35 protein-coding genes and 1 riboswitch (1 of these 36 running past the window's edge) are annotated in these 45666 nt (G+C 39.1%); of the genes, 9 read left to right on the top strand and 26 right to left on the bottom strand.

What is annotated here, in order from left to right; translation table 11 throughout:
* A protein-coding gene (locus IHV12_RS14735; protein WP_197127481.1) for an ABC transporter permease crosses the window boundary here: on the top strand, positions 1-201 show its 3' portion. It extends 837 nt beyond the left edge of the window; 201 of the gene's 1038 nt are visible here — the last part of the coding sequence; its start codon lies beyond the left edge, outside the window; it ends in the stop codon at positions 199-201.
* A gap of 23 nt (positions 202-224) precedes the next feature.
* Here the strand turns inward: IHV12_RS14735 and IHV12_RS14740 are convergent, their stop codons facing one another.
* Positions 225-2003 (bottom strand): sensor domain-containing protein, encoded by a 1779-nt coding sequence (locus IHV12_RS14740; protein WP_197127480.1) that lies wholly within the window; start codon positions 2001-2003, stop codon positions 225-227.
* Positions 2004-2150: 147 nt separating this feature from the next.
* Positions 2151-2507: a DUF1516 family protein gene (locus IHV12_RS14745; protein ID WP_066392958.1), complete on the bottom strand. Its 357-nt coding sequence runs from the start codon at positions 2505-2507 to the stop codon at positions 2151-2153.
* 147 nt (positions 2508-2654) lie between these two features.
* Between IHV12_RS14745 and IHV12_RS14750 the strand changes: the two genes are divergently transcribed.
* Complete coding sequence (locus tag IHV12_RS14750; protein ID WP_197191300.1) at positions 2655-3863, top strand: ornithine--oxo-acid transaminase; 1209 nt, start codon at positions 2655-2657, stop codon at positions 3861-3863.
* A 285-nt stretch (positions 3864-4148) separates the two neighbouring features.
* Here the strand turns inward: IHV12_RS14750 and IHV12_RS14755 are convergent, their stop codons facing one another.
* The 3 genes from IHV12_RS14755 to IHV12_RS14765 are packed head-to-tail and all read right to left on the bottom strand — an operon-like array spanning position 4149 to position 7313.
* Positions 4149-4937 (bottom strand): SDR family oxidoreductase, encoded by a 789-nt coding sequence (locus tag IHV12_RS14755; protein WP_197191301.1) that lies wholly within the window; start codon positions 4935-4937, stop codon positions 4149-4151.
* Between the two features lie 30 nt (positions 4938-4967).
* The gene (locus tag IHV12_RS14760; protein WP_197191302.1) at positions 4968-6392 is read right to left on the bottom strand and encodes an NAD-dependent succinate-semialdehyde dehydrogenase; all 1425 of its coding nucleotides are present in this window, start codon (positions 6390-6392) and stop codon (positions 4968-4970) included.
* A 36-nt stretch (positions 6393-6428) separates the two neighbouring features.
* On the bottom strand, positions 6429-7313 hold the full coding sequence (locus IHV12_RS14765) for a fumarylacetoacetate hydrolase family protein (protein WP_197191303.1): 885 nt from the start codon (positions 7311-7313) through the stop codon (positions 6429-6431).
* 195 nt (positions 7314-7508) lie between these two features.
* Between IHV12_RS14765 and IHV12_RS14770 the strand changes: the two genes are divergently transcribed.
* Positions 7509-9266: a B12-binding domain-containing radical SAM protein gene (locus IHV12_RS14770; RefSeq protein ID WP_197191304.1), complete on the top strand. Its 1758-nt coding sequence runs from the start codon at positions 7509-7511 to the stop codon at positions 9264-9266.
* A 308-nt stretch (positions 9267-9574) separates the two neighbouring features.
* Here IHV12_RS14770 and IHV12_RS14775 read toward each other — a convergent pair whose 3' ends face one another.
* Both IHV12_RS14775 and IHV12_RS14780 read right to left on the bottom strand, forming a co-directional pair.
* Entirely contained in the window at positions 9575-10648 is a 1074-nt protein-coding gene (locus tag IHV12_RS14775; protein ID WP_197191305.1) for an efflux RND transporter periplasmic adaptor subunit, read from the bottom strand.
* A gap of 15 nt (positions 10649-10663) precedes the next feature.
* Entirely contained in the window at positions 10664-11335 is a 672-nt protein-coding gene (locus IHV12_RS14780) for a hypothetical protein (RefSeq protein ID WP_197191306.1), read from the bottom strand.
* A gap of 162 nt (positions 11336-11497) precedes the next feature.
* Between IHV12_RS14780 and IHV12_RS14785 the strand changes: the two genes are divergently transcribed.
* The 3 genes from IHV12_RS14785 to IHV12_RS14795 are packed head-to-tail and all read left to right on the top strand — an operon-like array spanning position 11498 to position 15302.
* The gene (locus IHV12_RS14785) at positions 11498-13084 is read left to right on the top strand and encodes a spore germination protein (RefSeq protein ID WP_197191307.1); all 1587 of its coding nucleotides are present in this window, start codon (positions 11498-11500) and stop codon (positions 13082-13084) included.
* A complete protein-coding gene (locus IHV12_RS14790; RefSeq protein WP_197191308.1) occupies positions 13081-14178 on the top strand; it encodes a GerAB/ArcD/ProY family transporter in 1098 nt (365 codons plus the stop codon). Before IHV12_RS14785 ends, IHV12_RS14790 begins: the two co-directional genes overlap by 4 nt.
* A complete protein-coding gene (locus IHV12_RS14795) occupies positions 14175-15302 on the top strand; it encodes a Ger(x)C family spore germination protein (protein ID WP_197191309.1) in 1128 nt (375 codons plus the stop codon). Before IHV12_RS14790 ends, IHV12_RS14795 begins: the two co-directional genes overlap by 4 nt.
* A gap of 36 nt (positions 15303-15338) precedes the next feature.
* Here the strand turns inward: IHV12_RS14795 and IHV12_RS14800 are convergent, their stop codons facing one another.
* The 10 genes from IHV12_RS14800 to IHV12_RS14845 all read right to left on the bottom strand — a co-directional run bounded on the left by IHV12_RS14800 (position 15339) and on the right by IHV12_RS14845 (position 31987).
* Positions 15339-18740 carry an AAA family ATPase gene (locus IHV12_RS14800; RefSeq protein ID WP_197191310.1) on the bottom strand — a complete coding sequence of 1134 codons (3402 nt, stop codon included), beginning with the start codon at positions 18738-18740 and terminating at the stop codon, positions 15339-15341.
* Positions 18737-19918: a metallophosphoesterase family protein gene (locus tag IHV12_RS14805; protein ID WP_197127468.1), complete on the bottom strand. Its 1182-nt coding sequence runs from the start codon at positions 19916-19918 to the stop codon at positions 18737-18739. The genes IHV12_RS14800 and IHV12_RS14805 overlap by 4 nt, the downstream gene beginning before the upstream one ends.
* A gap of 11 nt (positions 19919-19929) precedes the next feature.
* Positions 19930-23670 carry a helicase-exonuclease AddAB subunit AddA gene (gene addA / locus IHV12_RS14810; protein WP_197191311.1) on the bottom strand — a complete coding sequence of 1247 codons (3741 nt, stop codon included), beginning with the start codon at positions 23668-23670 and terminating at the stop codon, positions 19930-19932.
* Positions 23667-27170, bottom strand: a complete 3504-nt coding sequence (gene addB, locus IHV12_RS14815) for a helicase-exonuclease AddAB subunit AddB (protein ID WP_197191312.1) — start codon at positions 27168-27170, stop codon at positions 23667-23669. The genes addA and addB overlap by 4 nt, the downstream gene beginning before the upstream one ends.
* A gap of 211 nt (positions 27171-27381) precedes the next feature.
* Positions 27382-28455, bottom strand: coding sequence for a GGDEF domain-containing protein (locus IHV12_RS14820; RefSeq protein ID WP_197191313.1), 1074 nt, complete (start codon positions 28453-28455; stop codon positions 27382-27384).
* Positions 28456-28523: 68 nt separating this feature from the next.
* Entirely contained in the window at positions 28524-29474 is a 951-nt protein-coding gene (locus tag IHV12_RS14825) for a GGDEF domain-containing protein (protein ID WP_197127464.1), read from the bottom strand.
* A 185-nt stretch (positions 29475-29659) separates the two neighbouring features.
* A riboswitch (cyclic di-GMP riboswitch) is annotated at positions 29660-29748 on the bottom strand.
* A gap of 78 nt (positions 29749-29826) precedes the next feature.
* The gene (locus IHV12_RS14830; RefSeq protein ID WP_197191314.1) at positions 29827-30480 is read right to left on the bottom strand and encodes a serine/threonine protein kinase; all 654 of its coding nucleotides are present in this window, start codon (positions 30478-30480) and stop codon (positions 29827-29829) included.
* Positions 30481-30587: 107 nt separating this feature from the next.
* A complete protein-coding gene (locus IHV12_RS14835) occupies positions 30588-30947 on the bottom strand; it encodes a hypothetical protein (RefSeq protein WP_197127462.1) in 360 nt (119 codons plus the stop codon).
* A 16-nt stretch (positions 30948-30963) separates the two neighbouring features.
* The gene (locus IHV12_RS14840; protein WP_197191315.1) at positions 30964-31173 is read right to left on the bottom strand and encodes a hypothetical protein; all 210 of its coding nucleotides are present in this window, start codon (positions 31171-31173) and stop codon (positions 30964-30966) included.
* Between the two features lie 157 nt (positions 31174-31330).
* A complete protein-coding gene (locus tag IHV12_RS14845) occupies positions 31331-31987 on the bottom strand; it encodes an N-acetylmuramoyl-L-alanine amidase (RefSeq protein ID WP_197191316.1) in 657 nt (218 codons plus the stop codon).
* Between the two features lie 274 nt (positions 31988-32261).
* Between IHV12_RS14845 and IHV12_RS14850 the strand changes: the two genes are divergently transcribed.
* On the top strand, positions 32262-32699 hold the full coding sequence (locus IHV12_RS14850; RefSeq protein WP_231620746.1) for a MarR family winged helix-turn-helix transcriptional regulator: 438 nt from the start codon (positions 32262-32264) through the stop codon (positions 32697-32699).
* A gap of 70 nt (positions 32700-32769) precedes the next feature.
* The gene (locus IHV12_RS14855) at positions 32770-34386 is read left to right on the top strand and encodes an MDR family MFS transporter (RefSeq protein WP_197191317.1); all 1617 of its coding nucleotides are present in this window, start codon (positions 32770-32772) and stop codon (positions 34384-34386) included.
* Between the two features lie 583 nt (positions 34387-34969).
* On the opposite strand, the gene IHV12_RS14860 is transcribed toward IHV12_RS14855, so the two are convergent.
* The 9 genes from IHV12_RS14860 to yfcC form a co-directional block, all read right to left on the bottom strand.
* Positions 34970-35797 (bottom strand): GNAT family N-acetyltransferase, encoded by an 828-nt coding sequence (locus IHV12_RS14860; protein ID WP_197191318.1) that lies wholly within the window; start codon positions 35795-35797, stop codon positions 34970-34972.
* A 150-nt stretch (positions 35798-35947) separates the two neighbouring features.
* The gene (gene mgtE, locus IHV12_RS14865) at positions 35948-37306 is read right to left on the bottom strand and encodes a magnesium transporter (protein ID WP_197191319.1); all 1359 of its coding nucleotides are present in this window, start codon (positions 37304-37306) and stop codon (positions 35948-35950) included.
* Between the two features lie 168 nt (positions 37307-37474).
* Positions 37475-37876 (bottom strand): DoxX family protein, encoded by a 402-nt coding sequence (locus tag IHV12_RS14870; RefSeq protein WP_197127458.1) that lies wholly within the window; start codon positions 37874-37876, stop codon positions 37475-37477.
* A gap of 153 nt (positions 37877-38029) precedes the next feature.
* A complete protein-coding gene (gene map / locus IHV12_RS14875; RefSeq protein WP_197191320.1) occupies positions 38030-38779 on the bottom strand; it encodes a type I methionyl aminopeptidase in 750 nt (249 codons plus the stop codon).
* A gap of 81 nt (positions 38780-38860) precedes the next feature.
* Positions 38861-39466, bottom strand: coding sequence for a TVP38/TMEM64 family protein (locus tag IHV12_RS14880; protein ID WP_197127456.1), 606 nt, complete (start codon positions 39464-39466; stop codon positions 38861-38863).
* A 121-nt stretch (positions 39467-39587) separates the two neighbouring features.
* On the bottom strand, positions 39588-39971 hold the full coding sequence (locus tag IHV12_RS14885) for a hypothetical protein (RefSeq protein WP_197191321.1): 384 nt from the start codon (positions 39969-39971) through the stop codon (positions 39588-39590).
* Between the two features lie 121 nt (positions 39972-40092).
* Positions 40093-40548 carry a pyridoxamine 5'-phosphate oxidase family protein gene (locus IHV12_RS14890; RefSeq protein WP_197191322.1) on the bottom strand — a complete coding sequence of 152 codons (456 nt, stop codon included), beginning with the start codon at positions 40546-40548 and terminating at the stop codon, positions 40093-40095.
* A gap of 96 nt (positions 40549-40644) precedes the next feature.
* Positions 40645-41817 (bottom strand): beta-aspartyl-peptidase, encoded by a 1173-nt coding sequence (iadA, locus tag IHV12_RS14895; RefSeq protein WP_197191323.1) that lies wholly within the window; start codon positions 41815-41817, stop codon positions 40645-40647.
* 31 nt (positions 41818-41848) lie between these two features.
* Positions 41849-43351 carry a putative basic amino acid antiporter YfcC gene (gene yfcC / locus IHV12_RS14900; protein WP_370568816.1) on the bottom strand — a complete coding sequence of 501 codons (1503 nt, stop codon included), beginning with the start codon at positions 43349-43351 and terminating at the stop codon, positions 41849-41851.
* A 174-nt stretch (positions 43352-43525) separates the two neighbouring features.
* Here yfcC and IHV12_RS14905 point away from each other — a divergent pair, with 174 nt between their 5' ends.
* Positions 43526-45592, top strand: coding sequence for a sigma 54-interacting transcriptional regulator (locus tag IHV12_RS14905; protein ID WP_231620747.1), 2067 nt, complete (start codon positions 43526-43528; stop codon positions 45590-45592).
* Positions 45593-45666: the final 74 nt, after the last annotated feature.

The following is a 45666-nucleotide window of genomic DNA, read 5'->3' on the forward strand; positions in this document are numbered from 1 at the left end:
GTTGCAGCTGCATTTATTGGTTTTTCCGTATTTGGTGCAGGGAAACCGAATGTGATCGGTACTTTTGTTGGTGCTGTTTTGATCGGTATACTTCTTAATGGTTTAACGATGTTAAACGTTCCGTACTACGCACAAGATATCGTAAAAGGTTCTATACTGATTGGTGCCCTAGCATTTATGTATTATGAAAAGAAAAAATAGCACGAACAAAAACAGCACTTCCTTTACGGAGTTGTGCTGTTTTTTTCTGCCCGAAACTTCTTTAAGAACTCACTCGCTTCATAAGCAGGCATAGGCTTACTGATTATATAGCCTTGTGCAGTATGACAGCCATATTCTTGAAGTAATTTCATCTGTTCATATGTTTCTACACCTTCTGCCACCGTAGAAAGAGAAAGACCTTCACACATCATGATGATCGCTTTTATGATTGCTGCATCACTCGTATTAAAAAAGTCATCACTAAGATGTCTGATAAAGCTTTGATCAATTTTTAAATAATCGACCGGAAAATCTTTTAAATAACTAAGAGAACTGTAACCTGTACCAAAGTCGTCGATCGATAAACGAACACCTAGCTCTCTTAATTCTTGCATGATGCTTATGCTGTATTGGACGTTTTGTATCATCGTACTCTCTGTTAATTCTAGGTGTAAATATTCAGCGGATATTCCTGCCGTTTCTATCGCTTCTTTTACTTCATATACAAATGACAACCTTTGAAACTGTCTGCCTGAAACATTTACAGAGATAGAAAGATGAGGCGCGCCATCATCATGCCATCTTTTTAGCTGCTTACAAGACTCGAATAGAACAAACCGACCGATCTCATCAATAAGTCCGATCTCTTCAGCTAAAGGTATGAACTGCATCGGAGATACCAAGCCCAAGTCAGGATGATTCCATCTTACAAGCGCCTCAAATCCGAGGACCATTTCCGTTTTCAAACAAAATTGAGGTTGAAAATAAGGTTCTAGCTCACCCTTTTGAACCGCCTTACGCAAAAAGCCTTCTAGCTTTAGCCTTTCAAGTGTGAATGCGTTCATATCACCGGTAAAGAATTCACGTTTCCCACGGCCCTTTTCTTTTGCTTTATGCAGAGCCGTGTCAGCATTCTTTATAAGAACATCAGCACTCGTACTGTCATTTGGATAGATACTGACACCGATTGACGTACTAACCGTATACTCTTGTCCATCAAGATAGATCGGTAATTGAAGTGCTTCTTCAATCCGATCTGCTGTATCGATCACGTCTGCTGGCTTTTCAATCGTCAAGATTAACGTAAATAAGTCCCCCGCGAACCGGCATAGCAAATCTTGACTATGGATTACTTGTCTAAGCTGATTGCTTACATGACGTAACACTACGTCTCCAATATGATGACCTAAACTTTCATTTATGATCTTAAAATGATCAATATCCACAAACATCACAGCTAATAAGTGGTTTGCAGGATCACTTTCAGAAACGAGTTCTCTCAGCCTTTTTTCAAATAAACTTCTGTTCGGTAAACCGGTTAACGAATCGTGGAACGCTAGCTGTTCGATCTCTTCTTCCGCTTTTTGCTGCCAGGTAATGTTCTTTCCGATCCCATATACACCAACTACTTGATCGTTTACGACGATTGGAATGTTTGTGATGCTGCTTAAAATGTGTCCGCCATCTTTTTTCTTGATACTCGCTATAAAATTTTGCGGTTTATCATGTACTGCGAGCCTGAAGTGTTCAACAACCCGTTTATGATCTTCATCGCACACAAATTGCAGAGCGTGGGTTGAGAGTAACTCTTCTTCTGAATATGCTAAAGACTGAACGAGCGCATGGTTCACACTCGTTATATAACCTTGTAGATCCATAGAATAGATCATATCAGGATTATGATCGAACAACGATTTATAACGTTGTTCAGATTCAATTAAATTATCATTAAGCTCTTCCATCTCTTTCGTATTCATCTTGATTAAATGAGATAGCGCTAAATATTCATCCATCTCTTTCATTCTTACACCTCATCTGTCCAATGAACCAATTTATAAAGTGATACGTGCTATCATTTATATCGGTGTACAGGAGGCATTGTTAACAAAACAAAGATTGGTTATTTTATCCAATAAAAAAGCCGTCCTGCAAGGGCGGCTTAAAACGCATTAACCAAGTACGGAATAACCGTAAAATAGTACTAACAATAAAGTAATCCAGAAAAACACCCAATTGAGCAGGCGGCTCTCACCACGTTTTCTTTGAACAAGGATGATTTCCATTAAACCAATGAGGACTACTCCTAAAGTTCCTTTAATAATTATCGGCCCTTGATTAACAATTCCTGGATCGGTTAAATAACCAGCCAGCATGTGACCACCTGTTGCCAGAATCGCTAAGTAAAGAACGCGCAGAATCATATGCAAAATTTTTGATTTTTTTCCTGCATTTTTTTTGTATAGCATATACGTTACAAAAAACAAAATTAATGCCAGAAACCACGATGTTACATGAGCATGAATCATAAATATATCCTCCTATGTATAATTCTCCATATTACTATACCATGAACTGCTATGAACTAGGCAATCAAAAGAGTTCCCTCTGTAAAGTAAGCACTTTCATTGCTATAATAGCAATGTGAGAAATCTTGCAGAATAGAGGTGTTTCCTTTGAAACAGACAGAAACGAGAAATACGGAAACTGTAATTTCTAAAACGGAACAATATGGTGCACAAAACTATCATCCGCTTCCTATCGTTATCTCGGTAGCTGAAGGTGTATGGGTAACAGATCCGGAAGGTAACCGCTACATGGACATGCTTAGTGCATATTCTGCGGTAAACCAAGGACACCGCCACCCTAAGATCATCCAAGCACTTAAAGACCAAGCAGACAAAGTTACATTAACATCACGCGCATTTCATAACGATCAGCTTGGTGACTTTTATGAAAAAGTATCAAGTCTAACAAAAAAAGATATGGTGTTACCGATGAACACCGGTGCAGAAGCTGTTGAAACAGCTATTAAGGCTGTACGCCGCTGGGCATATGATGTTAAAGGCGTTGCGGATAATCAAGCAGAGATCATCGTATGTGAAGGAAACTTCCATGGACGCACGATGACTGCCGTTTCGATGTCATCTGATCCTGATTACCAACGTGGGTTCGGTCCTATGCTACCAGGAATCAAAGTGATTCCTTACGGTGACTTAGACGCCCTGAAAGCAGCTATTACACCTAATACCGCTGCATTCATTCTAGAGCCAATCCAAGGTGAAGCAGGAATCGTTATTCCACGTGAAGGTTTCTTGAAAGAAGCGCTTGACGTTTGTAAGTCTGAAAATGTACTCTTTGTTGCAGATGAGATTCAATCTGGACTTGGCCGTTCTGGCAAAATGTTTGCTTGTGACTGGGAAGAGATCGAGCCAGACATGTACATCTTAGGAAAAGCACTTGGCGGCGGCGTAATGCCAATCTCTTGTGTAGCAGCAAACCGCGAAGTACTTGGCGTGTTCAATCCTGGATCACACGGATCAACTTTTGGAGGAAACCCGCTTTCTTGTGCGGTATCAGTCGCTTCTGTAGACGTGCTTGTAGAAGAAAACTTAGTTGAGCGTTCGCTTAAATTGGGTGAGTATTTCTTAGGCGAGTTAAAGAAGATTGATAATCCAGTGATCAAAGAAGTTCGCGGTAAAGGCCTGTTCATTGGTGTTGAACTGAACGAACCAGCTCGTCCATATTGTGAGCGCTTAAAAGAGCAAGGCTTGTTATGTAAAGAAACACACGAAAACGTTATTCGTTTCGCACCGCCATTAATCATTTCTGATGAAGATCTAAATTGGGCGATCGAACGCATTAAAAACGTACTTTCTGTTTAATTTGATTTATTGAGAGCTGACTCTTTTTGGAGTCAGCTTTTTTTAGGGCTACAATTGAGCTCAATTTCATATACGGACTAGGGTATTAATCAACTTTTTAATAGATGAATCCACAACTTTTATGGATCAATCCAAAAGTTTTAGCTCTCAATCCAGAAGTTTTAGCTCTCAATTCAAAAGTTTTCACTGTTTATCCACGAGTCTACAAATATCGACATTTGTACTGGAACTGATACCCCTCACTTAAATCAAAAAAAAGAAGCAGCCATGAGCTGCTGCTTCCCTTTATAGTGCTTTCACCATACCGCCATCGATCAGCAGTGACTGGCCAGTTATATAAGTGTTTGCGTCAGAGCACAGGAATACGACCATCTTAGCAAATTCCGCAGGTTTACCGTATCGTCCAAGTGGAATTCCGCTTTCCATGGAAGTTCTAACGTCTTCAGCAGAAATTCCTTTTTTCTCAGCCATCATCTGATCTAATTCACCTACTCGATCTGTTCCGATGCGTCCAGGTCCGATGGTATTAATCAGAATGCCATCTTTCCCTAGCTCTTGTGAAAGACTCTTTGATAATCCATTAATCGCTGTTCGAAAAGTATTTGATAAGATGAGTCCGTCGATTGGTTGTTTAAAAGACGAAGAAGCGATATTTACGATGCGTCCTCCTCCGTTTTTAATCATATTAGGCGTAACGGCTCGAACGGTACGTACAAGGCTCAGTAACGTTAACTCAAATGCTCCCTGCCAATGCTCATCCTCAAAATCATTAAAATTACCAGCCGGAGGACCACCTGCATTGTTCACAAGCACGTCCACACTGCCAAACTTCTCTACGGCAGCTGCAACGAGTTCATCGATCTCATTACGCTGTGTGATGTCACATTTTTTATAATGAACATCCGTACCTGTTTCACGCTTTATCTCTTCTGCAGTCAGAGAAAGCTGATCTTCATCTCGGCTTGTCAACATCACGTTCGCACCTTCACGGGCAAATTCCAATGCACAAGCTTTTCCGAGCCCCTTACTTGAAGCAAGGACGAGTACATTTTTTCCTTTTAATCCTAGATCCATATCACAATCACCTGGTTTCTTAGAGAGATTTTATAATACGAAACTTACGTACTTCGTTTCCAGATAAGCTTCCATACCTTCTACGCCACCTTCACGGCCAAGACCGCTCTCTTTCATACCTCCGAACGGTGCTTGTGCAGCAGAAGGAACACCATCGTTCCAGCCTATGATTCCGTAATCTAAACCTTCAACAACTTGAGTTCCTTTGGACATACTCTCTGTATAAACATATGCCGCTAAACCAAATGGACTCGTGTTTGCAAGGCGGATCCCTTCTTCAACACTGCTGATCTTGTGAATTGGAATGACTGGACCGAACGTTTCTTCGTTCATGATCAACATATCTTGTGAAACATTTTTCAGGACCGTCGGCTCGTAATAATACCCACCGTTATCTGCTCTTCCTTTTCCTCCTGTTACACACTCTGCACCGTTTGAAACAGCATTTTCCACGTGCTCTGAGATCTTTTCATACCCGTCTTTGTTAATGATTGGACCGATATCTGTACCTTCATCCAAACCGTTTCCTACTTTTAATTTCTTAGCTTCAACAGCCACTCGTTCTACAAACTCTTCATAAACACTTTCTTGCACGTATACTCTGTTAATACAGATACACGTTTGACCTGCGTTACGAAACTTAGAAGCTACGATTCCAGCGACTGCTTTATTTAGGTCTGCATCCTCAAGAACAACTGCTGGAGCATGACCGCCTAGTTCCATAGATACGTTCTTTACAGTTGCGGCACCTTGCTCGATCAATTTCTTACCGATTTCTGTAGAGCCAGTAAAGGTAACTTTTCTAACTTTCTCAGAATCCATAATAGCTTTTCCAATAACAGAAGACGATCCTGTTACAAGATTGATAACGCCTTTTGGAAAGCCTGCTTGATCTGCTAATTCTACTAATTTAATTGCTGTAAGTGGTGTTTCCTTTGGTGGTTTTACAATAAACGTACAGCCTGCAGCGAGCGCTGGACCTAGCTTTCTTGTTATCATTGCAGCTGGGAAGTTCCATGGGGTAATGGCCGCCACTACCCCAACAGGCTGGCGTAAAACTTGCATTCTTTTATTTTCGGCACTTGAAGGAATCGTACGGCCGTAGATGCGCTTCCCTTCTTCTGCATACCACTTAATAAAGGAGGCAGCATACATCACTTCGCCTACAGATTCTTTTAACGGTTTTCCCATCTCAAGCGTCATTAGTTCTGCTAATTCTTCTTTTTGTTCGATCATTAAGTCATGCAGTTTCATAAGATAGTCAGCGCGTTCATAAGCTGTTAACTTAGACCAGCTCGGAAATGCTTTGTGTGCTGCATCAATTGCAGCATCCGTTTCTTCTTTTCCACAAGATGCTACAGTTCCTACCACTTCGCCGTTAGCTGGATTGAACACCTCTATTTTTTCGAGAGAATCTCCTGTCCATGAACCGTTAATATAAAGCAGCTTTTCCATGTGAATTCCTCCTCTATGTAACTAGTTAATTCGACTTCATTCTACTATTTCATTACGAAGCGTCCCGATTCCTTCAATTGTAATCTCAATAGAATCTCCGGGCTTTAAAAAAACAGGCGGCTTCATTCCTTTACCTACTCCAGCAGGTGTACCTGTTGCGATAATATCTCCCGCTTCAAGCGTCATGCCTTTTGAAAGCTCAGTGATCATCGTCGGTATATCAAAGATAAAATCAGATGTGTTTCCGTTCTGCCTTACTTCTCCGTTTACTTTTGTAACGATCGATAGGTTTTCCGGGTTTGGCACATCAGAATGATGAACGATCCATGGACCCATCGGGCAAGTTCCATTCAAACTTTTCCCGAGCAAAAATTGCTTATGCTTCTTCTGAAGATCACGTGCTGTAATATCGTTGATGATGGTATAGCCGAAAACGTGATCCATCGCGTTCTCTTTCTTTATACCTGTACCCGTTTTGCCGATAATTATGGCAAGTTCACCTTCATAATCAAGCTGATTGGTTATAGACGAGTGATTTGGAATACCATCTCCATGACCGATCACAGATGTGGGAGCTTTTGAAAATACCATGATATCCTCAGGAATGTCCGCTTCGCTTCCCATTTCTATCGCATGATCGCGATAATTTTTCCCGATACAGAATACATTTTTCCATGGACGCGGGATAGGTGATTTTAACTGGACTTCATTTAACTCATATGTATGGTTCTGTGCAGAATCAGAATGAATCAAAGTCTCGACTTGCCCAAAAACTGATTCTCCAAGTGAAATAGCTTCAATTAATGTTGATGGAAACTTCACATCACTGCTCTTAGCAAGTGCTGTTAAATTGAATACCTTTTCTTCTTTTACGATGCCTATAAACGTCTTTTCATTCCTAACAGCTGTAACCCATTTCACAATAACGAATTCCTCCTTTTTAACAAACGCTTACAAAGTAATTATTACTACTATATAGGTTCTGACTTTGTACCGTAAAGAAATTTGCTGTATGAAAACACAATACTCATTTTTGATTCTTTTTAAAATATGGTAAAATAGTTTGTCATCTAAAACGCCCAATTGAATGGGTAACAGTAATGAGGTTATCAAATTATGAAAACTGTACTAAGTACGTTAAATGCTAAATATATACACACGTGTCTTGCGCTGCGCTATTTAAAGGCCTATAGCGAGCCTGATTTCCCTGTGACGATTCGAGAGTTCACGATCAAGGATCCTTCTCTTAATATCGTGACTGATCTTTACAGCCAAGAGCCTGATGTTCTCGGATTCAGCTGCTATATTTGGAACATTGAAGAGACGATAAAAGTAATTCAGATGTTTAAAAAGATCAAGCCAGAAACGAAAATCGTTTTAGGTGGACCTGAAGTATCTTACGATGTGGCGCATTGGCTCGAGAGCATTCCAGAAGTGGATTTTATCGTTGTTAATGAAGGGGAGGAAACATTTAAGCATTTGTTGACTCAAATTCAGAACGATGCTGGATTTGATTCCGTAGCTGGCCTTGCTTATCGAAAAGACGGAAAGCCAAAAATTAATGGTCCGCGTGAAAAACTGGACTTAAAAGCCGTACCATCACCTTTCCGCTTCGAAGAAGATATCCAGTCACTATCAAAAAGGATCACTTATTTTGAAACAAGCCGCGGCTGTCCCTATTCATGTGCGTTTTGCTTGTCTTCGATTGAAGTTGGTGTTCGATATTTTGACCCTACACTCGTTAAAGATGATTTGATCTTTTTGATGGATAACGGAGCAAAGATCATTAAGTTTGTAGACAGAACATTTAACATTCGCAGAGATTATGCACTCGATATGTTTTCGTTCTTGATCGAAAACAGAAGACCAGGAGTTGTTTTTCAGTTTGAGATCACAGCTGATATCATGAGGCCAGAAGTCATCGATTACTTGAACGAACATGCACCAAAAGGGCTCTTCCGTTTTGAAATCGGTGTTCAATCTACAAATGACGCGGTTAACGAACTGGTACAACGCCGACAGAATTTCGAAAAGCTGACTCGTACGGTAACAACTGTGCGCGATGGCGGGAAGATCGTTCAGCATCTGGACTTAATCGCTGGATTGCCTGAGGAAGACTATAACTCGTTCAGAAAAACATTTAACGATGTATTCGCTTTTGGCATCGAAGAAGTTCAGTTAGGTTTCTTAAAGATGTTAAGAGGGACAGGTCTACGATTAACAGCTGAAAAACATGACTACGTGTATATGGATCACTCTCCATATGAGATCTTAGGAAACAATGTTCTTACTTTTGATGAGATTATTCGTATCAAACAAGTTGAAGACGTATTAGAAAAATATTGGAACGACCATCGAATGGATCATACCGTTAAATACCTGATACACCATGTATTCCAATCGCCTTTTGATTTCTTCCAAGAATTCGGGACTTATTGGGAAACGCGCGGTTGGTCAAGAATCGGCCATCAATTAGAAGACTTATACACGCGCTTGATCGCATTCTTAACGGAAGCTGCACCACATGCACTTCCTGTTGCTGAAAGCCTGATGAAGCTTGATTATTTAGAAAGACAACAGTTCAAACCTCGTAAACCATGGTGGGAGAACACACAGAACAAAGAAGAAACATCTAGAGTGCTTTCGCTGCTCGCTCAATACCCGGAAATGATCGATGGCTTTCCAGCTCTTTCTGAAAAAGATATGCATAAACACGCTTTTGTAACAGAAACAGCGATCGACCCACTATCAGATCAACTAGAGCCACAAGGAGAGAAGGATTTCTTACTCATCGCGTTGTTCGATCCTAAGCAACAATCAACAAAAGTTTTCACGGCAGCTAAAAAGTCATTGCTAACAAAAAAGGAAGCGTAAAATTGTGAAAGCGGGGATCTTCGCTCCAGGGTACATGCTTTCCGCGGGGCAGGCGGTGAGCCCCCTGCCGCTTCGCGCCTTTAGTGGTCTCACCTGTCCCACTTCTCCCGCAGGAGTCAGTACCCTTCCACTCCAATCCCTAAAAGTTAGCACGATAAAGATTAAAGACACTAACTAAAAAAAGCTAAGTAAAAAACAAGGGTTTCGCAAGTAATATACTTGCGAAACCCTTTTTCTTCTTATAAAACGTAACACTAGTGTAATCCCACTTGTTTTTTATTGGTAAAAATTTAAGATCTTAATAGCAATTACTTCTTTAAGACCGGCTGCCCTGAAACAAAAACAGGAGAAGGATTAAGTACGACAACCTGACCCTTTTTAAGTCCTTTGGTAATCTGAACATTACCCTTTTGCTCAAGACCCGCTGAAACCTTCAGCTTATACAATTTGTTTTTCACAATCGTTAACACATACGTTTTCCCATCATCTTTTAAGATTGCTTGTTTTGGCACAGTAATCGCTTTTTCTGCAAGTTTTTCTGTTACGATGATCTGAGCAGTTTGTCCTTCAACCCAAGCCGCTTCATCCTCTACGAGAACGGTTAACTTAAAATTATTCTGATCAGCTGGTAATACAGTTTGAACAGTACCCTTCATCATCTTTTCACCGTTGGACTTGATTAGAACTGAGTCTCCTGTCTTCACGAGAGAAGCCATTTTCTGATCGATGTCAGCAACAAGTTCAAAGTTTCCTTGCCCTACAATGGATAGAAGTGGTTCATCATCGCCTACACCATTTAATTCTGAAACTACACCATCAGCCGGACTTTTTACACTAAGATCATCAAGCTGTTTTTCTAGATCTGATATTTCATCTGATAAGACGGAACTTTCGTTTTCAGCTAACTCATTTTGTAACTCAGCTTCTGCTAATTTTTCTTGAAGAAGTACTTTAGAATCTTTGCTGTCTTTTTCTTCATCAAAATCCGAGAGTTCACTTTTCCATTCACTTATTTGTCCAGAATAATGGCTGCTTCGAACATCTGCTGCTTCTTGGTCTCGTTTCAAGTTGCGAAGTTCTTTTTCAATCTCTGCATTTTCATATGTAATTAAAGTTTGACCAGATGTAACGGTCTCCCCCTTTGATACCATTATTTCTTTAATCGAGCCTAGGGATGCATTTTCAAAAATCTCAAATGTGTTCTTTGACTGAGCAACACCTGTTGTTTCGTGTTTTTTTGTAAAATCTTTCTGTGTAGATAGACCCGTTTCAACTCTAGGTGCTTCAACTGCGGCTGATTCCTTTTTATCGAAAATCACGATGTTCATCACGACAAGGAGGATGACCATAATAGCTGCAGCAACCCATTTTAGTTTATTCATAAGCTTGTCTCCTCCTTAAACCAGCTGTCCACTAGTTAATGCAGCGTATAGTGAAGATAATAAAATGAAAACAACAAAAAATCCTATTGTAACAATCAGGCAGTAATTCTTTTCTATAAACGATAATTGTCGAAGTGCAAAATACAAAACAACAGAACCCCAGATTGTAAAGATATTGATGGCGTTTAAACATTCTTGCCAAAATCCATGCTTAAAGAATAGTACACCAGCAAAACCGAAACCTAAAGGCTGAACTACTTCTTCAGCACCTGTTACAAACTGGATCGGTAGTTCGAATAGCAGCCCGAGAATAAATAAAAGATATACCGCTGTCATTACATAAAAAAGTGCTTTATATCCGATGTCCCGAAAAAAAACATACAAAAATAATGCTCCTGAATTTATTACTATGAATGGTACGATCAATCCCCAAGCACCACCTACTAAAGCGATAAGGTATCGCAAGAGCTCAAGTTCCGCTCCACTTAGTTTAGCTGTTTCTACAAAAGAAATAGTTTTGAACGATGGAAACGCTGCAAAAAAAGAAAGTGCATGCAGCAACCCGCTAGCAACTAATATAGCAAAAAAACGGATCCAAAAACCCTCTTTATCTTTCCATTCATTATAAAACGCAAAATATGTATTCGGCTTAGTTAAAGCAGGAATAAATTGTGCCCTTCCTGTCATGGTGCCGCCCCCTTCTCTCTTTATCTCTGTCTATGTTATCACAATTTTTTACTCATAATGACAATTTCTGACTCATTTTTGAAAAATAGTACCTTATCCGCATAAATAAATTAGGGTAGCAAAAACTAAAGCAAATTATTGCGAATCGGGATGATGTACATCATGACTTTCTTTAAAAAACCAAAAAAATTACTAGAACAAAAAAGTACAGAAAAACACCAAGAACCTAATCCATCCGCTAGAACAAATTCATCTCAAAATTCACAGTTTGAACAGGAGAAGAGCAACAATCAAAATAAGACAATAAATCAACTGTTAGCAGAAATTGAGGAGAGTTTTTCTTCATCACAAGATTTGCAGACGCATTGGATTGAAATGCCCTCTGATAAGAGTGACGTTGCTTTAATATTTTTAGATTCTATCATCGATAAACAAAAAATTCAGGATTTGATTCTTAATCCTTTGTTTGAATTGGACAAAGATATTGATCTTAGCACATTTGAAAAAGTAATAAATATTGATTTTAGGAAACAAACAGACTTTACAAATATAGAAGAGTTACTTTTACAATCTTATACGATTATATTTACAAAGGATACGACCTGTTATTATTCAGTATTCACACCGATTAAGACAGAACGAGACATTTCGGAACCAGATAACGAGGCTGTTATTCGCGGTTCTCACGAAGGTTTTATAGAGAGTATGTCTACGAACATCGCTCTTATTAGGAAACGGCTGAAGAGTCAAAAGTTGGTTGTTAAATACTTAAAAGTTGGTAAAGAGACACATACGAATGTAGCCATGCTTTATATGTCGGATATCGCCAATCCAGAACTACTTCATGAGATGGAAAGAAGAATCAATTCAATAGAAGCTGACGCTGTTATGACTCCTGGAAATATTGAGGAGAGCATAGAAGATAAAACATTTAGTCTGTTTCCACAAACCTTAAGTACAGAGCGGCCTGACCGTGTTGCTGCAAACCTTATGGAAGGAAGAGTAGCATTGTTGTATGACAGTTCACCAACTGTAAACATTGCTCCCGTGAACTTTTTTGTCTTTTATCAAACACCAGATGATTATAATAAACGCTGGATGTTAGGAAGCTTTTATAGACTGATCCGATTGTTTAGCTTTTACATTGCTATAGGACTCCCGGCTTTTTATATTGCCGTCGTTTCCTTCCATTTTGAGGTCATCCCATCTGCGTTAGTATTGTTGATGAAGAGTTCACTAGAGAATATACCTTACCCACCATTATTTGAAGCGTTAGTGATGGAGCTGACGATTGAATTAATCCGTGAAGCAGCAATCCGTCTGCCTACAAGAATTGGTTCTACCATTGCCATTGTTGGTGGTTTAGTTATTGGAGATGCGGTAGTTAAAGCTGGGCTGATCTCGAACCTAATGATTATCGTTGTGGCTACAACGGCAATCGCTGCCTATACCGTACCTTCAAACGAGATGAGCTTAGCTGTTCGTTTACTACGTTTTCCTTTCATGGTAGCTGCTGCAACTTTCGGGTTTCTAGGTATTATTTTTGGTTTAATCATTTTGTTCTTTCATCTATGTCGTCTCTATTCTTTTGGAACACCTTATTTCGCACCACTTGCGCCTTTTAGAATGGGAGACTTAAAGGATACAATCATCCGTTTACCCTTTTTCAAAATGAACTCCCGACCTGAAGATATTAGGCCGTTAAAGAAAGATGAAGATAATCACACCAGAAAGTGGGAAAAACAATGAATAGCAGCCATACAATTACTCATAGACAGCTGTTCTTTGTTCTCATACAATCCCAGATCGGAGTCGGAGTCCTTTCACTACCATACACGTTGTTTGCTAAAGCAAAAACAGATGGATGGATTTCTCTACTGTTAGCAGGTATTTTTATACAGTTTTCCATCCTTGCGATTTGGAAGCTCTGCGAGATGTATCCAAAACAGACAATCTTTGATTTTATGCCTAAGATCTTAGGCAATAAACTCGGTTTACTATTAAATATTCTTTTTATCGTTCATCTGTTCTCAGTATGTATCGTAATTTTAATTCTCTATAATAACATTGTATCAAAATGGATATTTTTTCAGACGCCGCGATTCATAGTCATCATTATCCTAGCTCTTACTTGTGTTTATTGTATTACATGTACAGCAAGAGAAATTGCGAGATTTTTAATGCTCTGTTCACCATTGTTACTCATCTTATTTTTCTTTGTTGGTTACGCGTATACAGATGTACATCTTCTTTACGCTTTTCCAGTAGGAGCAACTGGTATTAAAACCATTATCTCTACTTCGACTGATGCGGTGATCGCATTACTTGGCTTTGATACCGCTTTAGTCTTTTTAGCTTATACGGAAGGAAAGTCTACTAGTAAGCTAAAAGCGATGTCGTATACCTCACTATGTGTTACTCTTTTTTATTGCTTTGTAACATTTACAACTTATATATTCTTTAACCCTGCAGAGATTGTAATCGTACCGGAACCAGTCCTTTACATGTTAAAAGCGTTCTCTTTTAAATTCTTGGAACGTACTGACTTAATCTTTTTAACGATATGGATCGTTTCTGTTACAACGTCTTTGATCAGTTATCTATTCTTTACGGCAAAAGGCGTTCAGACCTTATTTAAGCTTCACCATCACAAATCTGCAGCACCATATGTAGGTATCATTTGTGCTTTAATAGCTTCAATACCAGGAAGTAAGTTAGATGTCCAAATGTGGTCCAAGACAATCGGAATGACAGCAATGATCTTTTCTGCTCTATTCCCAATCTTATTATTGCTGATCGCCATTATCAGGAAAAGAAAAGAAAAAGGAGCTGCTTCAACATGATACTAAAAAAATTACTCCTTTTCTTTTCTTGCCTAGTATTGTTATCAGGTTGCTGGGATCAAGCACAGCTTAACGAATCGAAGCTGATCCGAGCTGCAGGATTTGATTATACGAAGGATGGTAAGATCCTGACAACCGCAGCTGTACCGCAGGCAATGAGTGCTGACACTGGGACCGGGAAAGTATTTAATGAGATTTTTTCCGCTAAGGGAAATACGGCAAGACAAAGTCGAATACGTTTAGATAGAAAGGTTTCCGAAAGAGTGGAAGCTTCTAAAAACTTAATTGTCGTGTTAGGAGAAGAGGCAGCAAAGAAGGACATTTATCACATTTTAGATGTCTTCTATCGAGATCCAAAGTCAGCTCTTAATGCTCGGATAGCAGTAGCGAAAGGCAAAGCATCAGATGTGATCAGTGCAAGGTTTGAAGAAACAAAATCCTCCATAGGAATTGGTAAGTATCTGAGTGAATCAATTCGTGCTGCAGAAGGTGCTTCAACAGTGCCAGCGGAAAACATTCAGACCGTATGTCCAGTAATGTTTGATCCTGGTCAGGATTTTGCTTTACCTTATCTTGTACCCAAAAAGAATGCCGTTTCAGTGAATGGAATCGCAATTTTTCATGGTTATGAGATGGTAGGTAAGATGCATGGTGCTGAGGCGGTACTGTTTACGTTACTTACCGGAAAACAGAAGACGATCTCTATGTCTTTGACAAAAAAGATTTCCGATAAACATAAGGATAAAATTCTGAACTATGCTTCGATAAAAGTGAAGAGAAATAAACGAACGTTCAATGTGCATGTTTCACCTGATGGTGAGATATCGGCACATATTAAACTCAATATGAAAGTGGTTATTACAGAGTACCCTGGAGACAACCTCACTTCAAAAAAGAAAATACAAAATATCGAAAACGCGTTGACCAAATCACTAACAAAGGATGCTAACATCATTATTAAAAAACTACAAGACATGAACAGCGATACATTTGGCGTTGGCAGAAAGCTAATTGCATTTCACAACCCAACATGGGAAAAATTAGATTGGAACAAAGAGTATCCAAACATCGATTATACCGCTTCAGTTAAGGTTAAAGTCATCGGTCATGGAATTATCGAATAACAAAAGGATGCAAGGCTTAAACGCCCTGCATCCTTTTTATAACTGATCTAATTTAACCCGAGTTCCTCTGCCAGAAGGTTCAGCAGGTTCGACGATCAGTCGTTTCGTTAACCTTGCTTTTAACTCAGGAACGTGAGATATTACTCCGATCGAAAAGTTTTCCATCCTAACTTTTTCTAACGCAGTTACAACTGTATCTAGCAGCTCTTGGTCAAGTGTGCCAAATCCTTCGTCTAGGAAGAAGAACTGAAGAGGAAACTTTCCTCTTAATTGAATCTGAGCAGAAAGCGAAAGCGCGAGTGCGAGTGATGTTAAAAAGGTTTCTCCACCAGATAAAGAGGTTACGGGGCGTTTGATTCCTCCGTTAGCATCATCCCGGATAACAAAACCACCCGCTGAATCTACTTCGATCGCATATCGTCCACGAGTAAGTTTCGCGAGTCTGCCAGATGCATCGCGTGTTACAAGATGCAGCTGCTCTTCTGCCATAAATTCAACAAAAGCATTTCCACGGAATACACCTTGAAGCTTACCTAATTGCTCTAATAAGTTAGAAACCTTTTTCTTTTCCTTTTCCAACTCGTTGAAACGTTTATGATTTTTCTCAATCATCATATATCTTTGTCGCGCTTCACCAACAGCCTCATGCGTATGATTCATTTCTTGCTTGAGACTTAATAGTTGGCTTCTCGCAGATTCAACATGTTGATCTGAAAGAATCTCCTCAGGGAGCTTTTCTTTTATCGCTTCTAAAGCCAAAGCATTTGATTTACACCGATCATGGTAATCCGCGATCTGCTTTTCCCATTCCATCTGAACTTGTTCATCTTTCAAACAGTTTTCAAAGTCTTCATACGATTGGAAATCTGACTTTCTTAACTGTTTGTTCCATTCTTGTTTTGCTTTTTCTACTCTTGATACAGCATCATTCATCCGTTGAACAGAAGAATGGTATACTTTATCACTTTCTACATATTGCTTCTTGGCAATGTCATACTCCCGTTCTGAATCAATGTATGCTGTCTTCAGATTCTGCAACTCATTCTGTGTTTCTACAAGAACTTTTTGAACTTTTTCATTGCCTACTCTGTTATATAACTTTTCTTTTAAATTTTGAATTTCTTTTTGAAGCATCTCTTGTTGATTAGAAGAGACCGATAAACTCATCTTCAACTCAGATTTTTGCTCTTTGGCAGATTCCATTTTTTTCGTTTGTGTTTCTAGAAATTCTTCCGCAATGTTCAAGCTTTTTACGATTTCCGCATGACGACTTTCTTTTTGCTGAAAAAATTCTAGCTGCTCTTTCAGCTCTGTTGATGGAAAAGGTATCTCAGATTGCTTCCATTCCGAATGAATCTGTTCCATTTTTGTTGATATTAAAGAAAGCTGTTGACTTAACTTGTTCGTTGTCTCTTCACCATTTTCAACAGAAATAGAAATTCGTTCATATTGTTTTTGATCTTCTTCTAATTTGGACAATAACTTCTGCATGCGTTCTTCCACTTGAAGCTTATCTTGCTGAATACCTTTTACTCTCGTTACATGATCCTTGAATTGTTCCAAAGAAAACACGCTGATATTTTCTTTCTCCACCAAAGTCATACTCAGATCTGCTGCTGCAATTTCCGCTTCAGCAAGATTTAGCTTTTTCCATAGCGTTTGGGAATCCTTTTCAAGTCCTTCACTAAGATGTTTCAGCACATGATAATGCTCTTTCAGACTTTCATTCGCTTCTTCTAATTCTTGAATACGCTCGTTATCATGTTCAAAAGTCTCATGCATTCGCTTCGGTGAAGGATGGGTTGTTGAACCACATACAGAGCACGGCTCGTTCTCTTTTAATTCTGCAGAAAGCTGTGCAGCTAAATAGTTGATCCTCATTTTTTCTTGTTCGTTTTTCAATTCACGAAGGTTAGCCTTTAAATCTTTTGAGACCACTTCATTCGAACGCAGAGCTTCTTCCACTTCTGCATACATTTCTTGAATATGTTTCAGCAGTTTCTTTCCTGCATCGTAACTGTCAGCTATTGTTGAACTGATCTGTTTTTTTGTTTTTTCTGCAGAAATCATTTCAGTTTCTGAAACGGAGATTTCTTTTTGTATCTTTTTCTCTTCATCGTGAACATCTTCTAATCGTTGATTTAGCAAGATGGCTTGTTGAAATTTAATCCGGTCTTTTTGTGTTATTTCAATTTGAGACAATTCTTTCTTTAACGCAGATTGTTTATCCTTCCCACGCTTAAGTATTTGCGTGGCATCATACTCAGCTTTTTCGCATTTTTCGTACAATGTCACTAATTGTTTATGCTTTTGGGTTTCGTTTTGCAAAAGTTCATTTTTACTCTCAAGATCCTTTTCCCAGTCAACCGCTTCTTTTAAGCCACTTCTTTTTTCGATAAGAACAGGCTCTTCCAGATTGATTGCCTTCTTGGCTAATTCATATTTCTTTTCTAGCTCTTCAAGAATGGTTTTAAGCTTTTCAGTTTGTCTTTTTAGTTCCTCTTGCTCTCCACGGATTTTTTTCTCATCTGTGAGCGAATGCTTCCATTCGTTTGCATAAGGATAAATTTTGTCTGCAGAAATAGCTTTCTTTAGATTCCCTTGAACACGTCCCATAGAGATTTCCAGTTTCTTCAGTTCGTTTCTCTCTTGGATCAGTTTTTCATTTTGAACTTGAGCATCCCAATACACCTCAAGCTTTTTGAGGTTCTCTTCTTTTTCTTTGTACTGTTTGGATATCTGTTCTAACTTTTTTTCATTTTCCTTCAGATAAACGGTTGCCTGCTGAAGAGTTTCTAAGGAAGCTTCTCCTAGACCCGTTTGTTCAGCAGTGATTTCATTTAAGCGATTTTTTTGTTCATCCGACCGCTTCTTTAACTTTTGATTCAGTTTATCTCCGTATTTTTCAAGCTGAAACAACCGTTGCAGCATCTGCCTTCTATCCGCACCTTTTAGTGATAAAAATTCAGCAAACTTACCTTGAGGCAACACGACTGCACGTGTGAAATCATCGATTGTTAGACCGATCAGCTCTTGCACAAGACGTGTAACATCCCGTTCTTTGTCTGCATGAACGACAGATTCATGATCCACGGTTTCAATTAATCTGCACGTACTTGTTCGAATGGAATGTTCGCCACTTCTTTTAAACGTACGTTCCACGCTATATTCTTTTTGCTGAGCACCTTCACCTAATTGAAAAGTAAACGAAACAGACAGTTTATCTTCAGCCTGGTTCATAATTCCGTGTGTTCCACCAGCTGCACGCTCAACTTTCCCGTATAGAGCAAGTGTCACCGCGTCAAGAATCGTGGACTTACCACTGCCGGTCGGTCCAAAGATACCGAAGACTCCGCCAGAACAAAGCTCATGAAAAGGAACGGCTTGTGCTTCTCGAAAACTTTGCAAGCCTGAAACGGTTAATGATATAGGTCTCATTCGCGTTCCTCTCCTTCTGTTTCCTCTTCTCCAACAAGATCAAGAAATAAGGAGATCAACTCATTGTCAGGAACCGCTCCACCTGTCTGTCGCTCATAAAACGTTGTAAATAGTTCATCTACAGGTAGTTTTTGAGCGGATACCGCAATTTGTTCTCCGAATCTTTCTTGAAACACGGGTTTGATATGAACAATACCATCATGTGCTTTTCTTAGCCGTTGAATCTCTTCCATCGACAGTGCATCTTGAACATGTACGGATAGATCAATCCAGCAATTATGATACATTCCATCTTGAATTCCTTGAAAAACCTCTGACACACCATTTCTAGCTTCCCATGCTACAAGTGGTTTTCCTGCACGTAAATGAATCTCTTCTACCTCTGCTATACCGTTTGGTTGCACGTCAATAATGGATACGGATTTTGCTTGACCGCTTTCTGAGAAACTATAAGAAAGTGGAGAACCTGAATACCTTGCGTCTGTTTTTGCTCGTTTAATTCGCTGTGGACGATGCAGATGGCCTAATGCCACGTATTGTGCGGCACTCGGAAGGCTTTCAGCAGCAACCGTATAAGCACCACCAATATGTACAGGGCGCTCAGAGTCAGTCTCCTTGCTTCCTGCTACATAAAGATGACTCATGGCAACATTCACATTTCCTGGGCTAAATTGAGATGTGATCTTCTTAAAATAAGAGTCTACCCAATCATCGTATTGGGTTCTAACATCTAATTCTTCAGCTGATTCACTCAAAAGCATTTTCAGCCTTGATTCAGAAGGATAAGGTAATGCTGCGATTTCTAGCATTTCTCCCGTTCTCTTTATCGGGACACGTTGAAGGTCTAACGTTGGAAGACCTACTAGCGTTATGCCCAGTTCTCTTAAAAGCGGGAAAGATGCTGCTAGTCTCTCTGGATGATCATGGTTTCCCGCTATCGCGATAAATGGGCATTCTCCTTTTCTATTGATCCGTGACAGTGCATCATAAAACATTTGCTCTGCCGCAGCTGGAGGATTTACGGTATCAAAAACATCTCCCGCCATTAATACCGCATCTATTTTTTCACGCTGTACGATCTCTATTAGTTCGTCTAAAAAATCTTGTTGTTCCTGAAGTCTGCTTCGTCCTTCTAATGAGCGCCCAAGATGCCAGTCAGCCGTATGAAGTAATCGCATCCTATCCCTCCTTATTTCACTTGAAGAATGTGTCCACCATCAAAAAAGTAAAGATAACTTTCTTTAACAGGCTTCTTTAATATTCTTTCAATAGCCTTTGCGTACAAATTGAGCTGCAACTCGTAACGGTTGAACAGGATGTCTCTTGCTCCTGTAAAGCCATTTGTAAAGCGGTTCGTGATTTTGTCTGTTTTATAATCAATCAGTATATAACCGTCTTCCTCTTCAATGAGACAGTCAATAACACCTTGTACGAGAACATGTTCTTCTTCGCCGGTCCACTCTCTTTGAATCTCTGATATCGGGAGCGCTATACTAAACGGAATTTCTCTTTTTAAATTCTCGTTCTCTTTGATTCTCTCGCCAAGTGGTCCTTCCATAAACTCCTGGATTTGTGGAAGCTGGATGTATTGAGCTTGTTCTCTTGTAAGCAGCTCTTTTCTTTCCATTTCTGCAAGCTGGTTTTGAAGAGAATCTAGTGTAGCTGGTATTCTAAAGTCAACATGCTGCATGACCATATGCATGGCTGTTCCAACTTCAGCAGCGTTCAACTGTTCTTCCTGCATAAATTTTGGCCGCTCATGTATAGCTTGTTGGGCCGCTTTTACTAATTCGGTAGAACTATACTCATCGGCTTGATATTGTTTTTTAATTTCTGTAACAGATTGTTTAGAACGGGTATATGTTGAGTGTTTATGTGTATAATTCCATTCCAGTCGCCGCTTAACTTCATCAAAATCATTCGTAACAAGATTCACCGTTTCATAGTTCTCTAGACGATTCAGCAGTTCTTCTTGTTTTTCTTTCTCTTCAACTTTCAACTCTTCATATTGACTCGCTTGCAGGACGGTAATCTTCCAATCTGTTTCATCCAGATAAACTTCACCTCTACCTCTTTCACCTGTTCCAAGAAGGGATAGGAGAGGGTCTGCATTCTTATGGCGGATGACTGCTCTCCCGATCCAATCGAGATAACTTTTCACACCAGCTCTTTCAAAGTCTGGTAGAATCCAGCTCTCTTCATAAAGAGAATCGCTCCATGCATCCACAGATTTTTCAATATCATTTACTGTGCCGACTAAATACAATTTTTCTTTAGCGCGTGTAAGAGCGACATATAGTACACGCATCTCTTCTGAGATCAATTCCATTTTCTTTCTTCCAGCGATCGCAAGCTTTGGCAATGTGGGATAAGCGATTCGGTACTCGGGATTTATATATTGAGTTCCTAGTCCGAGTTCTTTATGAAGAAGAACTTTTTCGTTCAGATCTCTTGTATTAAACTGTTTGTTAATGCCTCCAACGAAAACGATTGGAAACTCTAGACCTTTACTTTTATGAATCGTCATTACACGAACTACATCTTCTTGCTCACCTAGCGCTCTTGCCGCTCCTAGATCTTTGCCTCGTTCCTGCATTCTTTCAATAAAATGAAGAAAGCGGAAAAGCCCTCTAAATGATGTACTTTCATACATCTTCGCACGATCATATAGTGCTCTTAAGTTTGCTTGACGTTGTTTTCCACCGGTTAATCCACCTACGTAATCAAAATACCCGGTTTCACGGTAGATGTCCCAGATCAGATCAGAAAGAGACCCTTGACGCGCTTGATGACGCCACTTTTCCAGCTGGTCTAAAAACGTAGAGACCTTTCCTTGAAGCTCTCCGTTTTCTCCTTCTGAACGATACAGTTCTACGGCTCCCAAATAATTATCTTGCTTTTGTTTTAATCTGATCACTGCAAGTTCTTCACCAGTTATTCCGACCAGCGGGGAACGAAGAACGGCGGCAAGCGGAATATCTTGCATTGGGTTATCGATCACTTTTAAAAGTGACATCATGACATGAATTTCCGTCGCATCAAAATAGCCAGTTGAAAGTTCAGCATACGCTGGTATTCCTTGCTGTTTAAACTCTTCTAGTATGACTGGTGCCCATACGGAGGTTGCACGAAACAACATGACAATGTCTTTGTATTTTGCAGGACGTAATTTTTTCGTATGTTTATCAAGAACGAGATGAGGAGAATTACCCGCTGTTCCAACGATCTGTTTTATTTTTTCAGCGATGACTCTTGCCTCTAACTGAACGGTTTCAAGCTCAGACTTCTCTACTTCTCCACTCTCAAGGCCATCTTCATCTGTTACAGGCTGACTTTTATTAATTAGAAGAAGTTCTGGCTCATTGCCCTCTTGCTCCGGATAATAAGTAGCACCAAGCTTTAGTTCAGCATCATCGTTGTACTCAATCTCTCCTACTGTTTCGTTCATGATCTGTCTGAACAAATAGTTTGTTGCTTGAAGTATTCCATTTCGACTTCTAAAGTTTTTGGCAAGGTCAATACGCAAGCCTTTGCCGCCTTCTTTCGTAAACTGCTTGTACTTGCTTAAGAAAAGAAGTGGTTCTGCTAGTCTGAATCGATAGATGGATTGCTTTACATCACCTACCATGAACATGTTTCCTGCTTCCTCATCCTTTGATACTAGGCGTACAATGGATTCTTGAACAAAATTCGTATCTTGATACTCATCGACTAGTACCTCTACAAATCTTTCGCGATATTCTAGAGCCGCTTCTGATGGAACCGGTGCATCCATCGTAGACCCTACACCTTTTAAAACTCCAAGGCAATAATGCTCAAGATCACCAAAATCAACAAGAGACTTTTCCTGCTTTGCTTCCAAATAACGTTCCCCAAACTTTTTCACCAAGGATGAAAGTTCTTTAACTACAGGAGCCATCTCTTCAATATGAACGATATACGAATCTGGATGTCTTTCAAAATATTCTTCTTTTAATGCGCTCGTCCGTTTTTTGATGCTGTCTCTCATTGCTTTTACTTTATTCTTCAGTTCTTCATCTACATCTTTCCCGCGGATGGCTTTTAATTTTGGAGGATCATAAGATTGGAATTCCTCATAAAGCTCATTCCAACTACATTTTGCATGAAGTAATCGTTCGATGAAGACAAGATCTTCCTGTAGTGTTTCTGCATATGCGAGAGGCCCCCCTGAAAGCTGGCTGAGCTCTATCGCTCTGAGCGCCAACGAACGTAGCCCTTCTATTTGAAGCGATATATCGAAAAGAAGCTCCTTTGTCCAAGGTAGGTCGTCTATTGAAGTAGCTTGGACTTGATAAGTTTCCGCCATCTGGTCTAGCCATCCACTCGGATCAGGATGACTTCGAGCGAAATCATAGAGCGATAAGATCAGTTTTTGCAGTTCTATATCATTTCGGTCAGAACTATAAGCATCGACCACTTGGTAGAAAATATGGTCTTCTCCCTTGCTATACTCTTCTTCAAATAAATCTTCTATCACTTCTTGGCGAATAAGTTCTGCTTCTGTTTCTTCTGCTACACGAAAGCCAGGATCGAGATTCGTTTCGTAATAGTGTTTACGAAGCACCTCAATACAAAAAGAATGAAGAGTAGAGATCGATGCTTTGTTTAACAAATTAAGCTGTCTTCTTAAGTGTAGAGATGAAGGGTTTAAAGACAGCTCTTTATCGATTGCTTCTCCAATTCTTTTTCTCATTTCAGCAGCAGCAGCGTTTGTGAACGTAACGATAAGCAACCGATCTACATCAGCAATCTTTTCACGTATCATCGTGATTATTCGTTCGACAAGGACGGCCGTTTTTCCTGATCCAGCTGCTGCAGCAACGAGAACGTTTTCTCCTCTGGCTTGAATGGCCAGCCACTGTTCATCCGTCCAAGTGGCACCTTCTGGTTTTGGGATTAAAGTCTTCAATTGACAGTTCCTCCTTCCTGATGCATTTTTTCTAGGATGACATCATCTTTTTCTGAACGAAGTTGACGGTATTGATTCTCTTCAAGGGTTTGATCAAACTGACAAACAGGCTTATATGAACAGAACGTACATGGTGTTTTTTTCTTCATCTCATATGGAGAGATATCGATCACTCCGTTTGTAATTCCTTCTCCACTCGTTACAGCCATCTTTCGCGCATGATTACGCATCGTGTTAAACTGCTCACTTGAGGCGATCGAGGAATGTGACTTATGAAATCCTTTTTGAGTTAGAGCGACTGGAATGATAGAAGAACGCTTATCCATTGTACTGTCCATAAGTTGAACGGCCTCTTCTTCAGCAAGTACTAAACCTTTCATCTTAAACTTCTTTAACACTTCTTTTTCGATTTCTTCCACACTAAGCAGTTTCTTTTGATTCAATAGTGGGTTGTGTACATGGAAATACAGAACGCCTGCTGGAACGGACTCTTCACCAAGCCAGCTTTCTGAATGTGTGACTGCAACGTCTAGATAAGTCAGCATCTGCAGAGCAATTCCATGATACAGCTCTGCCAAGTTGAGACCAGTTGAGCTTGATTTATAATCAATCACGCGCATAAGAAGTCCTTTTGAACTTTTTGCTGTATCAACACGATCGATACGTCCGATAACTTCCATAGTCGTTCCATTCGGTAATTTATACGTTAATGGCGGCAATGTTGCACCAGAAGCAAATGCTAGTTCAAGACCTGCAGGAGTGAACCCGCTCGCCTTTGCGTGCTGACTTAATATGTGAGAAGCTTTTCCGACTACTTCTTTTAGCTTTTTCTTGATATAAAGATGTCTATTAGAACTTAACAGAATCTCATGTTGAAGCTGTGGTGCCAAGAGTTCTACAATATCTCCTGCCAAACGATAACAATCCCCTTTTGAAAGATCACTCCAGGCTACGCTTCTTTGCTGAAGCGAATCATTCATCTGTTTTAACGCAGCATGAAAAAGCTGTCCGATATCTGGAGCTTCAAGTTTGTACATTTGCCGTTCTTTAAGCTTCAGACCATACGACATGAACTGAGAGAATGGACATGATTGGAAAAGCTCCATTCTCGAGATGCTTGTTAAAATCTTATCACCATAAAGATCTCTTGATACAGATGAACTGAGAGGTGCTTCTCTATTAAAATAGAAGAGAGAAGACAGAGCTCGCTTTGCATAGAAATTACAATCCTTGTCTCTGACCACCCAATTGTATACATCCCACCAAACAGAAGAGATCGGATAACCTTTTTTCCATTCTCTGAGCTGCGTACTTAAAAAAGATACACTCTTTATTGGATGCTGCACAAAATCCAAATCGTTTTGTAAAGCTGGTTCATTTTGATATAGTTCTTCCTTTAAATCAGGGAAAAGATCATGCAATCGCTGTATGACCATAGAAGGCTGCATCGTTTTCCCTTCCTCGTCTGCTAGGGCATATGAAACAAACAGATGATCACTAGCATTCGTTAAAGCCAAATAGATCATAAACTGTTCATCAAGCAGCTTTCTGCGTGCCGTCGGTGCTAGCACCACACCGTTTCGATCCAAAGCCTCTCTTTCATCTTCTGAAAGCAATCCATCGTCCTTAGGTTTTAACGGAATGATTCCATCGTTTACGCCGAGAACAAAATTTACTTTTACATCCGTAAAACGAGATCTTTCCATTGTTCCTACTAATACTTGATCGAGAGAAGGAGGAACAAGAGCAAACTTAAGGCTTTCAAGCCCTGTATCAAGCATCTGCATCCACGTTTCTTTTGAAAGTTCTTCCTCACCGGTCAACTCTACCATCTCATCAAGAAGACCTAACAACGCATTCCAAACTTGACCATGTTCAGATGCTGCTCTTAGTTTTCCTGCTGATTCCGCATGAATTCTCAATCGTTCAAGTTTCATCGGTACATTTAAATCCTCAAGATACTGATAAAGACTTTTACAATATTGGATGATACTTTTGCTGTTTGATAGGTTTTTAGATAAACGACTCAAAGGAGATACAATCATGTCCCGCATATCGTTGATCAGCTGTTCTTTTTCATCATCACGAGTTGTCTTTCCAAAATCTTCTGCTTCGAATCCTCTAAATCTTTTATACTTCCAAGGTTTAGGATCTGTCCACCTTCTGCCTTGAATACCAAGTGCTAACACATAATTTTCAAGTTCATCCATACAACGTCTCATCTCAGAAGTCGTTTTTCTTATCTCATCAAGCGGATAGAGCATATCTGTTTTAACAGCTCGAAAAACGGCTTCATAGCGCCAATTCTTTAAGACAATATCTAGTGAAGAACGTATAAGCTCAATCAGTGGATGGTGAAGCATAGATTTTTTTTGATCAAGAAAAACAGGTATCTCATAATCTGTAAATACCGTTTCAATCAGTGTTTGATAACTACCAGCATTTCGGACTGTAACTGCGATATCGCGATACCTATATCCGTGGTCACGAACGAGTTCTGCGATTTTCCTTGCCGCTCCTTCAACTTCAGACCGAACATTTACAGCTGCCGCTACTCCAACACCTTCATGTTTGGAAGATGGTATGGCCGGCCTTCGATCATACTGCTCTTCGATATGAGCGATAGCACTTGAATTATACTTAGGCTTTTCATGAAGATAGATTGGTTCCTCAACGAATACACCAAGTTCTTTGGCCTGTGCTGTTAGCGTCTGAGCCGTCTTTTTCGTCATATAAAACAAATCTAGCTCATGAGGTTCTGACTCCATAGTAAAAGATTCATCGACAGTGAGTGCAATGGTCACTTTTTTGGCGTGTGCCAGTAATCCCGCTATAACTTCAAGTTCTTGTGGAGTAAACGAATGAAATCCATCTATGTAAATTTCACTTTCTTTAATGCTCTCGGATAAAGGAATCTTTGCTTGAAGCAAACGTAAATAATCTTCTGAATCTACATACTTCCCAATCAGTGCCTCATCCAAGGAGCTCGAAATGACACTCAGATCTGATAATTTATCCTGAAGCACTTTTTTATTATTTTCTTTTTGACCGAGAGAAAGCAGTGTTTCAGCATTCCACGAAAGATCTTCTGCACTAACACAATATCGTTTAAGTTCTGTAGTCATCAACTCAAGTAATTCGTAAAAACCACTTTGTTCAGAGGCTTTTCGAAAGATTTTAAGATCTTCTTTTTTATGCTCGACGATTTTCCGAAGCATCATTCTTATTCCAGTAGATGTGATGTGCATTCTTGTCAAACCACCGGTCTCACCAAGAATACGCCAAGCAAGCCTTGAAAAACTAAAGACTTGCGCACGCATCATTCCGGATAATTCTGGCGTTGATGCAAGCTTATACTCCGATTGAAAGGTCATCTGATCTGGTACAAGATAGATGATCGGATTTCCTGAAGGACGTTCTGTAAGTTCTCTTTGGATCTCCTTAAATACAGAGTGGGACTTTCCGCTGCCGGATCGTCCCAAAATAAATTGCAAACTCATTATGTTCATCCCCTGTTCCGCACTTGAATTCTAACTTCATTATCTCATAATCTACTATGACATCAAAGGCTACGACCTTTAAAAAGAAGCACATCCTCCTGGTAGTTATAGGATAGTTACGTAAACGAATAATATTTGTAAAAGGCAGATACCATCATTTCGGGTAGACGAGAGTGCACCAAGGAACGAAAAACATAAAAAAGGAAAACCGCTATATTGATAGCTGATTTTCCTCCATTGTGACCGTATCCAATTTTAACGTATTTCTTCCTGCCGCCTTTGCCTCGTATAGCAGCACATCAGCTCTATGAATCATTTGCGAAGGCTTCTCACCTTCTACATAACTCGCAATGCCATAACTAAGTGTAACAGGTAACTCATTATCACCTGATATATATGGAAAGGTTTCTAAATGCTTATTGATCGTTTCAATCGTATTTTTCACTTCTGTTCTGCATGTAGTATGGAGAATCCAGGCGAACTCTTCTCCACCGTAACGATAAGCTTCTCCTTCTTTTAAAGAAATGAAACGTTTAAACGTTGCACCTACAAGCTTGAGCACCTCATCACCAATTAAATGGCCGTGCTGATCGTTAAACATTTTAAACCGATCAATATCACATAATACAAGTGTAAAAGGTTTATTCTGTTTTGTTTTTTCCAATACGTCCTCTTGAAATTTCCGATGATTCAGCAAACCTGTTAAATAGTCTTGTTCAGATTGAAGCTGATACATATTCTTCTCGAAATAATATTGTCTTTCTTTTGAGGCAATCACACCGCCGTAAAAAGCGATCAACCATAAGAAGATGCTCTTCATTAAAAATTCAAAGGAAGAGAGCGTGTTCATATACCCACTATCTCTTATAAAAAAGTAACAGAGAATGGTAAAACTCACTGTTCCTACTATAAAAGCGCCCTTTAACCTCCAATACAGAGCAGCATGGATAACGATTAGGTAACCAACAGCAACAAACGCACTATCAGCTCCACCAGTAAGCTGCATCAACCATGCATAAGCAAGACAATCAAAAACAATTCCACCTCTTGTAAAAACACGGTAGTACAGTGACGTCTCTGGCAATCGGTGTAATACAATTTGTGTGGATGTCATATATATAATGCCGATTATAAAAAGGATCGGAAAAGTTTCCGTTTCATAATTCAAAACGCTTGATATAGGTTGATAATAAAAAACAGGTATGCAAAGAATTAAAAAGAACCACCGTAACAAAGATGATATGGTTTCAGAACGGTGTTCCGTAATCGTAAATGAATCTTTCATGCATTCAACTTCCTTTACGTTATACGATCTGCGAAAAACATAGCAGAAAGGCCCATTATTTTACATGATCAAATCAGTGATTTATTCTCACTTCTAGCTCTTTTGTTCGTGTACATACGCTCATCAGCAAGCTGCAGGTAATAGTCTATGTTTTCACATGCATCTGCAAGTAATTCTATTGCACCATATGCCAATGAGATGGATTCATTCCAAACGATAAGCTGACTTTCTAGTTTTTCAGTTAAGATGTATGCTTCATCTTCAGTAATTCCTGGTAAGAGAAAAACAAATTCATCTCCACCGAATCTAAATCCAGAGAACAATTTTAGTCGCTTTGAAAGTTCTGCGATCTGCTGAAGTATCTCGTCACCCGCGTGATGCCCTAGCTCGTCATTGATTAATTTAAAGTTATTGATATCAAACATGACAAGTGTAAGAGGAAGCTTAAGTCTATTTGCCTTTTCTAGCTCCTTTTCTAAACAATCATAAAAGTAGCGACGATTATACAGATTTGTTAATGGATCACGAATGCTAATCTCCTTAAGATCTTTAAACTGTTGAGAAGAGAAACCGCTTAGAAACCCTGTAACAGCATGGTGAGAAATCCGGTTCCAGCGATCTAACATAAATAGTTGTATAACTAACGGCTCGTTGGACGTTGCTTTTTTCACTTCAAATAAAACGGATTCACTAATACTCGTTGTAAAACACGCAAGTGCTTGATGAGGAATTCGTTGATGCCTTAAAAAATGAATACCTGATCGAAACGCTTTCTGCTCTCCTTGTTTTAAAAAGGATTTGAATCGTTCTTCTTCTAAAAACACTGCATGCACAATCCCGCGTAAAAATTTCTCTAGTATCTTCTCGTATTGCTCAACAAAACCGTTTAGAAACGTATGAAAGTCTTCATTTTTTCTTAGATGTTCTTTGTGTGTATGTATCATGGCTGGAATAGACTTCATAAATTCTGGTAACAAGTTTTTTTTGAGTGCGCGTAAGTCTAGTTGGAAGTTTTCCATTCTACAACCCCTCAAATCCCTCAAAAATTACATACAAAAAGCCATCACCTAATAAAGGGAATGGCTTCAATTTATGTTTTAGATACTTTTAACCTCTATGAACACATTATTCCTGCAGAGAAACTACAAAATATGAGAATAAAGCTTCATAGAAACGCTTGTGTCTAAACACGAGTCCGTTTCCCTTTGGCAACCGGCTGCCATTGCATGTTCACCATACTTTAGGCCCATAGCTTTGCGTCCCAGCTTTTCAACTGGTTTGCCCTTAATAACAAAGGTTTTTATTGATTTATAGTTATTATATCCTACTAAGGTAATTTGTGCCAATGATTTTAATAGTTCTTTAATCCTATTATTTTAGGCTTTGTTTTTTGGATATTTTTAACTTTCTATAGTACCTATACCCAATCCTTACTCCATTCAAAACAATATAAGGAATCTTTATTGGAAAGTAATACAGCGTTTTCTTGTAAAATGTAAAATAAGCTTTCCTTAAATCTTTCCATTTCCTGCAAGTTTCGTATCGGCTAAAATCAGATACGTCTACAATAATTCCTCTATTATTGGATATCATGACATTTTTTCCATGTACATCGTTAGGAAACAATCCTTTGTCTTTTGCATGCCTCACTGCTTCATCGATGTCATAAATCACATTTTCAGGAATTTTTACACCTTTATGCACACAGTCGTACAGAGTCATTCCTTCAATACGTTTTAAGATTAAAAAACGTTGTTCGGAATAATAACAAACAGAAAATCCAGGGTGTGTTCCTAGTCGATCATAAACCTTTTTTTCCTCTAATAATCCATGCTCATCCCTGCCGTAAATCTTAACTACATATGCTGGATGATCAGGATGTGAAAACACAGCTGCATAGTTCCCACAGCCCAGCATCTGCCAAGGGTGTGGTGTATTCACCGGACATACCGGATCAAATGGGCTGCGGCTTTCAATCATTATTTCTCTGTTCAATTGTCTAGCTAGCTGGATAAAGTGTTCCATAAGGTTCCTCAATTCAAATTCTAATCCTATTATCATCATCTTATGTTTCTGCAATACGTTCATTGTATACAGATGTTATCGAAAATGAAACTGGCATGCTTTATCCATTATTCTACGGTCACTTGTAGATAAGAAAGCATAAGTGTTTCTGCTTTGTTTTTTAGATGAATGTTTGGAAACCTCATAATTTCACGATAACCCCTAATAAAGATTTCATATTCTGTAATATCTTCCTCACGGCGTGCATCCATAACTTTAATTCTTCTTTTTCTCAATTCAATTCGTACATCAAATAGATCTTTGCTGATTTGATTCATAATTTGTTCTACTAATGCAACGTATGGCTGTCTCAATTTAAATGGAGAGCCGCAAATAATCTGCAGATCGCGATTAAACACTGTAAGTAAAATCGGATACATCACAAATTTTTCAATAAGCGAACGCTCTTCTTCGCTTCCATATTGCACGACAATCCCCCCAATCTCAAGAAGACAAAAAACGTGAATGTACGGATAATATGTTTCTTATGTGAAAACTTCGAATCTGCTTTTTTGCCGAGCAGTATCCCTTTATTGTATGACCGTCGAAAGAGTATGGAATTACAAAACGGTGCGAGATATCACCTTTTTGCGAGAGGTAGATCATTTCTATTCCAACCCGTTCTTGAATGCATCTCATTAATAAGTTAGTCATGAAGCAACCTCCTTTTTTATATTATATGCGAACAAACGTTCTTTTTATACTAGAAAAAAATACCTGCCTTACTTAAGAGGCAAGTATTTTTGTCTTATTTACTATTACCTGGAATGAAAATCAACTACTCTCGAGGCTGTTTTCGCATTGATTGTTTCTAGGAGTAATCAATATGAACAGCAAATCCTGCAGATTTAGCTTTTCGAGAAAGGTTTTCGGCATTCTCTCTAGATGTGAATGCCCCAATCTGCACCTTATAGAGCTTTTCTTCTGCAGTGACAAGTTCTTTAAACTCGTTCTGGTTAACAACAAATTTTTTTAGCTCATACTTAACATCCTCAATGAAAAATGGAAATGTTTTATCATATTGATGAAAACAGTTTAAAGGATCTGTCCTTCTTTTTGGGTCTAGCTGAAAGTGCCCTTTTATGTCCCGCGCAGGGTCCCATTGGTACATCTCACATAAATACGCAAAAAACCATACATAACGGCTGTAAGCTTTGTTAAAATCTATGGAAGGTCCATAGCATAACTCTACCCCAATCGCCCATTCATTAGCATCCGATACGTTAGAGCGAACGTGCCAAGCTTTTTCTTGCAATGGAATGATCATCAATATCTGTTTATCATCTATGATTACGTGTGCAGAAGCCTCTAGTTGTCTGCTGTTGAAATATTCGTAGTTCTGTTGAGCCGTAGAGTTAGGGTTACCAGTATCGTGCGCAACCGCATAGCGTGGTATACGGTTACCTCCTGGACGCTGCTTCCATTCTTTATTAATATGTTTAGTTGTAATCTGATACTTTACTTTCATACCAACACCTCCCATTTATTTAAATTAGAAGTGTTTGTTTATACAAAAAAAGAGCCATTAAGGCTCATTTTTTTACATTCCACCTGGTTGTGATTGTGTTGTGATCGCCCAAACCCAGTAAGCTGCTCCGATCAAAAATCCAAAGCCTAAAAGCACAAAAAATAATGTTGAATTTTTCATAATCCGTGTCTCCCCAAACCTTTTGCTTTCTTTCTTATTAAATATAAATTATCATATACTAGTAGAAGAAGAAACAAAAAGCAAGGGTGTTAAAATGGAAAATAGAGAACAAACCCCATTAAGAAATGATTTAGAGCGCGAATTGGAAATGAGTTTACGTAGACTTTTTCGTACGTTAAGAAAAGGTTTGAACGAAGTGTACTCAGATTATATCCCAAGCAATGAGTTTGCTGTTCTTCAGACTTTATTTATTCAAAGTCCTCTGATGGCTTCCGAAATCGCTAACGAATTAAAAGTTTCATCAAGCCATATTACCGCGGTTACGGATCGGCTTGTTGGAAAGAATTATATTCAGCGTGTACGATCAGATTCAGACCGTCGGATCGTCTATTTGGAAATTACTGAAGATGGTAGAGAAATTGCACGAAAAATGGATAACATTAAAAATAACTACCTAGAAAAAAAGTTTGCTGCTTTAACAGATGGAGACATAAAACAAATGATAGAATCTTCAACAAAACTGCTTGATTAATGAAGCAGTTTTCTTTTTAACAAATAATTCACATTGTGAATTATTTACAACATGAATAGGAGGATGATGCATGGAACATCTTGAAATGCGGCGGAAAGTTATTATCATGCTTTCCATCATGTCTGCTATGCTTTTTGCTGCGTTAAACCAAACAATTGTTGGTACGTCCTTACCAAAAATCATTGCTGATCTTGGAGGAATAGAATACTACAGCTGGGTTTTCACGATTTTCATGCTCACTTCAAGTATCACTGCTATTTTAGTTGGAAAATTATCAGACATTTACGGAAGAAAGCCATTTATCCTTTTAGGGATTGGAGTGTTTACGGCAGGTTCGCTTTTATGCGGCATATCTGGAAGCATCCTTGAGCTCATCTTATACAGAGGTGTTCAAGGCTTTGGTGGCGGTATGATCATGTCAACGGCTTTCACAGCAGTTGGGGATCTATTTCCACCTCGCGAACGCGGCAGATGGCAAGGGATAATGAGCAGTGTTTTCGGTTTAGCTAGCGTATTTGGTCCTACATTAGGCGGATACATCGTTGATCACTTTCATTGGCACTGGGTATTCTGGATCTTTCTTCCCTTTGGCCTCGTCGCTTTTGCTGCTATCTACTTTTTATTTCCTTCTGTACAAAGAAAAGAGAAAGAATCTATTGATTACACAGGTTCTCTGCTACTAACATTAACAATGGTTCCTCTTCTCCTTTCATTCACCTGGGCAGGAAATGAATACGATTGGGTATCTCCAGAGATCATCGGACTTTTCACTGTAACGATCGTAGCTTTCTTTTTGTTTGTGCTAACAGAAAAGCGTGTATCAAGTCCTGTTCTACCACTTGATATGTTCAAAAATAAAGTGTTCACCGTTTCTAATATAATCGGATTCTTTTTAGGAGCAGGCATGTTTGGGTCCATCATGTATATGCCTTTCTTTATACAAGGAGTGATGGGAACATCTGCTACTAAATCCGGGTTTGTAATGATGCCATTAACACTTGCAATGGTTGCAGGAAGCACGATAAGTGGGCAGATTATAACTAAGACAGGCAAGTACAAGAAATTGGCTATGCTTGGATTGTTCATCATGGTCAGTGGTATGACAAGCATGCATTTTATGGATACTCAAACGACTAATACGACAGCAATCATGAATATGATCCTCGTAGGTTCAGGACTTGGAATCGCGTTTCCCATCTTCACCTTAACTGTGCAGAACGCAATTCAACATAAATATTTAGGTGTTGCGACCTCTTCTGTTCAGCTGTTCAGACAGCTGGGTGGTACGATTGGTGTTTCAATCATGGGAAGTGTTATGAATAACTCTCTAGCCGATCACTTTAACAAAGAGTCCCAAAAGTTAGTCGCCTCTTCTCCCAGTGTTACACCTGAGATGAGCGAGCAGATTAAAGAGCTTGCAAATCCTCAAGTGCTGCTGAACCAAGAAGCTGTTTTAGAAAAATTTAATGCTTTACCTCCGGAATCATTAAATATGATTAAACAAGTACTTGGTATTTTGCGTGAGTCTTTAAGTTATGCATTAAACGGTGTTTTCTTAACCGGCGCAATCGTTATTGGCACTGCATTCATATTAACCTTCTTCTTCTTAAGAGAAATACCACTAAGAACTTCAAATGAAGAAAAGAATGCCTCAAGTGAACAAGCCGAAGAACGGAAGCTTGGTTAGTTAACAAAAGAAAGAAAAGGCTGTTTTCGTAAACTTTGTTGCTTTTGGAAGTGTTGATTTCCGTTCCAGGCTCCTCGCTTTCCACGGGGCAGACGCTGAGCCACATTCGCACGTTTCACTCTTAAGTGTCTCAGCTGTCTAGTTGCAGTGGCTAGCCCCTCGAGGTCAAAAGTTTAACGGTCAAGAAGGCAAAGTGCGCCTTCATTGCCCATTCAACTTTTGCTTGTCGGGGCTGAACGAGCCACTTCCACTTTTCAAGCTGCCCGGCTTAAGAAGTTCCTTGCTCCTGCGTCTACAAGTGATGCTTCGTAGTAAACTTCCTCGTCGCATGCCTTGCATGGAGTATCTCAGGTGGTAGGCACACACCTTCCACTTCAATCAATTATCAAAGGTGACAAAGAGTTTAAAGCAACAATCTTTTAGAAAAGTGCCAAAGAGAAAGACGGCAGAATCGCTAGAGTTGATTCTGCCGTCTTTTTTTTCGCTATTGGACACATCATTCTTCGGGCTGCCCTCAACGTCCTAGCCGAGAGTTACGCATCTTCACTTCATTCAATTGTCAGAGGAGAAAAAGATTTGAAAGTTATTTCACTACTTCTTGGTTTTTTTGGGTTTCTGTTGTTTGGACTGAATAGTTCATACTCCAAAATCCAATATCTTTAAAGCCTAAACGCTTATATATCGACCCTGCTTTAGGATTATCATAGAAAAGACAAAGCGTTTTCCCTTCAGCTAAAATATCGTAGCATAGCGCTTCCATACAAAGTGAAGCATAGCCTTTGTTTCTTTTTTCAGGGTGTGAACACACGCCGACAATCATCGCTGACACTGAATTTTCTGCCGTAGAGGATGCACAAGAAACAACGGTATCCTCTTCTCTAATAAAATAAGTGCGCCCTGTTTTGGTGGATAATGCTTGCTCCAAGCTTTCTTTAGCTGTTTTTCCAATTGAGAATTCTTTGATCAAATATTTTAGTTCCATAAGACTTTCTACATCTTTAACATCTGCTTGTATTATATTTTGTCTAGAGCTGTTTTGGTTTAATGCTTTGGCATCCTTTAATTCAGCAAAATACAGTTCTTTTGTTCGCTCAAAATTTAAATAAGGAATAAACTGCTCGGTAATTTCCTTTTTACCAGAAAGCATTTCATAACTTTTATCTTTATTGATAATTTCCGAAAATGCTTTTGCATTAATTTCCCCTTTTGCATAAGGAAGGTAGTTCCCTTTATAACGGAGAAGGATACCTGTGATAGATTCGTTATCATCAACATCTGCCCAGATGTCCTGAGAATCTGTTTCATAACCAAAATTCTCAATATCAGCAATAATAAATAAGTTTAATGCAGGTTCTTCACTTAAATAGTCCATAACTTGTTTATGCCACGTTTGATCCATCTTAACTATCATCTGTACACTCCTCCTTAAGATGTTTTAATTTTATCCGCAAATTGGAAAAATGCAACATTTTTTTAGAATAAAAAAACCAGTCAAAAGACTGATTTTTTATCAACATCATATTGTTTTCAATATAAGAGATAGCAAGATGGTATCTTTTATTTATAGTAAATATGATAAGAACATGGTCGCTGTCCCAAAGTATACTAAGAGTGAAAAAATATCATTCAATGTTGTGATAAGAGGTCCCGATGCTACCGCTGGGTCAATCTTGAATCTGTATAGCAGTAAAGGAATAAGTGTTCCTGCAAGCGTACCAATTATCAAAGTAAAGAATAAAGAACTGCCTACAACAAGCCCCAATACTAGATTACCTTTCCATAAAAAGGCTACGATTGAAATTAAAATTCCGCATGTAATTCCTATAATAAAACCAACACCAAATTCTCGGAGTATTAATTTCATAATGGTCGGCCGGTCGATGTCATGCGATACAAGTCCGCGAACAACTACTGCAAGTGATTGTGTGCCTGTATTTCCTGTCATACCTGCAATCATTGGCATAAAGTACGTAAGTGCAACCGCGCGTTCAATCGTGCCTTCAAACGTGCTAATGATACTACCGGATAAGATCCCAATAAAAAGAAGTAAAATAAGCCAAGGCAGTCTTCTATAGGAAGCTACAAGAGCACTTGTCTGAAAATCAATGGATTTACCAGTTGCCGATAACTTCTCGATGTCTTCATTCGCTTCTTCAATTAATACATCTAGCACATCATCGACTGTAACAATCCCGATCAAACGATCATGTTCATCTGTTACAGGGACAGCTATAAAGTCATAGCGCTCAATGGTTCGCGCTACTTCTTCTTGATCTGTCTCTGCAGGTACGGAGATAACCCTGCTGTACATGATCTCTTCAATCTTCTCATCCATTTCTGCTAATAACAGATCACGATAAGAGACAACACCAACAAGCCTTCTATCATCATCAATTACATATAAGTAATAAATATTCTCTGCAAACCCGGCAAATGTCTTTAGCTTTTCAACAGCATCTCTGACTGTATAAACTTGCGGAATCCATACAAACCGGTTAGTCATAATTCCACCAGCGGTATCTGAATCATACTGCATAAGACTTTGAACCGTCTTCGATTCATCTGCTTTCATGGAAGAGAGAAAATCTTGAATCTCATTAACATCCAAATTGCCGAGAAGATCGGCCAAATCGTCATTCTCCATTAAGTTCATGATGTGAGATGATCGCTCAATGCCTAGTTTATTCAGGATTTCCATCTGAAGATCACTTTCAAGCTCTTGAATCAAGGATGCAATCTGTCTTGTTGTTAAGAAGGTTACAAACTTATGTCTGTGCTTCTCAGGCAAATTTTTATAAACATTCGCAATATCATACGGGTGAAGTTCATCGATTAAAAGCTGAAACTCCTTTTTCCGCAACTCTTTTAAGTTTTTTATGACATATAATAATATCTGGTTTTCTGACATCTCTTTAAACAAGGAACGTCACCTCCTTATAAAAGTACTTCACCATTATAAGTGATTTTTCAAACTGTGACTATGGTATCGTATTGAATCTTTTCTTCTAATCCTCATTACTTAGGCAAAAGAAAAAACCACTTAGTATAAAGTGGTTTAGTCATTTTCATATTAGTTCAGTATTCAATTCTATTTTAACCAAAGGTGATCCAGAGAATAATCTCCTGCACCTGTTAAAGCGACACCTACCACTACGGCAATTAAAACAAGGTTAAATTCATAACCGTTCGCTGTAACCCAAAACCCATTCTGCAAGTGAACTTTAACTGCGGCCACAAGCATCGTTCCAGCAATCAATATAGCCCCAATTTCGGTGAATAATCCGGCAGCAAACAAAAGTCCTCCGCCAAATTCAGCCAGCCCTGCTAAAAGAGCCATCGTATAGCCTGGTTTAATGCCAATGGATTCCATCCAGCCTCCGGTTCCTTTTAACCCGTAGCCGCCAAACCATCCAAACAACTTTTGTGCTCCATGTGCCGCTAACGCTAGACCCACCACTAATCGAATAATAAGTAATCCTAATGATAACATCCCTTAACCCCTTCTTTCTTTCGTTTTTTTACTTACTTTATGTTAGTATATTACAATGAGTAACTTATATGTGTCAAGTTACTTTAAAAAAATAACCTTAAGAACAAAAAAATTACCGCTCTCCTTATTAAAGAATATGCGGCAATGTTTATTTTAAGCTTGTTCTGTTAAAATAATCGGTCCATTTTTCGTGATAGCAACGGTATGTTCATATTGTGCTGATAGACTTCCATCATAGGTAACGGCCGTCCAGCCATCCTGCTTCAAACTAATATGGGGTCTACCTTGATTGAGTATGGGTTCGATGGTAATAACCATTCCTTCTTTTAAAGTAATACCCGTATTTCTCTCTCCAACATGATGAACTTGAGGCTCTTCGTGTATATGACGGCCGATTCCATGACCAATAAACTCTCGAACAATAGAATAGCCCTTATCCTCAGCATAAGATTGTATCGCATAACCGATATCCCCCAAACGACTACCAACTTGCGCTTGTGATATCCCTTTATATAGTGCATTTTTGGTCGTTTCCATTAAGGCTTGCGATTTCTTAGAAACGTTTCCGACTCCATATGACCAAGCAGAATCTGCCAGCCAACCGTTTAAGTTCACGACAAAATCAATCGTTACGATATCTCCTTCTTTTAACGCTCTTTTATTTGGTAGCCCGTGACATACTTCATCATTTACTGAAGCGCAAGTTGCATAAGGATAGCCCATATATCCTTTTTGAGCAGCTTTTGCTCCGTGATCTAATAAATAATTTTCAACAAATTGGTCAAGTTTCAATGTTGTTGTTCCTGGTGTAACAAGTTTATTTAATTCTTTATGACAAGATGCGAGCAATCTTCCTGCTTCTTGCATCTTTTCAATCTGCTTTTGTGACTTAATCTTAATCAATACAAAGTCTCCCTTCCTCTTTTTTAACTATATTCAAGGAAAAAGATCTTCGTGAAAGTAAAAAAGCACCTGGCGCTATCATTACGCCCGATGCTCTGATTCTTTAAGTCTTGATTCGACTATTTTTCCACCTAGCCACAATACGAATATGCCAAAAGCAATCATCCCAAGTTTTAAAGGACTTTTCAACACATCGATAAAATCATACCCGATAAAAGAAACGATCGCGATCATCACCAATTTACCGAGAGCTAATGCAAGCAAAAAGGTTTTAACATTTATCCTCGATAATCCGCCTACAACATTTACTAGAGCGGAAGGAGTAAACGGAAAACAATAAATAAGAAATAGCATACCAAAACCATGCCTCTCTACCCAGCCTAGCATTCGAGTAGTGTTTGTATGCCTGTTTAAGAAATTCAAAAAACGCTTTTGTCCATACCTCCGTACTAGCAAGAATACGATGATAGAACCTACGCAAACCCCAATCCATGAATAGAGAAAACCTAACCAGAATCCGTATGCTGCTGCATTTCCCGCTACAAAGATAAAGAGCGGAAGAATCGGCAGAAATGATTCAAGCATAGGCAGCAATATTCCTGGCAAAAAACCTAGATCTTTGTATTGATCAAGCAGCTCTAATATATTTTTTTCAGTAAAATAGCGTTCCCAGTTTCGCCAGTCCATCCATCGTTCACCCTTTTCTTCCTCATACCCTCATCGTTGCCACAGTTAACTTGTTTAAAACCGACTTTAGGAAAAACAAGGAGTTAATCATTTAATTTTATCACAAAGAGACAAAAGTTCACTATTTGCTTAACGTATTTGAATGTGTTTTATCACTTTTTTGTCCTACAATAAATCCACAGCAGCATACGGAGATAAATGAGAATAATGGAGACAAAATAATTATAACCTGTACTCCTTTTGTTTCTGCGTCAACCGGAAATAAAAGACCATACATAACTACTGTCCCGTGAATTAAAATTCCCACAACAGCCAACAGTTTGTTTATCCACCCAATATTAAAGCGGTTTAACGCACATAAAAATGTAGCAATCCCCCACAGCAAAAGAAAATATCCCCAAACGTTCAATCCATCAGTTGTTTCCACAAGACTCGTGATCTGCAAGATGCCTACAAACATTGAGATTAGACCAGAAAAGAAAAACAATCTGTATACGATAGGCATGTGATCTCCTCCTTGTTTTTCCTGACTTCCTTTCTAAGAACAAATCTATAAATAAACAAAAAACCGCCACAACATAATGTTTTGACGGTTTGTATGATTCTTCTAGTTGTAGAAAGCCACCTTATTTCATTAGAGCGTCATACACTTGTACATCTAACTCTTTCGCTTTCTTTTCATTATACGTTTTTTCATAAACAGGTTCTTGGACGATCTTCGCACCCCAGAACATGCTTTCAAAAACATGATCAATTTCCACTTCAATCTTCGCAAGCTTTAATGGTACACCTTCCATGGTATCTTGAAGTATATTCGCTCTTCCATTAATTGAATATACCGTTTCAAGCCCTACCACCGTAAGGACCACATTTGGATTATCTTTAATGTTTGTTACGATACGTGAATTGTTCGTAACCGTAAATCGAATCTTCTCTTTTGACAAGCTCTTTACCCAAGATATTGCGTTAACAGATGGAGCTTTCGTTTCTACGTCAACGGTTCCTAAGAGGACAAGCTGTTCGCCTTGCAGGTGTTCAAACAATTCTGGACTTAATACTGTCGGAATTTCTTGTTTTGCCACATGATCGCCACCTTTTAGAAAAATTATGTATGTTCCCTATTTTACCATATATTTCATAAGTTAAAAGTGAAAAAGGAAGCCAATAATTAGCTCCCTTTACTCTTCAAAAGTTCCCTTGACCAAAGCTTCTCCATTTTGAACCACCACTTGCCCTAACGCAATAACTGAATCGATGCTAAGATCTTCATTCAGCAGAACAAGATCAGCATCAAGCCCTTCTTGCAACCTTCCTTTTTGTTTAAGCTTTAAAACGCGAGCGGGATTAGAAGTGATTGTTTGCAATGCTGTTTGAAATGCAACACCTTCTGTTTTAACTGCGTCACGCACTTCGCTGTACAGCGAGTTCACTTTACCGATACGCAGACCAGTAAATTCTCCAAATTCATTAAATGCAGGCAAACTTCCCTGCGCGTCTGATGTGAAGGTTATTTGTTCGATAGCCACTCCTCTATCAAGCATTTTCTTTAACCCAATGCTGCATTTGACTTCGCCTTCTTCTAAAAACTGCTTTGTCGTACTCGTTGTAAAATCCACGATACCGCCTTTTTTTGCATATTCGATACCTGCTTCAAATAAATAAGAATTTCGGTTAATATGAGTCGGATAAAACTGAGAAATAGGCAGATCAGTCGTCTCTACAACTTCCTCAATTAAAGACAACATGCGTTTACTGTCGCCAAGGTGAATGTTCACTACACCTGCTTTTCCTGAAAGCATACCTCCAACTCTTGCTTGTGAGGCAAGCCTTGCGAGTTCGTGAGCAACCGGCTGGCTGGATCGATGATCAGCAATAGCAATTTCCCCTACACCAATAATCTCATCAATCATCATAATGTCTGTTTCGATATTCCCCGTTAACGTTTTAACAGGTACTTGGTAGGATCCAGTATGAACGAAGCACGATATTCCTTCCTCTTTAAGCGCTTTTGCTTTCGCGATTAAATTAGTCATCGTACGAGCTGTTCCGTCTGTCCCGATCACACCAACAATGGTTGTCACACCAGCTTTAGTAACATCTGAAAAATAGATCTCAGGAGTTCTCGTTTTATAACCGCCTTCTCCTCCGCCACCAGTAATATGAACATGTGCATCAATAAATCCTGGTGTCACAATTTTTCCTGTTGCATCAATAATATTAATATCTAGAGCAGATGCCGGCCAATTAATATTTTCTGAGATGCTGGCAATCTTCCCAGCAGCTAGTAAGATATCCTTTTTACCAAGATAATGAGGCGCATATACCTCACCGCCTTTGATAAGAGTAAACATGTAAATCATTCCTTTATTCTTCAAAGATAGTTTATTTAAAACCAATTAGTACAGCAATTACAATTATGATTGAGGCAAAAGTAAACAGCAACGCTTGAAACTTAATTTGGAACTTGAACCATTTTCCCCAATCTAGACGTGCAACTCCTAGTGTTCCCATCAAAGCCGCAGAAGTTGGTACAATCATGTTCGTAAAACCGTCACCAAGTTGGAAAGCTAGAACTGCGACTTGCCTTGTAACTCCCGCAAGATCAGCAAGCGGAGACATTAACGGCATTGTCAGTGCCGCTTGACCTGAACCTGATACAACAAAGAAGTTAAACACAGATTGGAATACATACATAATCCAAGCCGATAGCGCTGTAGGCACATCTTCAACAATTCCACCTGCCGCATGTAGAATCGTGTTTAATACTGATGCTTCAGCAGGATTGTCACCACCAAGGATGATCACAATACCTTTTGCCATACCGACGATAAGTGCTGCTGGAAGAAGATCCTTTGCACCTTCTTTAAAGCCATCAGCAATTCCGTTCACTGTCATGTCGTTCATCTTGAATATAATACCAATTATACCCGCAACTAAACCAATCGTAAAAAATTGAGTCGCAATTTCAGGAATGTAATATGCTCTTTCTACAACTCCCCAAACGATCCAGGCAACTCCCGCTAAAATAGTAAGAAGAATTAAGATATGGCCTGTTCCAAAGTTTGATTTAATATCTGTATGTTTAAAATCTTCACGGAAGTATGCATCTGAATCATACGATAAGGAACGCTTTGGATCTTTTCTAATTCTTGATGCGTATATCCATGTATATACAATTCCTACTAATGTAAAGAAAGCCCACATCCCAATTCGGAATGGTGCACCAGATAGTACTGGAATGCCAGCAACACCTTGTGCAATCGCGACACCGAACGGGTTCATCCATGATGTTGCAAAACCAATCTGTGTTGCAACGTATGTAATCATAATGGCTGTTATGGCATCATAACCGAGAGCTATCACAACGGGTACAAGAATCATCGCAAATGCGATCGCTTCTTCACCCATCCCAAAAACAGCACCGCCTAGAGAGAATAATAAGAACATGAGCGGGATAATGAGTGCTTCTCTACCTTTAGTATGGTCGATCATTTTTAATATACTGTCTTCTATCGCACGCGTTTTCATAATGATACCGAACGCGCCGCCGATGATTAGTATAAAGGCAACAACCCCAACTGCTGACCCCCATTTATCCCCAGAAACTAACCCTTCAAAAATGTAGTTTAAAAAACCGGCACCACCGCCTTCTTCAAACAGACTGACCCCTTTAGTAGCTGGCTCTCCGTCCTCCCCTTTTACATACGAAAAGCTATCAGGAACAAGTACTGTTTTAGTCTGCTCTTCGCCACCCTGCATAAAGGTTGTTTCTTTTGTCTCAAATTGACCTGCCGGAATGAAATACGTTAGTAAAGCCATTAAGGCTACAACAAAAAACACGATAACAAACGTGTCCGGCATCGTAATACCTTTTTTCTTATCCACGTTACTTCCCCCTTTTCTATAATTCACCATTCATCATTTGCAAGAATTATGCCAACATTACGTCTCCCTTTGTTAAAGGTTTTTAAATATTTTGTTTTATTTAATGGCTGGTTATAAGATAATAGTTTCATAACCAAAAAACGACCTAAAAAAGACCATTAAAAGAAGGTGTATATGATGGAAACTAAAAAACAGATTGTTCTATTAGCAGGTACAAAGGAAACTCGTATTGCTTTATCCTGCCAACTTCAATCCATATTAGGCGACTATTTTCATATTAGAAGCTATTCTTCCGAAGAGATTCTTCCTACAAGACTGGAGAATGAAATCGTAATTCTATCTTCTTATCTGATAAAACGTGAGGTAGCTCACTGTTTGAGTGAATCTTGTAGAGTGATTACGGCAAGACGCACCGTCAACTATGAATTTATGGATCAGCTTTTACAACTGCCAGAGGGTACAAATGTTATGTATGTGAACGATTTTCCTCAAACGGTAGAACAGTCAGTACAAACTCTCAAACATCTAGGAATCAATCACTTGAATTACCTTCCCTACTATCCTGGCATTCCTCACTACAAACATGCAGATATCGCTGTGACACCCGGCGAGATGCATCTCGTGCCAAAAGAGGTTAAGAGAATTATTAATATCGGCGTACGTCTGATCGACATTACTACCATAACAGAGATTTTGAGCGTACTTGGTGTCTTAGATGACCGGGCAACAGGCATTTCTGAACGTTTTACAGAAAAAATTATTCAGTTGTCTAAGAAGCTTGCACTTGCTAATCAAAAGGCACTTCAACTTAACGAACACTTGGACAAAGTATTAAATGGAGTGAATGATGGTATTTTATCATTTGATCATACGGGAAAGATTACCGTATTTAACGAAGAATTGAAAAGCATATTTTCAACCGATTCAAAACAAGCTGTCGGAAAACATATTAAACAAATTATCAAAGATAAAGACCTGCTGAACTTTCTAACAGATACAACAAGTGAACAATCAGATCAATTTTTCACGATCAATGATACAAATGTTATGGTTCACCGGTTCGCATTGCCGGCGGAAAACACAATGATTGCAACATTCAAAAACACGAGCACTACAATCTCGATGGAGAAAGCTGCACGACATGAACTAAAGCGAAAAGGTTATATCGGTAAGTATTTTTTCAGTGATATCATCGGGGACTCCGAGGAAATTATTCGAACAAAAAATATTGCGAAGAAACTAGCTGCAACAGATCTCTCCCTCCTCATACAAGGAGAGAGCGGCACGGGTAAAGAACTCTTCGCAAGCTCCATTCATAACGAATCCGGCAGAAGAAACGGTCCCTTTCTAGCAGTAAATTGTTCTGCCCTTTCTGAGGATTTATTAGAAAGTGAACTATTCGGATATGAAGAAGGTGCATTTACAGGTGCAAAAAAAGGCGGAAAACAAGGACTTTTTGAACAAGCAGAAGGTGGCACCATTTTTCTCGATGAAATTGGTGATATTAGCGTCAAACTTCAGACACGCCTCTTACGTGTCCTACAGGAAAAAGAATTAAGGAGAGTTGCGGGAACTCGTGTACTTCCCATTGACGTAAGGGTTATTTCTGCAACGAACAAGGACCTGGCATCTGACATAAAGCAAGGATTGTTTCGGGAAGATCTGTATCATCGTTTAAATGTTCTATATTTAAAAATCCCGGCACTTCGTGAGAGAAAAGGCGATATCCCACTTTTACTGAATCATTTTTTAGCGATGCGTACTACGAAAAAAATGAAAGTGGAGAATGAAGTCGTTGGGCATCTTATAAACCGCTCCTGGACGGGGAATATTAGAGAATTAAAGAACGCCATTGATTATATGCTTGCTGTTTGCGACAAAGAGAAGATTACTGTTTGGGATCTGCCTCAGGAAGTGATGAGAATAAGTGGTTTTGAGAGTACTTTTGCAGGAGAGGCGATTAAGGAGATTTCAGTCACCTCGGAGGAACTGCCGCTTATCGCTCCAAATGAAGAAGCTGCGATTATGAGCTGCATCTATCGCAATCATCTTTCTGGTAAAGCATCCAGCCGAAAGAGCTTACTGCTGGACTTGGAATTACAAGGCGTTAAGCTCTCGGAAGCCCAAATCAGATTGCGCTTAGACCTCTTGGAAAGGAAAGGGTTTATCGTAAAAGCAAAAGGGCGAAAAGGAACACGGCTGACTGAGAGCGGACTACTTTATATTAAGAATGAATTGTAGAGGTCTTTAAACTTGAGAATCGCTCATAAATCTTGAGAATCGCTCATAAATCTTGAGAATCGCTCATAAATCTT

Origin of the sequence: Fictibacillus sp. 7GRE50 (genome assembly GCF_015903875.1) — a bacterium.
Classification (GTDB): domain Bacteria; phylum Bacillota; class Bacilli; order Bacillales; family Fictibacillaceae; genus Fictibacillus; species Fictibacillus phosphorivorans.

Coding starts and splice junctions, on each gene's coding strand:
- IHV12_RS14740 (WP_197127480.1), bottom strand. CDS start 2,003: ATGAAAGAGATGGATGAATATTTAGCGCTATCTCATTTAATCAAGATG.
- IHV12_RS14745 (WP_066392958.1), bottom strand. CDS start 2,507: ATGATTCATGCTCATGTAACATCGTGGTTTCTGGCATTAATTTTGTTT.
- IHV12_RS14755 (WP_197191301.1), bottom strand. CDS start 4,937: ATGGATCTAGGATTAAAAGGAAAAAATGTACTCGTCCTTGCTTCAAGT.
- IHV12_RS14760 (WP_197191302.1), bottom strand. CDS start 6,392: ATGGAAAAGCTGCTTTATATTAACGGTTCATGGACAGGAGATTCTCTC.
- IHV12_RS14770 (WP_197191304.1), top strand. CDS start 7,509: ATGAAAACTGTACTAAGTACGTTAAATGCTAAATATATACACACGTGT.
- IHV12_RS14775 (WP_197191305.1), bottom strand. CDS start 10,648: ATGAATAAACTAAAATGGGTTGCTGCAGCTATTATGGTCATCCTCCTT.
- IHV12_RS14780 (WP_197191306.1), bottom strand. CDS start 11,335: ATGACAGGAAGGGCACAATTTATTCCTGCTTTAACTAAGCCGAATACA.
- IHV12_RS14785 (WP_197191307.1), top strand. CDS start 11,498: ATGACTTTCTTTAAAAAACCAAAAAAATTACTAGAACAAAAAAGTACA.
- IHV12_RS14790 (WP_197191308.1), top strand. CDS start 13,081: ATGAATAGCAGCCATACAATTACTCATAGACAGCTGTTCTTTGTTCTC.
- IHV12_RS14795 (WP_197191309.1), top strand. CDS start 14,175: ATGATACTAAAAAAATTACTCCTTTTCTTTTCTTGCCTAGTATTGTTA.
- IHV12_RS14800 (WP_197191310.1), bottom strand. CDS start 18,740: ATGAGACCTATATCATTAACCGTTTCAGGCTTGCAAAGTTTTCGAGAA.
- IHV12_RS14805 (WP_197127468.1), bottom strand. CDS start 19,918: ATGCGATTACTTCATACGGCTGACTGGCATCTTGGGCGCTCATTAGAA.
- addB (WP_197191312.1), bottom strand. CDS start 27,170: ATGAGTTTGCAATTTATTTTGGGACGATCCGGCAGCGGAAAGTCCCAC.
- IHV12_RS14820 (WP_197191313.1), bottom strand. CDS start 28,455: ATGAAAGATTCATTTACGATTACGGAACACCGTTCTGAAACCATATCA.
- IHV12_RS14825 (WP_197127464.1), bottom strand. CDS start 29,474: ATGGAAAACTTCCAACTAGACTTACGCGCACTCAAAAAAAACTTGTTA.
- IHV12_RS14830 (WP_197191314.1), bottom strand. CDS start 30,480: ATGGAACACTTTATCCAGCTAGCTAGACAATTGAACAGAGAAATAATG.
- IHV12_RS14840 (WP_197191315.1), bottom strand. CDS start 31,173: ATGACTAACTTATTAATGAGATGCATTCAAGAACGGGTTGGAATAGAA.
- IHV12_RS14845 (WP_197191316.1), bottom strand. CDS start 31,987: ATGAAAGTAAAGTATCAGATTACAACTAAACATATTAATAAAGAATGG.
- IHV12_RS14850 (WP_231620746.1), top strand. CDS start 32,262: ATGGAAAATAGAGAACAAACCCCATTAAGAAATGATTTAGAGCGCGAA.
- IHV12_RS14855 (WP_197191317.1), top strand. CDS start 32,770: ATGGAACATCTTGAAATGCGGCGGAAAGTTATTATCATGCTTTCCATC.
- IHV12_RS14860 (WP_197191318.1), bottom strand. CDS start 35,797: ATGATAGTTAAGATGGATCAAACGTGGCATAAACAAGTTATGGACTAT.
- IHV12_RS14870 (WP_197127458.1), bottom strand. CDS start 37,876: ATGTTATCATTAGGATTACTTATTATTCGATTAGTGGTGGGTCTAGCG.
- IHV12_RS14880 (WP_197127456.1), bottom strand. CDS start 39,466: ATGGACTGGCGAAACTGGGAACGCTATTTTACTGAAAAAAATATATTA.
- IHV12_RS14885 (WP_197191321.1), bottom strand. CDS start 39,971: ATGCCTATCGTATACAGATTGTTTTTCTTTTCTGGTCTAATCTCAATG.
- iadA (WP_197191323.1), bottom strand. CDS start 41,817: ATGTTTACTCTTATCAAAGGCGGTGAGGTATATGCGCCTCATTATCTT.
- IHV12_RS14905 (WP_231620747.1), top strand. CDS start 43,526: ATGATGGAAACTAAAAAACAGATTGTTCTATTAGCAGGTACAAAGGAA.